The organism is Ruegeria sp. CF3 (assembly GCF_056537365.1).
Genome location: NZ_JBQFRK010000001.1, coordinates 1,013,647 through 1,070,644, shown reverse-complemented (window position 1 = coordinate 1,070,644; position 56,998 = coordinate 1,013,647). Strand labels below are relative to the sequence as shown.

The 56,998-nt window shown below is 55.1% G+C and carries 53 protein-coding genes and 1 pseudogene (2 of these 54 running past the window's edge); 31 read left to right on the top strand and 23 right to left on the bottom strand.

The window, feature by feature from the left end; translation table 11 throughout:
* The 4 genes in view from ACR0KC_RS05390 to ACR0KC_RS05375 are tightly spaced (each overlapping or abutting the next) and all read left to right on the top strand, a layout consistent with a single transcriptional unit that may run on beyond the window.
* Positions 1-783: the 3' portion of an ABC transporter permease gene (locus ACR0KC_RS05390; protein WP_480705306.1), read on the top strand. Its footprint begins 213 nt before the window's first position; the window shows 783 of its 996 coding nt (coding positions 214-996); its start codon lies off the left edge, out of view; its stop codon occupies positions 781-783.
* The gene (locus ACR0KC_RS05385) at positions 783-1,883 is read left to right on the top strand and encodes a mandelate racemase/muconate lactonizing enzyme family protein (RefSeq protein WP_480771571.1); all 1,101 of its coding nucleotides are present in this window, start codon (positions 783-785) and stop codon (positions 1,881-1,883) included. Before ACR0KC_RS05390 ends, ACR0KC_RS05385 begins: the two co-directional genes overlap by 1 nt.
* Positions 1,880-2,920, top strand: coding sequence for a zinc-dependent alcohol dehydrogenase (locus ACR0KC_RS05380; RefSeq protein WP_480771570.1), 1,041 nt, complete (start codon positions 1,880-1,882; stop codon positions 2,918-2,920). Before ACR0KC_RS05385 ends, ACR0KC_RS05380 begins: the two co-directional genes overlap by 4 nt.
* On the top strand, positions 2,917-3,687 hold the full coding sequence (locus ACR0KC_RS05375; protein ID WP_480771569.1) for an SDR family oxidoreductase: 771 nt from the start codon (positions 2,917-2,919) through the stop codon (positions 3,685-3,687). The genes ACR0KC_RS05380 and ACR0KC_RS05375 overlap by 4 nt, the downstream gene beginning before the upstream one ends.
* Before the next feature lie 30 nt (positions 3,688-3,717).
* On the opposite strand, the gene ACR0KC_RS05370 is transcribed toward ACR0KC_RS05375, so the two are convergent.
* From ACR0KC_RS05370 to ACR0KC_RS05340, 7 genes are all read right to left on the bottom strand, one after another.
* Positions 3,718-4,137, bottom strand: a complete 420-nt coding sequence (locus ACR0KC_RS05370; RefSeq protein ID WP_170466261.1) for a secondary thiamine-phosphate synthase enzyme YjbQ — start codon at positions 4,135-4,137, stop codon at positions 3,718-3,720.
* A 112-nt stretch (positions 4,138-4,249) separates the two neighbouring features.
* Positions 4,250-5,113 (bottom strand): sugar phosphate isomerase/epimerase family protein, encoded by an 864-nt coding sequence (locus ACR0KC_RS05365; RefSeq protein WP_170733467.1) that lies wholly within the window; start codon positions 5,111-5,113, stop codon positions 4,250-4,252.
* Between the two features lie 11 nt (positions 5,114-5,124).
* On the bottom strand, positions 5,125-6,015 hold the full coding sequence (locus ACR0KC_RS05360; RefSeq protein ID WP_170511757.1) for an NAD(P)-dependent oxidoreductase: 891 nt from the start codon (positions 6,013-6,015) through the stop codon (positions 5,125-5,127).
* A 224-nt stretch (positions 6,016-6,239) separates the two neighbouring features.
* Positions 6,240-7,421: a mannonate dehydratase gene (gene uxuA / locus ACR0KC_RS05355; protein WP_480705296.1), complete on the bottom strand. Its 1,182-nt coding sequence runs from the start codon at positions 7,419-7,421 to the stop codon at positions 6,240-6,242.
* The gene (locus tag ACR0KC_RS05350; protein ID WP_480771568.1) at positions 7,418-8,470 is read right to left on the bottom strand and encodes a Gfo/Idh/MocA family protein; all 1,053 of its coding nucleotides are present in this window, start codon (positions 8,468-8,470) and stop codon (positions 7,418-7,420) included. Before ACR0KC_RS05350 ends, uxuA begins: the two co-directional genes overlap by 4 nt.
* The gene (locus ACR0KC_RS05345; RefSeq protein ID WP_170403521.1) at positions 8,467-9,468 is read right to left on the bottom strand and encodes a Gfo/Idh/MocA family protein; all 1,002 of its coding nucleotides are present in this window, start codon (positions 9,466-9,468) and stop codon (positions 8,467-8,469) included. Before ACR0KC_RS05345 ends, ACR0KC_RS05350 begins: the two co-directional genes overlap by 4 nt.
* Positions 9,465-10,481, bottom strand: a complete 1,017-nt coding sequence (locus ACR0KC_RS05340) for a Gfo/Idh/MocA family protein (protein WP_480771567.1) — start codon at positions 10,479-10,481, stop codon at positions 9,465-9,467. Before ACR0KC_RS05340 ends, ACR0KC_RS05345 begins: the two co-directional genes overlap by 4 nt.
* A gap of 123 nt (positions 10,482-10,604) precedes the next feature.
* Here ACR0KC_RS05340 and uxaC point away from each other — a divergent pair, with 123 nt between their 5' ends.
* Positions 10,605-11,948: a glucuronate isomerase gene (uxaC, locus tag ACR0KC_RS05335; protein WP_170466270.1), complete on the top strand. Its 1,344-nt coding sequence runs from the start codon at positions 10,605-10,607 to the stop codon at positions 11,946-11,948.
* On the top strand, positions 11,949-13,145 hold the full coding sequence (locus ACR0KC_RS05330; protein WP_170466271.1) for a mannitol dehydrogenase family protein: 1,197 nt from the start codon (positions 11,949-11,951) through the stop codon (positions 13,143-13,145).
* Here ACR0KC_RS05330 and ACR0KC_RS05325 read toward each other — a convergent pair.
* The 10 genes and pseudogenes from ACR0KC_RS05325 to ACR0KC_RS05280 all read right to left on the bottom strand — a co-directional run bounded on the left by ACR0KC_RS05325 (position 13,132) and on the right by ACR0KC_RS05280 (position 24,136).
* Positions 13,132-13,995 (bottom strand): sugar kinase, encoded by an 864-nt coding sequence (locus ACR0KC_RS05325; RefSeq protein WP_170733460.1) that lies wholly within the window; start codon positions 13,993-13,995, stop codon positions 13,132-13,134. The genes ACR0KC_RS05330 and ACR0KC_RS05325 overlap by 14 nt on opposite strands.
* Positions 13,992-14,873, bottom strand: coding sequence for a DMT family transporter (locus ACR0KC_RS05320; protein ID WP_170423974.1), 882 nt, complete (start codon positions 14,871-14,873; stop codon positions 13,992-13,994). Before ACR0KC_RS05320 ends, ACR0KC_RS05325 begins: the two co-directional genes overlap by 4 nt.
* 3 nt (positions 14,874-14,876) lie before the next feature.
* A pseudogene (locus ACR0KC_RS05315) lies at positions 14,877-15,797 on the bottom strand (NAD(P)-dependent oxidoreductase); the annotation flags it as partial.
* Between the two features lie 106 nt (positions 15,798-15,903).
* Positions 15,904-16,908, bottom strand: a complete 1,005-nt coding sequence (locus ACR0KC_RS05310) for a Gfo/Idh/MocA family protein (RefSeq protein WP_480705288.1) — start codon at positions 16,906-16,908, stop codon at positions 15,904-15,906.
* Positions 16,905-18,407 carry an altronate dehydratase family protein gene (locus ACR0KC_RS05305; RefSeq protein ID WP_170565684.1) on the bottom strand — a complete coding sequence of 501 codons (1,503 nt, stop codon included), beginning with the start codon at positions 18,405-18,407 and terminating at the stop codon, positions 16,905-16,907. The genes ACR0KC_RS05310 and ACR0KC_RS05305 overlap by 4 nt, the downstream gene beginning before the upstream one ends.
* 24 nt (positions 18,408-18,431) lie before the next feature.
* Complete coding sequence (locus ACR0KC_RS05300; protein ID WP_170423968.1) at positions 18,432-19,382, bottom strand: phytanoyl-CoA dioxygenase family protein; 951 nt, start codon at positions 19,380-19,382, stop codon at positions 18,432-18,434.
* Positions 19,383-19,392: 10 nt separating this feature from the next.
* On the bottom strand, positions 19,393-21,015 hold the full coding sequence (locus ACR0KC_RS05295; protein ID WP_480771566.1) for a TRAP transporter large permease: 1,623 nt from the start codon (positions 21,013-21,015) through the stop codon (positions 19,393-19,395).
* Positions 21,015-21,857 (bottom strand): TRAP transporter small permease subunit, encoded by an 843-nt coding sequence (locus ACR0KC_RS05290; protein WP_255612041.1) that lies wholly within the window; start codon positions 21,855-21,857, stop codon positions 21,015-21,017. Before ACR0KC_RS05290 ends, ACR0KC_RS05295 begins: the two co-directional genes overlap by 1 nt.
* 16 nt (positions 21,858-21,873) lie before the next feature.
* Positions 21,874-23,043 carry a mandelate racemase/muconate lactonizing enzyme family protein gene (locus ACR0KC_RS05285; protein ID WP_170396173.1) on the bottom strand — a complete coding sequence of 390 codons (1,170 nt, stop codon included), beginning with the start codon at positions 23,041-23,043 and terminating at the stop codon, positions 21,874-21,876.
* A 79-nt stretch (positions 23,044-23,122) separates the two neighbouring features.
* Positions 23,123-24,136 carry a TRAP transporter substrate-binding protein gene (locus ACR0KC_RS05280; protein WP_170396175.1) on the bottom strand — a complete coding sequence of 338 codons (1,014 nt, stop codon included), beginning with the start codon at positions 24,134-24,136 and terminating at the stop codon, positions 23,123-23,125.
* 197 nt (positions 24,137-24,333) lie between these two features.
* Between ACR0KC_RS05280 and ACR0KC_RS05275 the strand changes: the two genes are divergently transcribed.
* Positions 24,334-24,984: a GntR family transcriptional regulator gene (locus tag ACR0KC_RS05275; protein ID WP_170396177.1), complete on the top strand. Its 651-nt coding sequence runs from the start codon at positions 24,334-24,336 to the stop codon at positions 24,982-24,984.
* Here the strand turns inward: ACR0KC_RS05275 and denD are convergent.
* Both denD and ACR0KC_RS05265 read right to left on the bottom strand, forming a co-directional pair.
* The gene (gene denD / locus ACR0KC_RS05270; protein ID WP_480771565.1) at positions 24,981-25,949 is read right to left on the bottom strand and encodes a D-erythronate dehydrogenase; all 969 of its coding nucleotides are present in this window, start codon (positions 25,947-25,949) and stop codon (positions 24,981-24,983) included. The genes ACR0KC_RS05275 and denD overlap by 4 nt on opposite strands.
* Positions 25,946-26,830 (bottom strand): NAD(P)-dependent oxidoreductase, encoded by an 885-nt coding sequence (locus tag ACR0KC_RS05265; protein ID WP_480705281.1) that lies wholly within the window; start codon positions 26,828-26,830, stop codon positions 25,946-25,948. The genes denD and ACR0KC_RS05265 overlap by 4 nt, the downstream gene beginning before the upstream one ends.
* Positions 26,831-27,020: 190 nt before the next feature.
* Between ACR0KC_RS05265 and ACR0KC_RS05260 the strand changes: the two genes are divergently transcribed.
* From ACR0KC_RS05260 to ACR0KC_RS05240, 5 genes are read left to right on the top strand one after another with little or no spacing between them, the layout of a single operon-like run.
* The gene (locus ACR0KC_RS05260; protein ID WP_170635307.1) at positions 27,021-27,779 is read left to right on the top strand and encodes an SDR family oxidoreductase; all 759 of its coding nucleotides are present in this window, start codon (positions 27,021-27,023) and stop codon (positions 27,777-27,779) included.
* The gene (locus tag ACR0KC_RS05255; protein ID WP_480771564.1) at positions 27,776-29,572 is read left to right on the top strand and encodes an IlvD/Edd family dehydratase; all 1,797 of its coding nucleotides are present in this window, start codon (positions 27,776-27,778) and stop codon (positions 29,570-29,572) included. The genes ACR0KC_RS05260 and ACR0KC_RS05255 overlap by 4 nt, the downstream gene beginning before the upstream one ends.
* 11 nt (positions 29,573-29,583) lie before the next feature.
* Positions 29,584-30,432 (top strand): fumarylacetoacetate hydrolase family protein, encoded by an 849-nt coding sequence (locus ACR0KC_RS05250; protein WP_480705277.1) that lies wholly within the window; start codon positions 29,584-29,586, stop codon positions 30,430-30,432.
* 31 nt (positions 30,433-30,463) lie between these two features.
* On the top strand, positions 30,464-31,348 hold the full coding sequence (locus ACR0KC_RS05245) for a 2-hydroxyacid dehydrogenase (RefSeq protein WP_480705275.1): 885 nt from the start codon (positions 30,464-30,466) through the stop codon (positions 31,346-31,348).
* 16 nt (positions 31,349-31,364) lie between these two features.
* Positions 31,365-31,955, top strand: a complete 591-nt coding sequence (locus tag ACR0KC_RS05240; protein ID WP_170609028.1) for a LysE family transporter — start codon at positions 31,365-31,367, stop codon at positions 31,953-31,955.
* Between the two features lie 47 nt (positions 31,956-32,002).
* Here the strand turns inward: ACR0KC_RS05240 and ACR0KC_RS05235 are convergent, their stop codons facing one another.
* Positions 32,003-32,770, bottom strand: coding sequence for an SDR family oxidoreductase (locus ACR0KC_RS05235; protein WP_170565707.1), 768 nt, complete (start codon positions 32,768-32,770; stop codon positions 32,003-32,005).
* A 69-nt stretch (positions 32,771-32,839) separates the two neighbouring features.
* Here ACR0KC_RS05235 and ACR0KC_RS05230 point away from each other — a divergent pair, with 69 nt between their 5' ends.
* From ACR0KC_RS05230 to ACR0KC_RS05220, 3 genes are all read left to right on the top strand, one after another.
* Positions 32,840-33,898: an L-idonate 5-dehydrogenase gene (locus ACR0KC_RS05230; protein WP_480705273.1), complete on the top strand. Its 1,059-nt coding sequence runs from the start codon at positions 32,840-32,842 to the stop codon at positions 33,896-33,898.
* Positions 33,891-34,709 carry a phytanoyl-CoA dioxygenase family protein gene (locus ACR0KC_RS05225; RefSeq protein WP_480705271.1) on the top strand — a complete coding sequence of 273 codons (819 nt, stop codon included), beginning with the start codon at positions 33,891-33,893 and terminating at the stop codon, positions 34,707-34,709. The genes ACR0KC_RS05230 and ACR0KC_RS05225 overlap by 8 nt, the downstream gene beginning before the upstream one ends.
* 292 nt (positions 34,710-35,001) lie before the next feature.
* Positions 35,002-35,664: an IS6 family transposase gene (locus ACR0KC_RS05220; RefSeq protein WP_480705742.1), complete on the top strand. Its 663-nt coding sequence runs from the start codon at positions 35,002-35,004 to the stop codon at positions 35,662-35,664.
* A 104-nt stretch (positions 35,665-35,768) separates the two neighbouring features.
* Here ACR0KC_RS05220 and ACR0KC_RS05215 read toward each other — a convergent pair whose 3' ends face one another.
* Positions 35,769-36,548 (bottom strand): MOSC domain-containing protein, encoded by a 780-nt coding sequence (locus tag ACR0KC_RS05215; protein WP_480705269.1) that lies wholly within the window; start codon positions 36,546-36,548, stop codon positions 35,769-35,771.
* A 401-nt stretch (positions 36,549-36,949) separates the two neighbouring features.
* Here ACR0KC_RS05215 and ACR0KC_RS05210 point away from each other — a divergent pair, with 401 nt between their 5' ends.
* The 13 genes from ACR0KC_RS05210 (at position 36,950) to ACR0KC_RS05150 (ending at position 51,217) form a co-directional block, all read left to right on the top strand.
* Positions 36,950-38,269, top strand: coding sequence for an extracellular solute-binding protein (locus tag ACR0KC_RS05210; protein WP_170424759.1), 1,320 nt, complete (start codon positions 36,950-36,952; stop codon positions 38,267-38,269).
* A gap of 79 nt (positions 38,270-38,348) precedes the next feature.
* A complete protein-coding gene (locus ACR0KC_RS05205; protein WP_170567725.1) occupies positions 38,349-39,296 on the top strand; it encodes a carbohydrate ABC transporter permease in 948 nt (315 codons plus the stop codon).
* Positions 39,293-40,231 (top strand): carbohydrate ABC transporter permease, encoded by a 939-nt coding sequence (locus ACR0KC_RS05200; protein WP_010442361.1) that lies wholly within the window; start codon positions 39,293-39,295, stop codon positions 40,229-40,231. The genes ACR0KC_RS05205 and ACR0KC_RS05200 overlap by 4 nt, the downstream gene beginning before the upstream one ends.
* Positions 40,228-40,416, top strand: a complete 189-nt coding sequence (locus ACR0KC_RS05195) for a hypothetical protein (protein WP_170399676.1) — start codon at positions 40,228-40,230, stop codon at positions 40,414-40,416. Before ACR0KC_RS05200 ends, ACR0KC_RS05195 begins: the two co-directional genes overlap by 4 nt.
* A 2-nt stretch (positions 40,417-40,418) precedes the next feature.
* Positions 40,419-41,516 (top strand): ABC transporter ATP-binding protein, encoded by a 1,098-nt coding sequence (locus tag ACR0KC_RS05190; protein WP_480705267.1) that lies wholly within the window; start codon positions 40,419-40,421, stop codon positions 41,514-41,516.
* Positions 41,509-42,501, top strand: coding sequence for an ABC transporter ATP-binding protein (locus ACR0KC_RS05185; RefSeq protein ID WP_170511811.1), 993 nt, complete (start codon positions 41,509-41,511; stop codon positions 42,499-42,501). The genes ACR0KC_RS05190 and ACR0KC_RS05185 overlap by 8 nt, the downstream gene beginning before the upstream one ends.
* An 11-nt stretch (positions 42,502-42,512) precedes the next feature.
* Positions 42,513-44,135 carry a dihydroxyacetone kinase subunit DhaK gene (locus tag ACR0KC_RS05180; protein ID WP_480570440.1) on the top strand — a complete coding sequence of 541 codons (1,623 nt, stop codon included), beginning with the start codon at positions 42,513-42,515 and terminating at the stop codon, positions 44,133-44,135.
* 7 nt (positions 44,136-44,142) lie between these two features.
* Entirely contained in the window at positions 44,143-45,201 is a 1,059-nt protein-coding gene (locus tag ACR0KC_RS05175) for a LacI family DNA-binding transcriptional regulator (protein ID WP_480771562.1), read from the top strand.
* A 28-nt stretch (positions 45,202-45,229) separates the two neighbouring features.
* Complete coding sequence (locus tag ACR0KC_RS05170; RefSeq protein ID WP_480705265.1) at positions 45,230-46,285, top strand: sugar phosphate isomerase/epimerase family protein; 1,056 nt, start codon at positions 45,230-45,232, stop codon at positions 46,283-46,285.
* Positions 46,285-47,439 carry a Gfo/Idh/MocA family protein gene (locus ACR0KC_RS05165; protein WP_170403456.1) on the top strand — a complete coding sequence of 385 codons (1,155 nt, stop codon included), beginning with the start codon at positions 46,285-46,287 and terminating at the stop codon, positions 47,437-47,439. Before ACR0KC_RS05170 ends, ACR0KC_RS05165 begins: the two co-directional genes overlap by 1 nt.
* Before the next feature lie 76 nt (positions 47,440-47,515).
* Complete coding sequence (gene xylB / locus ACR0KC_RS05160; RefSeq protein ID WP_480771561.1) at positions 47,516-48,973, top strand: xylulokinase; 1,458 nt, start codon at positions 47,516-47,518, stop codon at positions 48,971-48,973.
* Positions 48,974-48,981: 8 nt separating this feature from the next.
* Entirely contained in the window at positions 48,982-49,929 is a 948-nt protein-coding gene (locus ACR0KC_RS05155; RefSeq protein ID WP_170511823.1) for an aldose epimerase family protein, read from the top strand.
* Complete coding sequence (locus ACR0KC_RS05150) at positions 49,919-51,217, top strand: cytochrome-c peroxidase (RefSeq protein WP_480771560.1); 1,299 nt, start codon at positions 49,919-49,921, stop codon at positions 51,215-51,217. Before ACR0KC_RS05155 ends, ACR0KC_RS05150 begins: the two co-directional genes overlap by 11 nt.
* Here the strand turns inward: ACR0KC_RS05150 and ACR0KC_RS05145 are convergent, their stop codons facing one another.
* Together ACR0KC_RS05145 and ACR0KC_RS05140 are read right to left on the bottom strand one after the other, a co-directional pair.
* Positions 51,218-52,726, bottom strand: a complete 1,509-nt coding sequence (locus ACR0KC_RS05145) for a CRTAC1 family protein (protein WP_480771559.1) — start codon at positions 52,724-52,726, stop codon at positions 51,218-51,220.
* Positions 52,716-53,933, bottom strand: a complete 1,218-nt coding sequence (locus ACR0KC_RS05140; protein WP_480705261.1) for an ROK family protein — start codon at positions 53,931-53,933, stop codon at positions 52,716-52,718. Before ACR0KC_RS05140 ends, ACR0KC_RS05145 begins: the two co-directional genes overlap by 11 nt.
* Positions 53,934-54,084: 151 nt before the next feature.
* On the opposite strand from ACR0KC_RS05140, the gene xylF reads away from it, so the two are divergent.
* The 3 genes in view from xylF to ACR0KC_RS05125 are tightly spaced (at most 60 nt apart) and all read left to right on the top strand, a layout consistent with a single transcriptional unit that may run on beyond the window.
* Positions 54,085-55,104 carry a D-xylose ABC transporter substrate-binding protein gene (gene xylF, locus ACR0KC_RS05135; protein ID WP_480705259.1) on the top strand — a complete coding sequence of 340 codons (1,020 nt, stop codon included), beginning with the start codon at positions 54,085-54,087 and terminating at the stop codon, positions 55,102-55,104.
* Between the two features lie 60 nt (positions 55,105-55,164).
* On the top strand, positions 55,165-56,463 hold the full coding sequence (locus ACR0KC_RS05130; RefSeq protein WP_480561306.1) for a sugar ABC transporter permease: 1,299 nt from the start codon (positions 55,165-55,167) through the stop codon (positions 56,461-56,463).
* Positions 56,463-56,998, top strand: partial view of an ATP-binding cassette domain-containing protein gene (locus ACR0KC_RS05125; RefSeq protein ID WP_170403439.1) — the 5' portion only. 268 nt of this gene lie beyond the right edge of the window; 536 of the gene's 804 nt are visible here — the first part of the coding sequence; its start codon is at positions 56,463-56,465; its stop codon lies beyond the right edge, outside the window. Before ACR0KC_RS05130 ends, ACR0KC_RS05125 begins: the two co-directional genes overlap by 1 nt.

Sequence of the window (56,998 nt, the reverse complement as noted above, 5' to 3'; positions counted from 1 at the left end):
ATTGATCTGTCGGTCGGATCCGTGGCGGCCTTTACCTCGGTTGTTGCGGCCTATCTCAGCCCGTATGGGATTCAGGTTGCGTTGCCGGGGGCCGTTCTTGCCGGGGTTGGTTTCGGGGCGATCAACGCCTTTTGCATAATCATCCTTCGGATCCCGCCCTTCATCGCCACGCTGGCCACCATGCTGGCCGCAAAAGGCGGCGCATTGGTGATTTCGGGCGCCCAGACAATTTCGGTCGATTGGGGGTCGAACTTCACCAAGCTTGGCATGGGGCAGGCGTTTGGCCTGTTTCCATGGGCAATCGTCATCGTGGCCGGACTGACTCTGGCACTTTGGCTGGTGCTGGAAAGAACAACCATCGGGCGGACCGTCTTGGCGATCGGTGGCAGCGAGGATGCCTCGAACCTCATGGGCCTGAAGGTCAATCGCGCCAAGGCTTTTGTCTACCTGCTGTCGGGTGGCTGTGCAGGGCTGGCCGGAGTCTTTCTGGCCTCGGGTTTTGGAGCTGGGCAACCCCTTGAAGGCGTCGGATGGGAATTGTCAGCCATCGCTTCCGTGGTTGTAGGCGGCACTTTGTTGACGGGTGGGATGGGATCGATCCCTGCGACGGTCGCCGGCGCGCTGTTGCTGGGGCTGGTCTTCAACGTTCTAAACTTTGAAAACGGTCAGGGCACCATCAGTTTCAGTGCCTATTGGCAAATGGTCATACGTGGAGGCTTTCTATTTGCGGTCATCCTTTTACAGTCTCGGGTTATTGCCAGGCAGCAGAAGGTCTTAGGTTAATGAATCGCATAGAAAGTGTATCAGCGCGGCTGTTCAACGTTCCGCTCGCAGAGGTCCTGGTCGATGCCAAACATGGGGATCACACGTTTTTTCAATTGATCACTGTCACCATTCAAACCTCTGATGGGGTCGAGGGGGTCGGGTATACCTATACCGGGGGCAAGGGTGGTCATGCCATCTTGGCAATGATCCAGCATGACCTGGCACCGTTCCTTGTTGGACAAGAAGCCGAACAGATCGAAAGCCTGTACGATGCCATGCAGTGGCACGTGCACTACGTCGCACGGGGCGGGATCGCCTCGTTTGCCATCTCGGCCGTGGATATTGCACTGTGGGATATTCGCGGCAGAACGCAGAATGCGCCATTGTGGCAGATGGCCGGCGGAGCGTCGAAAAGGTGCAAGGCCTACGCCGGCGGGATCGACCTGAATTTCTCGTTGGAGAAACTGCTGCGTCAGACCGAAGGGTACCTTGCGCGTGGGTTCAACGCAGTCAAGATCAAGGTCGGTCAACCAGACCTGGCCGACGATCTTGCACGTGCCCAGGCGGTGCGCGAGATGCTGGGGCCGGACCGGTTCTTCATGGTCGATGCGAATTACTCTATGAGTGTCGAACAGGCCATCGTCGCTGCCAGAGGGTTCGCCGACTGCGATATCCTGTGGTTCGAGGAACCGACAATTCCAGACGACTACAAAGGTTATAGCCGAATTGTCGAAGCGACGGGCGTTCCCCTTGCCATGGGTGAAAACCTGCACACCATACACGAATTTGAATACGCCTTTGATGACGCGAAACTGAGTTTTATCCAGCCCGATGCCTCAAACTGCGGTGGAATCACCGGCTGGCTGCGCGTGGCCGCGCTAAGCGCACAGCACGGCATTCCGGTTTGCAGTCATGGGATGCAGGAACTGCACGTCAGCCTTGTCTCTGCGCAACCCAACGCAGGCTGGCTAGAAGTACACTCATTCCCGATAGACCAGTACACGACCCGTCCACTAGTTGTCGAAGACTGTCTGGCCGTGGCCCCGGATACCCCGGGAACCGGAGTGGAATTCGACTGGGACAAATTGAATGCGGAACACAAGGAGATGCATAGATGACGACCCAGACGATCACTGCCGCATACTACAGGGGCGGTAAGAGCTTTGCAGTAGAGCAAGCCCAAGCGACAGATCCGGGTCCCGGCGAGGCTGCCATTCGTGTTGCCTATTGTGGGATTTGCGGGACGGATATGCACGTCTACCACGGCAACATGGATGCCCGCGTCGGCCTGAACCGGGTGATCGGGCATGAGATGTCAGGTGTCGTCGAAGCGGTGGGCGAGGGCGTCGATACGGTCGAACCCGGCCAGAAGGTCGTTGTCCGACCGCTTGATCACTGCGGAGAATGCCCAGCTTGCAAGCGGGGGCATCAGCATATCTGTCAGAATCTCAAGTTTCTCGGCCTCGACACCGATGGCGCGATGCAAGAGATCTGGACTGTTCCGGCCCACACGTTGCACGTTCTGCCGGATGACTTGCGCATGGATCACGCGGCGCTGATCGAGCCGGTTGCCGTTGCCTGCCACGATGTGCGGCTGTCTGACCTGCAACCTGGAGAGGACGTTGTCGTTATCGGCGGCGGCCCGATTGGCATCCTGGTTGCCATGGTTGCGCGGGACGCGGGTGGAAATGTCGTGATTTCCGAAGTGAATCCGAACCGTCTTGCGATTGCTGAAAAACTTGGCTTTGACACGATCAACCCAATCGAAACCGATCTGGTGTCCACAATCAACGCGCGCACGGGCGACAAAGGGGCAGATGCGGTTTTCGAGGTGTCAGGAACGCAGCCCGGTGTCGATGCAATGACCGCCGTTGCCGCGACTCGGGCCCGGATCGTAATGGTCGCGATCCATGCTCAAAAGCCCCAGATCGACCTGTTCCAGTTCTTCTGGCGAGAGCTGCAACTGATCGGTGCTCGGGTCTATGAGCCAGAGGATTACGAGAAAGCCATTGCAGTTGTCGCCTCGGGCGGAGTGGACGCGGATGTTGTGATCACGGACGTCAGCCCTCTGGCAGACATCCAGGCAGCGTTCGAAGCACTGGATCGCAGCCCAACCGCAATGAAAAGCCTGATCAAAGTAGGACCGCGTTCATGAGCGTTTTGCAAAGTTTCGATCTGATGGGAAAGACGGCCCTTGTGACCGGGTGCAAACGCGGTATCGGGCGCGGTATGGCCGAAGCATTGGCATCGGCCGGAGCCAATATCATCGGAGTGTCCGCCTCGCTCGAGTTGTCTGGCTCGGATGTCGAAAAAGCCGTGACGGCGATGGGACGCAATTTCCGGGCCTACCAATGCGACTTTTCGGATCGCGCCGCGCTGCATGGGTTCATTGATCAGTTGAGGGCCGACGGACAAACCCCTGATATACTTGTCAACAATGCCGGCACGATCAAACGCAAACCCGCCGCCGAACACCCGGACGACTGGTGGGACGAAGTGATGGAGGTGAACCTGTCCTCGCAGTTCGTTCTGTCACGCGAGATCGGCAAGGACATGCTGGCGCGCGGCTCGGGGAAGATCATCTTCACTGCATCGCTGCTGACATTTCAGGGTGGCATCACCGTTCCGGGCTATGCGGCCTCGAAAGGCGGGATTGGACAGCTGACCAAAGCCTTGGCCAACGAATGGGCCGGGCAGGGCGTAAACGTGAATGCGATCGCGCCTGGCTACATCGCGACCGACAACACCCAAGCCCTGCGGGATGATCCGGTCCGGTCGAAGTCGATCCTGGAACGAACACCCCAAGGCCGATGGGGTACGCCTGTTGATTTTGCCGGACCGGTGGTCTTTCTGGCCTCTGCTGCGTCGGACTTCGTCAACGGTGAAATCCTTGTAGTCGACGGGGGCTGGATGGGGCGTTAGCACTGCCAACGCTCCATGTGATCCAAGGCATCACGTCCCGATGTAGTGCACCTTCAATCGGCGTGCCTTGGGTGCTTCCCGATGTTCGAACAGGTACAGGCTTTGTACGCGACCCAGCGGAAGCTGCCCCTGTTCGACCGGGATCGATACCTGAGTTTGCGTCAATAGCGCCCGCAGATGCGATGGAGCGTTGTCGTCCTCGGTCGGGCGGTGGTGATACTTGCCTGGTGACTTGGGCACGAGTTTCTCGAAGAACGTCTCGATATCCTTGAGCACTTCGGGATCGGCATTGGCCTGCACCAATAGCGCGGCACCGGTGTGGACGCACCAAAGGGTCAACAGGCCCGAGACAAATTCGTGTTCGGACACCGCACGCTGCACGATCCCGCTGATGTCGATGAGGGATTTGCCCGGCGTTTCAATGGACAGGTCAAAAAACTCTTGCTTCATCCAGCAGGCCCTTTCCTTGATTTCACGCGAACGCGCCCAGCTTTCTACACCCCATTTGGCATTCAGCAATGGGGATCAAACTTTTGATTTTGAACGCATATTGACTGCACGTTCATGCAAACAGGCTTTTGAACCTGTCCACACACAGACGAAAACCATCTTCGAAATTCCCGTTGCCGGGGTGATAAACGCTTTCGAAAGAAATGACGCCATCATAGCCGTCGGATCTGAGTGCGTCCGCGATGGGTTGGAACAATGGCGCAAGCTGACCTTCCCCCATGCGGCGCACTTCCAGTGTTGCCCGCGGCGTGTCGACCTTTACGTCCTTGATATGAATGTGACCCAGATAGCCGCCGCGCAGTTCTTCATAACCGTCCGGGTATGCCAGTTCATGGCACCAGCAGTTGTTTCCGGGGTCCCACAGCACTTTCAAAGAGTCTTTGGCGTCCAACTCGTCAATCAGCTTTCGGGCTGTATAGTTGGAATTGACCAGCGTGCCGTTTCCGGTTTCCACGACAAGCGTCACGCCCTCAGCTCTTGCCAGTTCAACCGCCGGCGCGATCAGCGGCGGCATCGAGTCCCATACCCCATGCGCTACGTTCCACTTCTCGGCGCCGTTTTTTCCCCACAGTATCTGCTCTTTTCGTTGCGTCATGATCCGAACCAGCGGAGACCCAACAACATGCGCCATGTCGATTACGCGTTTCAAGGCGTCCATATGCCGAGTGTGGAGGTCGTCGCCGGGCCTATTGGCAGCTGTCATCCCCGCAAAGATATGGCGCGACAGACATGACACAGGCTTGCCCCGGTCGCGCAAAAGCGCGTCGATCTCGGCAATTTGCTGCGGGGAATGATCCCCGACCTCCGCATCGCCAACAAATTGAAGCTCTGCATAGTCCAGGCTGAACTCGTCCATCACGTCCACGGCATGCCGCAGATCGCGGGAAATGCCGTCGCAAATTACACCCAATTTCATGTCCGGTCCCCTCAGCGATGCAATTCTGCGCCAACGATCTCTTCGATGACGCGAGTACACACCCAGTTGTCGCCATTCGGGTATTTAGTTTTTCCTGCGTGAAAGATCTGCATTGCGGATGACGCTGTGTGCATGGGAACGCCCAATGCACCGGCGAGTGCCAGCGAGATCGTCAGGTCCTTATGCATGGTTGCGATATGGCTGCCGGTGGCCTCGAACTTGCGATCAATGATGTTTTCAAGGGCGGAATTCACGACGCCGCACCCCGCGCTGGATGAGGAGAACACATCAAGCAATGCCTGACCGCTGACACCGGCTTTGGCCGCCAGGGCCGCAGCCTCGAATGTGGCGGAAAAGATCGATCCGATCAGGGATTGCAGGCAGGCTTTCACGGTTTGCCCGTCGCCAGCGTTTTCTCCGACTCGATGAATTGTTGCAGACACTGCCTGCATGACTTCGGCGTTTCGGTCCAGCACATCCGCAGCACCGGCAGCCATCATCGTCAATGTGCCGTTCTGCGCGCCGGGAAACCCACCTGAGACCGGCGTGTCGATCAGATGTATGCCTGAGCCTTCCATATCCTGCCCGATGGCGCGGGCTTCGGCCGGGGTAATGGTCGCCGACAGGATGACCGTCCCGCCTTTGGCCATGTTCGCAACCAGCCCGTTTTCACCCAGAATGACATCGCGGGCCTGATCTCCGTTCATTACCATGACAAACACACTGGCGGCGTGTCGACCAACCTGTCCCACGCTGTCCTTGGGCTGGCCGCCCATGTCAGCAAATGCCGTCATGCGCGTCTCGCTCAGGTCGAAACCTGATGTTTCAAAGCCATTCTTGATCAGGTTCTTGGCAAGGCCGCTGCCCATGTCGCCAAGACCTATTACGCCTGCAGTTTTCATTTGGACTCCTCCCGATATTTCGCCATTGCCGTATGGCAGACGTTTCGAAAAATGATGCCCAATCGCATCGGTTTTCGCGGGAGTTTCACGCGTCTTTTACAGACGTCGGGCGAGTCCGGAAGACACCCCGCTGCCCGTTTACGTATAGCAATTAAACGAAGAATGCGGTGCTCAGGCAAGCATAGAAGTGTTGCGGGCGAAAAGAAACCGCCTGATCCGACGCGTTACGAGAACGCCGCCATGATGCCGCGCAGTTCCGCAAGCCCACGCATACGCCCGATCAACGGATAGCCGGGAGTACTGTGTCCGCCCAGATCGCTCAGCAGTTCTTGTCCGTGGTCGGGCCGCATCGGAATTTGCCAGTCGCAACGCCCTTGGGATTTGCGGCGGCGCTGTTCGTTCATCAGTTCGCGAATTGTGCCGACCATGTCGGTGTCGCCCTCCAGATGCGAGGCCTCAAAGAAGTCCGGTTTCTGGCTGTCTGATCCGGCGATGCGTTTGGTATTCCGCAGATGGACAAAGTGAATTCGGTCGCCATGCCTGCGCACGAAGTCCGGCCCATCAAATTCGGGGGAAACTCCCAGCGATCCGGTACACAACGTTGCGCCGTTCGCCAACAAATCAACCGCATCCAGAACGGCGCCGTAGTCATCGGTGCTGGACATGATCCGCGGCAGACCAAGCAACGAGAACGGCGGATCATCTGGATGACAGCACAAGCGTAGTTCCAGTTCTTGGGCGACTGGTGCGACTTCTGACAGGAAGTCGATCAGGTTTGCGCGAAGCTGGTCACGGTCTATATGAGCATAGTTTCGCAACAAAGCGCGCACGTCCTGCACGCTCCACTGATCGTTGGCGCCGGGCAACCCCGCAGTGACATTGTGTTGCAACTGGGCCTTGGATTCATCCGACATGCGCAAGAAGCGATCCTTGGCCGTTTGCTGGACGACGCTGGAATAGTCTTCGGACGCGCCCGGACGTTCAAGAATATGTATGTCGAAAGCAGCAAAATCGGTCAGGTCGAACAGCATGGCCGTTCCGCCGTGCGGCTGCGGTGCGCGAAGGGCGGTGCGCGTCCAATCCAGGATTGGCATGAAGTTGTAGCAAACGATTTTGATGCCACGGGCGGACAGGGACCTGAGGCTGGACTTATACGCCTGCAGATGTTCAGCCATGTCTGCGGACTGTGTTTTGATCGCCTCGGAAACGGGCAGGCTTTCGACAACGTCCCAACTGTACCCGGCAGTAGCCAGAACTGCTTGCCGATCGGCGATGCTTGGTTCGTCCCAGGGCTGTCCCGGCGGGATGTGATGCAGCGCGGTGACGATGCCCTGAACCCCGACTTGATGGAGAGCGGCAAGGGCGATCGGATCATCGGGTCCGAACCAACGCCAGCATTGTTTCATGGCAGCCATCCTTCATACAGCGGGTGATCGGAACTGATGGGAAGAGCAACGCGCTGCCCGGTGCGCGCCGCGTGATAAATCGCTGTCACAAGGCCGATGGATGCAGCGCCATCCTTCAGCGTAACGGCCGAATTTGCCTCGGACCGCAGCGCCCTGCCGACTTCGGTAAAGAACCCTTCGAAACCTGTTGGCTCGTCAGTGGCGGCTGCAAGGGCCTCGTCGATAGCGGCTTGATACACAGGGTCCCGCGCGACGAATGTCCAGGGCGTTTGACCTGGGGCATAGGGTTCGTTGCCAGAGGTGGCGGTCACCTTTTCAAAGACGAGCCGCAGGCGGGTTTCGTCCGTGGCGGCGCCCAGGGTGATATTGCTTGTGCACAAAGCTCCGGAAGTCATGCCAAAGCAGATCGCGGCACAGTCTTCGGTCTCGATCGGGTTTACCCGCGTTGTGGCCATTGCAGACACCCAGGCGATATCACCCGCGATATGAGTCAGCAGATCATGGTTGTGGATGGCATGGCCCAGCACTGCGCCGCCGCGTTCACCGGCCCATGTTCCCCGCCACGGCACCGCGTAATAGTCTGCCCCGCGGGACCAATGGGTCTCAAGCGCGGCAGTTTGGACCGCTCCGGTCAGGCCTGCGCGTTGCAGGTGGCGCAGTTGGGCCAGTGACGGCCCCCACCGGTATTGAAACACCGGAAACACCTGCTTGCCCGCGCTGCGTGTGGCTGCCGTGATCCGATCCACATCTTGCATCGAGGTCGCAAGAGGCTTTTCGCAGACAACGTGTTTTCCTGCGGCCAGTGCCGCAAGCGTGGTTGGTACATGCAGATGCGGCGGTAGGCAGATGTCGATGACATCAATCGCCGGATCATCCAGAGCGCCCTGAATGTTGGTTAGTGCTCGAAAATCCGAGTTCTGCCGTATCTGTTCGATCCGGTCCGTATTCTGGTCGACCACGGCGGCTACGCGGAAGGTGCGGTCAAGCCGTTCCAGAGCGTCCAGATGTTGCGCACCGATACCTGCGCCAAGGATCGCAACGTTGATCATCTGCGTTCCGCCACTTCCTGCGCGTGCAGTGCCAGTTCCATGACCGTAAAGCAGTGGGTCTGTGTCATCGCGGTTTCGGTCCGGTTGCGGATGTCATCGGCCAGGCGCGCGAAGTAGGGAAGGCTGGCGTCGGCTGCGTCGATCTTTTGGCAGGTTTCACCATTGACGAGGATCAGATGGTCTGTCCCTGAGGCCCCACCCACATCGACGTACTTCCGCAACTCGATATATCCTTCGGTTCCGAGGATCGTCAGACGACCATCCCCCCAGTTTGGCAAGGCATCCGGCGTGAACCAGTCAACCCGGATGTACCCGGTGCCATTCTCGCTTCTTAGATTGAGTTCTCCGAAATCCTGCAATCCGGGATCTTTGGGGTTTGCGTAGTTCGCCACATAAGCGTTCGTGATTTCTGCGGTTTTCGAACCTGTGTAATGCAAGAACTGATCGATTTGATGCGAGGCGATGTCGGTCAGAATGCCGCCATAGCGGTCACGCTGAAAAAACCAATCCGGCCGGGTTGTCCGGTTCAATCGGTGCGGGCCAAGCCCAACCGTCTGGATCACGCGCCCGATGGCACCGGACTCGACCAACTCGGTCGCCCGGGTGCTGACGGGCGTTTCAAATCGTTCGGAAAAATTCACCGACCAGATTCGACCGGTGTCGGCGACCGCTCGCTTGATCTGGTCGAGTTGCTCGAACGTCGTGCAGCCCGGCTTGTCGCTCATGACATCCATGCCGTTTTGCATGGCGCGGATCGTCAACGCGGCCCTATCTGCCGGTATCGCCGAAATCAGCGCCAGATCCGCCCCACTGGTTAGGGCGTCTTCCAGTCGGGCCAGCCGCGGAATATCGGGAAACCTTTTGACGTAGCCCGGAAGCGTTTCCGGATCGCCTTGTGTCCAGTAGCCAACGCAGTCCACGCCGATTTTACGCATGTTTTCCGTCATGCCATAGATATGGCGGTGGTCCAGGCCAAGGGCGACGCAGGTCAGGCTCATGAGATGACTCGTGTTTTCTGGCCTGTTCGATTGGCGATCTGCATCGCGTCTATGACGGCGTGGGTCAAAAGGGCACTGCGTCCGGTGGCCATGGGCAGCGTGCCATCGGCAACAGCCTTGGCGAAATCCTCGATGACCGCCTGATGCCAAGCATGGGTGAACGCCATGGGATCGGCCCCTCCGCCTGTGGCGGACGTTTCGCCAACCGTGGATTTATGACCATCGAAAGTCGTTAAGGTCAGGACACCTGACTCCAAATGCGCTTTGGCGCGTGTGCCTTGGATGGTAATGGACTCAGCGGCCCCGGGATATTCGGCAGTAGTCGCCATCATAGTGCCCACGGCGCCTCTATCCGTTTCAAAGACTGCACCTGCCCAATCCTCAGCTTCGAGATCGTGTAACGGAGTTTTTCTCATCATGGCTTGAATGTCCGAGATCGGCCCCAGCAGCCACATCGCAAGATCAAGCGTGTGGATTGCCTGCGAGATCATGACACCGCCTCCGTCGCGCGCATAAGTGCCGCGACCCGGCTCGTCATAGTAGCTCTGATCGCGCCACCAGGGGATACGGATCTCCACCGTGGCGATCGCGCCCAGCTCACCCTGTTCAATGGCTGATTTCAGCGCCTGCGAGGCGGCGCGGGCGCGGTGCTGAAAGACGATGCCCAGCGGCACACCGGATACCTCGCACTGCTCGACGATGGCTGTCGCGGCGCCCAGCGTTCTCTCGATGGGCTTTTCCATTAGGATCGGTTTCGAAGCGCTCGAAAGAACCCGAACCAACTCTGAGCGCTGATCGGGCGGTGTTGCGATGATCGCAAAGTCGACGTTTGGGTCGTTTGCGATTTCCTCGATCGAGCCGAATGCGCGGGTGCCGTTTCGCTGCGCGAACTCAGCTGCTTTTTCAGAGTTGCGCCCGAGGACGCCGGCAAGACTGAGGCCTTGATCCGATGCTTGAATGGCAGCGACATGCGTGCCCGAAACCATCCCCAAACCAATCAGCGCAATATTCATTCATTCCCCCGGATCACTCGGTCAGTCTGCGGGTTCGAACGGGAAAGATGCAACCATTAAAAACTGTGTTAACAATTGCGGGCAGCAGTATCGGAGGCAGAATTGACTGGCAATTTGAATGGCATGGCAGAAAACCTGTACTTGGGCATCAAGGACCTGCCAATCGTGTCTCCGCATGGTCACTGCGATCCGGGGTGGTTTGCAACCGATGAGCCGTTTCCCAACCCGGCAGAGCTGCTTGTGGTTCCCGACCATTACGTGTTCCGTATGCTCTATTCGCAGGGCGTTCCTTTGTCCGAACTTGGCGTTGGGGAAGAGGGGCGAAAGAAGGATCCCCGCGCCGTTTTTCGCACCTTTGCCGAACACTGGCATCTGTTTCTGGGAACGCCATCCCGGATCTGGATGAGCTACGTGCTGCACGAAACGCTGGGCGTGTCTGAGGCGTTGTCTTCTCGCACGGCTGACCTGATTTATGATGAGATCTCAGAAAAGCTGACGCGTCCCGAATTTCGCCCGAGGGCTTTGTTCGACAGGTTTGGGATCGAGGTTCTGGCCACCACAGATTCGGCTCTCGACGGCCTGGCTGAGCATCGGGAGATTCGAACAAGCGGTTGGGGCGGGCGGGTTGTTCCGACGTTCCGCCCAGACGGGGTTTTGGATGGGTCGGACCCGGAGTTCGTACAGAACCTGAACAAGTTGGCCGAGCTGACAGACTGCGATCTGGGCAGCTATGATGGCTACCTCAACGCGCTGCGAATGCGGCGGGCTTACTTCATCCAGCTGGGATGTACTGCCACCGACCACGGTATCGAACGTGTGCAGACCGAGTGGCTGGACGACCCGGAAGCGCTGTACCAGCGGCTGAGACGGCGGGAAGGTAGCGAACAGGATGCTCGCCGGTTCTATGGGCATATGCTGATCGAAATGGCGCAGATGTCTGTCGATGATGGTCTGACAATGCAGATACATGCTGGCAGCAAGCGCAACACGAACCACGCGGTACTGCGGGACTTCGGACGGGACAAGGGGGCCGACATTCCAATCGCGATGGATTGGGTCACGGGCCTTGAGGCGCTGTTGAACCGGGTCGGTAACTCGGCGGAACTGCGCATCATTCTGTTCACACTGGACGAAAGCACCTATGCCCGCGAACTGGCCCCGATGGCGGGACATTGGCCGTGCCTTCGGATCGGGCCGCCTTGGTGGTTCCACGACAGCCCAGCCGGGATTGCGCGGTATTTCGATCAGGTCGTTGAAACGGCCGGATATTACAATCTGGCCGGATTCAATGACGACACGCGGGCTTTCCTGTCCATTCCTGCACGTCACGACCTGTGGCGACAGGGTGTGGCGATTCATCTGGCGGAGCAGGTTGCGCGCGGCTATTTCGATCGGGACAGTGCCGAGCATCTGGCGCGATTGCTGGCGGTCGATCTGGCGAAACAGGTTTACAGGTTGCAAAGCTAGATGGGTACAGTTCTTCATTTCGGCCTTGGAAACTTTGCCCGGGCGCATTTGCTGGATTACACGGATCAGGCGGGCGGATGGGACGTTGTCGGCGTCAGCCTGCGTTCATCCTCGGTTCGGGATGGATTGGCCCGACAGGGTTTTGAGTACGATTTGTGCGTACAGGGGCAGGGTGTCCGGCGCATCAAAGCTCTGCGAGACGTTCTGGTCGCGCCCAAGGATCGCGCAGAGATATTCGATGTGATGGCGGATGCCGAGATCATTTCGGCAACCGTAACCGAGAAAGGTTATCACTTGGACGCCGCGGGCAAGCTGAACCTTCAGGACCCGGCGATTGCCGCCGATCTGGCAGGGCAAGGGCCTGCGACGCTGATCGGGTTTTTAGCTTATGGCCTTGCGGAACGGCGCAAGCCAGTAACGGTACTAAGTTGTGACAATCGCATGGAAAACGGCAAGACGCTCGAAACGGCAGTTGCCGATTTTGCGGAAGCAGCCGGTCTGGACGTGAATTGGGACTCTGTTCGCTTTCCCAACGCGATGGTCGACCGGATCACCCCGGCTACCACGGACGCCGTTCGCGCAATCAGCGGCGATCCTATGGCTGTTCCGACCGAGGCGTTCTCGGAGTGGGTGATCGAAGACAGTTTCGCCGGTCCACACCCGGATTGGCCGGGAGTGCAACTGGTCGATGACGTAGCCCCGCACGAGATGCGAAAGCTGCGCATGCTGAACGGTGCCCATTCCCTGTTGGCTTATGCCGGGTTGGAGCGGGGCCTGACCTACGTCCACGAAGCGGTTCAAGACCCGGTTTTGCGCCCGCTGGTTTCTGAGTTGATGAAGGATGCGGGCGCAACGCTGCCCGCTGCACTGCAAGCACAGGTTCCGGATTATGCCGAGGCTTTGTTACGCCGCTTTGAAAACCCCGAGCTGGCGCACCGTCTGGACCAAATCGCAATGGATGGCAGCCAGAAGCTGCCGTATCGGTTTGTTCCCACACTCCGTGAGACCGGCTCTCAGGCGGTGATTGCAGGGATGCGGGCCTGGATCTCTTTTTGCATGTCCGAGATCGCAAAGGGCAGGGCGCTGAACGATCCTTGCGCGTCGGAAATTGCCACGGCCGTCAAGCAGCCGGACCCGGTAGCGCTGCTTTTGGGTCTCGTTGGCGCTGAGGATCTCGCGCCACTTATCCGGGAATGATCGCGCCGCGGAATTGAACAACGGTGGAAGCCAAATTGTGCCCAGCCATCAGGGCGTCGGCCTGTGATTTCCCCATCAGCAAGGCCGCGAGGTACCCACCGTTGAAACTGTCGCCCGCCGCTGTCGTATCCAGCACGTTTTTGGCAGGTTCATAGGTTTGGTCAGTGTTCTGACCGATGGACAAAGGGCCATTCTCTCCGCGTTTCAACGCACCAACACCGTGATGATCGGCAAAGCGTGCAGCCACCTGGTCCGCGCTTTCCCCGAACAATGCCATCTCGTCGTCAATGGACGGCAGGGCAATGTCTGCACGTTGCCAAAGCCGTTGGTTAATCTGCCGAGCGTGTTGGACGCTGTCCCAAAGACGCGGACGAAAGTTGCTGTCATATACCAACCGAACGGAAGAGCCTTCGAGCCAGTCCAGAAGCGCAAGCCTGACTGCATGCGGAAGAATGGCCACGGAAATCCCTGACAAGTACAGCACGTCGTAACCGTTCAGCGGGCTGAAGTCGTGATCGGCAAAAAGCTGGCGGGCGGCCGCCTCGCTGCGCCAATAGGTAAAGCTGCGTTCACCGTCCGCAGATGTCGTGATCGCGTATAGTCCCGGAGAGGCGTTCGGAATGATGCGGATGCCGGATGTTCCGATGTCATGACTGGCGATGAAGTCCACGATACGCCTTGAGAACGGATCGTCGCCTAGACATGTCACATACTCCACCTGCAGGTCAGGCGCGGCACGGTGCATGTAGATGGCCGTGTTCAGCGTATCCCCCGCGACGCCCACCTTCGCGCCGGTTTCCAGCATGGACAATTCGATCATTGCTTCGCCGATGCAGGCAATTCGCGTCATTTCTTTTCTCTTTTCCAGATGATGAGACCGGCAGCCATGATCAGCGCAGCCCCCGCCAACGTGAATGCGTCCGGTACTGTGTCAAAGAACAGATAACCCCAGATTGCCACGTAGATTAGGAACGAATAGGTGAATGGCATCAACTGGTTCGCCGTTCCAAACCGATGCGCGTTCGTCAGCAGCTGATGCCCGCACCAGCCAAACACACCAAGGCCGATCAGTACAATCAGGCTCCACGTGTTTTCTGGCTGGACCCAAAACCAGATGGCGAACGGCAACAGGACCACCGTACCGGTAAGCCCGAGGTAGAATTGCATAGTGTCCACGGCAACGACCCCGGACAGCCTGCGCGTCATAATCGAGTACAAAGCCAAAGCGGTGGCATTATATACGATCAGCAGCATGGTCGGATGAAAGGCCGAACCAAACGGCCGTACGACAACCAACACCCCCAGAAAGCCCAGGATTATAGCCGCCCAACGCCATGGGCCCACGCTTTCTTTCAATACAAAGACGGACAGAAAGCACACGATGACCGGGCTGGAGAACATGATTGCCGACACAACGGTCAGTGGCAAAAACCGTAGGGCATAAAAATTGAAAACGGTCGCCGAGATCAGCAGCAAGGCCCGGCTTATCACCTGCCATGGATGGGCAGTCTTGAACCGACCGGCCTCTATCCCGCCCTTGGCGATCACGCCCACTGAGATCACGAAGTGCCCCGCATAGCGCATGAACGCCAACTGAAATGCTGGCACTCCGGCCAACGCCAACCACTTGGCCCCAAGGTCAACCAACGAAAAGAACAGCCACGCCATCAGCATCAGCACAATGCCAAGGCGCGGCAGGTCAGCGGTGGGGTTGGCGGAGACGGCCATCGATCAGGTGTTGAAGCGCTTGACGTAGTAGTCAACCATCTGGCTTACCATGTCATCCGCCTGACCGTGGTCGCGGGCGTCATTCAGCGCCGAAAGCGCGCCCTGCGACATCACGCTGGTAACGCCTGCCTCGCGCGCCATTCGGTCATAATACCCGAGGTCTTTTGCCGCGTTCTTGATGGCAAAGGCCAGCTGATTTGGGTCGCTCTCAACGCCATAGGCTTTGACGAAATCCATCATTCCGGAATGCAGCGGCCCTGCGGCCATCACATCATAAAGCTGCTTGCGGTCAACACCGGTGATGTCAGCCATGGCAAAGGCTTCGGCCATCGCGTTCGCAACGGTCATTCCGAAGAAGTTGTTGATTAGCTTGATCGTGTGTCCGGACCCAACGGGGCCAAGGTAAAAAACGTTTTCGCCCAAATCTTTCAGTGTCGGCTCGGCCTTGTCAAAGGCAGCCTTGTCGCCAGACGTCATAATGTTGAGCTTGCCTTCCAGCGCGTGTGAAGGTGTCCGGCCAAGCGGTGCATCAAGATAGCTTCCGTCGGCTGCGGCAACCTCCTCGGCCAAGGCGCGTGTACTGCCAGGAAGCGAGGTGCCAAAGTCGATGACAATCGCGCCGGACTTCAATCCCGCAATCACTCCATCTGCACCGTGCATTCGGCTCTCGACCTGTTCGGAGGTGCCCATGCACAGCATCACGATGTCGCTGGCCTGAGCCAGTTCTTGGGCGTTTCGCATCTCGCGGGCGCCTCCGTCAATCGCGGCGTCCAGGTACGTGCGGTCGCGGTTTCCCAATACAGCGACCGAATATCCTTGGTCCAACAGTCGGCTAACCATGGCTCCGCCCATTAGTCCCAAGCCGATAAACCCGATTGATGGTTTGCTCATTGGTTTCCCTTTCCGTGAATGTGTCTGGTTTTTATTCTTGTGTTTGTTGCGGGCGGCTTTGCTTTTTTAATGCTCATATTGCCCGGTGGATAATCATTGGTTTTTGGGTGGTCCGGCATTTGGCCGGGCCGCATGTCCATCAGGCCGGCGCCCGCGCTCGGGTCGTTCGCGCCTTTAGCCCCTGTTCAATCCGTGATGTGACCTCGAGCGTTCGGGCTGCATCCTCGACGTCGATCAGTGGGGAAGCGCCATCGATCACGTCAAGGAAGTGATCCAGTTGCACCTCCAGCGGTGCGCGTTGTTGTTCCGGTCGTGTAAGTTGGTCTTTTTGGGCCGCAGTGCCCCAATCCTGTCCGCGCCACAGGGTCATGGAGGGAAAACTCACAGCGCCACTGGTTCCCGTGATCCAGATCATGTCCTGATGGGTCGTGCCGATGTTCGGGTTTTCGCCGGTTCCGGCCTCAAACCCCCAGGGGCTGGGTGCGGTATCGGCAAAGCTGATAGTGCCCGTCGCGCCGTTTTCGAATGCGATCGCGACAGCCCCGCTTTCTATCCTATCCGCTCCGCGGATGGGCGCTCCGGGCAGGGCGACGACATCCGAGATTTCTCCGATCACAAAGCGCAGGACATCGATATCATGCACCAGATTGATCATGACTGGGCTGCCATCGGAAGTCCGCCAGTTCTGTTCAAAATAGCTGTCGGGTTTACGCATGGCCCACAGCAACGAGATATTGATGACTTGTCCGATCGTACCTTGCGCGATCACCTCCTTCAGGTATTGCAAGATTGTATGATACCGCCGATGGTGGCCTACAAGACTGCGGACATTGGCCTGGCGAACGGCCGTCTTCAGGCGCAGGGCGTCATCGACCGATGCTGCAACCGGCTTTTCGATCAGCATGTGCCAACCGCGAGATGCGGCCAGAATGCCATGTTCGGCATGCAGTCGGGTTGGCGTCGCGATTATGACGCCATCTACCGGGTCCTGCACCTCGTCCATACTAGCAAAACGCGGCGCGTCGGTCTGGATCGAGCCATCTGGATCGGCCAACCCGACCAACTGGCAACCGGGATGCTCAATCACGGCGCGGACGTGGCGGATACCGATTAATCCGCCGCCGGCTACAAGGATCCGTTTCACATCACCGCTCCGATTTGCCAGGGAACAAATTCGTAGTCACCCAAGCCCTGCGCCTCGGACTTGGTCCGCGCGCCAGAGGCGACTTGGAGCAGCCGTCGGTATATTTCCTGTCCTTTTTCTTCGACGCTGGCGCCTTTGCTCAGAATGTCGCCCGCATCCACGTCCATGTCCTCGGGCATGCGTGCTGCCAATTCAGAGTTGGTAGCGATTTTCAGCGTGGGTGCCGGTTTGGACCCAAATGCAGAGCCGCGTCCCGTGGTGAAGCACACAAGGTTGCACCCAGCCGCGATCTGACCGGTCACCGAGGCCGGGTCATATCCGGGGCTGTCCATGAAGGTGAAGCCTTTGGCGGTGATGGGTTCGGCGTATTTGAATACACCGGTCAAAGGGGTGGTGCCGCCCTTCGCCGCTGCCCCCAGCGACTTCTCTAGGATGGTCGTCAGACCCCCTTGCTTGTTGCCGGGGCTTGGGTTGTTGTCCATCGAACCGTGATTGCGAGCGGTATAGTCCTGCCACCAATCGATCAGTCCGATCAGTTTTTCCCCAGTTGTGCGACTAAGGGCGCGGCGGGTCAAAAGGTGTTCGGCTCCGTAAATTTCGGGTGTTTCCGCAAGGACACCTGTGCCGCCTTGCGCAACCAACAGGTCGCAGGCATGTCCGAGCGCCGGGTTCGCGGTCACGCCGGACCAAGCGTCCGAGCCACCGCATTGCAGCGCAACCATCAGTTCGGACGCCGGGGCTTCGCTGCGCCTCGCCTCATTGGCAATGGGAAGCATCTGGTTGATCTTGTTGATGCCCATTTCCACGGTCCGACGCAATCCGGCGACGTTCTGGATGTTCATCGTCTGGAAGGTGGGACTTTGCTTCAGCCCATACGCGTCCAGCAGCCAGTCGATCTGGTTCATCTCGCAGCCTAGACCGACCATCAGAACGGCAGCGTGGTTGGGGTGTTTTGCAAACCCCCACATGACCCGTTGAAGGGCTTCAAAACCGTCGCCGGAATCGGCCATTCCGCAGCCCGTTCCGTGGACAAAGGCCACCACGCCGTCGACGTTCGGAAACTCGGCCAGCTTGTCCGGCGTGAAGTGATTGGCGATCATGCGGGCCGCAGTTGCCGAACAGTTCACGGTGGTCAGAACCGCGATGTAGTTGCGCGTGCCGACCCGACCGCTGTCCCGGTGGTAGCCCATAAACGTATCGACCGAGTTGGCGGGTTTCGTGGGCCTGTGATCCGTCGCAAACTCGTAGTCCACACTGGTGTTCCGGAACTCGACATTGTGGGTGTGTACATGGTCACCGGGTTCGATCGGTTGGGTGGCGTAACCGATGATCTGGGCGTATTTTCTAACCGGATCGCCGAGCGCAAGATTCCGCGTGGCGACCTTGTGCCCCGAGGGGATGCGCGCATTGGTCGTGACATCCTCGACCATACTGCCGGCCTCCAGGTGCCGAGTTGCAACCACCACGCTATCCGTTCGATCTAAACGTACAAAAGTCATAATCAGCTTTCCTGGCGGCAGCAGCTAGGCGCAGAACGGTGAGTCCGATGTCCACCGGTGAATATCTATATGCGGCTTGCCGGACAGTCTTGCTCGCGCCGCCTCCCAATTGGACTTGCAGACGCGCCAATCTCGCAGCTCGGTTTCGGGGCGCGATCTGGACCTCGCGATGAAGCTGGGGAAATGATCTCGACCGGTCGGCTGGCCTGCCGCGCTAAAGCGGATGTCGAACGACCAGCGGAACCGGTCCGTTTTATTGATCAGCGAAGCGTGTGGCGTCAAAGGGTGAAACAGGATGATCCCGCCGGCCTTGACAGGAAGGGGCACGGCGCGGCCTTCATCAATGAACCCGTCGGCAATGCCTGTCTGCGTCCGGGCACAATGTGGCAGGATAGATTGGTCTTGTGCCATTGGCAGCACTTGCAGGCAGCCGTTTTCAACCGTTGCATCGTTGACGGCAATCCAAACCGTGACCATGTCGGTCTGATCAGCATCCTCCAGCGCAACCGCTCGGTCCTGATGCCAGTCCGTTGCGGTGATGTGCGCGCGCACCTCGTCCTTGGACAGCTTCAGGGCAGGTGGCTTCAGCCGAACGTGCTGGATTGGATTGCTCACCAACTCTGGCCCGATCAGCTGCTCGACGATGTCAAGCATGGGACGGGCCGTCAGCAAGTCGAACACTGCGGGCCCAATATGGAACGGTGTGTCCGCCATGATCCGATCGCCGGGCAGCGAGATGTCCAGCGGCTGGAAATAGTCGCATCCGGCCTGATAGGCGGACAGAAGTTTGTCCCAGAAGGTCATTCCGGACGGCTCATCCTTGACCAGTCCTTTTTTGTACCAACAGTCATAGAGCCGGTTCAGGACATCCGAGTATTCCGCTTGCACCCGACCCAGGACATCGCGGGGAATTACATCCTCAACCACGAGGTATCCATCGGTCTGGAACTTGCCAATCTGATCTTGTGTCAGCATGGGTGCAACCTCACAACAGCAGCGCGATGATGCCCGGCCAAATCAGAAGAACGGAAAGCGCCAGCAACTGGATCCCGATGAATGGCAGGAAGCCGCGGAAGATATCCGTTAGGCTAATATGCGGCGGGGCCACTGACTTCAGGTAGAACGCGGCCGGGCCGAAAGGGGGCGAGAGGAAGCTGACCTGCATGTTCATACAGAACACGACGCCGAACCAGATGGCGACATGACTCGGCTCCAACTGGCCAAAGACTCCGATTTCCTCGATAGGAAGGCGCAGGACGATCGGCAGAAAGACCGGAATGATCAACAGTACGATGCCGACCCAATCCATGAATGCGCCCATGAACAGCAAGATCAGCATCATTACCAGAATGACCAACATGGTCGGCAGCTCCTGGCCGACGATCAGGTCGGCCACGTATTGGGGCCCTCCAGCAATGGTGTAGGCACCCGCCAGCGCGGCGGCTCCGATCGTAACCCAGATGATGGTGCCCGTGGATTTTAACGTCCGCATCAAGCTGTCCCAAACCAGCTCGAACGATCCTTCGCCCCGCAGGATGGCGATGATCAGAACGGCGAAGGCGCCCATGCCTGCAGCCTCAGTGATCCCTGTGATCCCGCCATAGATCGAACCGAGCACGACGCCGATTACGACCAGCGGCGCGACGAGACCCTTGCCCATTCCCCAACCGATTTTTGCGCGTTGTCTGCCAAAGACGAAGAAAATCAGCAGAAGGGCGACGATCGTGATGCCGGCAAACCAGGGCAGGTAGTCAGCCGTTCCCAGCCTCGCGGGCTCACCCTGGCTGGCAGCGTTCGAGCCTGAGAGCTCGAAAAACGCGGCCCGGATAAACAGAACGGTGGAAAATCCGGCGACAACGATGCTCATGAAGGCCCCAAACAATTTGCGTTTTTCGGCCGGTTCTGGGTCGTTTGGGTCCGGTTCCGGCAGCGGAGCGTGATGAGGATTCAACCGCGTGCGGATGATGATGTACAGGATGATCATCGAGGCCAGCATGAAGCCGGGAATGAAAGACGCGGTGAACAGTGACTTGATCGAGGTTTCGGTGATCAGCCCGTAGATGATCAGAACGATCGAAGGAGGGATCATGGTGCCCAGCGACCCAGAGGCGCAGATGACGCCGATCGCGAGATTCTGATCGTAGCCCAGGCGCAGCATTTGGGGCAGGGCGATAAGGCCCAGCAGGACAACCTCACCGCCGATGATGCCGGACATGGCCGCCATGATCACCGCCATGATCGAGGTCACGATCGCGATGCCGCCGCGTGTTCTGGACAGCCAGACATTCAGCGACGAATACATGTCGCGCGCGATCCCGGACCGCTCTAGCAGCGACGCCATGAAGATAAACAATGGCACGGATATGAGCACGTAGTCCGTTAAGAGCCCGTATATCTTCTGCGCCAGGATATAGAGCGGCCCAGTCCCAGGCCGACCTGTGAGAATCCCGTCGCCGAATGAAAACGGGTTTAAAAGCAGTGTCGGTTCGAACTTGAGCACAAGAACCAGAACCGCAAGCGAAGCCGAGGCCAGACCCAAGGGCATCCCGATCGCCAGAAGCACAATCAGGGCGACCATCAGGATGAGTGAGATTGTTCCAATGTCCATCAGTCTTGTCCCACCGCCCGTTTGATCATTTCAATTTCGTCTTCGTCCGGTTCATCTGTGTGGATTTCCGGTTCTTTGTTCCAATCCGCGACCAAGTTCAAAATTGCTTGCATTGCGACGAGCGTAATCACGATCAGCACCATCGGCTGCAACGTCGCCGGGATCGGCGGATTGAAGGCAGAGCCATAAAGCTCCCATTTGTAGAGCTTGTTCACGAATACCTGTTTGTAGCTGCCGTAGACCAGAAAGAAGGCAAATAGCACGATCAGTATAGTCGAAACCGTATCAAAAACGCGCTGAAGCCAACGTGGAACTGCGTCGTACATCAGGAATATTCGAATGTGACTGCGTTGCTGCATGGCGTAGTAGCCAGACATTAAAAACACAAAGCTGGCGAACCAGAGTGTCATTTCGTTCGCCCACTCGGTCGGCTTCTCCAGGATATAACGCATGAAGACTTCGTAGAGCATGACGACAGTCATGATTGCGATCATCATCATCGTCACTCGACCTATGAACAGGGCGAAACGGTCCATAACCGTCGAGCCTTCGAACTCCATCGTCGCCGGGCGCACGGTCTTGGTACCAATCACTGCAAGAAACGGTAGAAGGACGAGCGCGGCCATGTCGATGATGTCGACATACCCCCCGAATACGCCAGACAATTCGGGCGTAACGTCGCTGCGAAGATATATTTCAGTTACCTGACTTTTGAGGGATTCAGAGGTGTAAGGCAGCCAGTCCAATAGGAATGCGGGAAGATGCCAAACAAGCCAGCTGGCTGTTGCGACGAAGGCCAACGGTATGAGCCATTCAATTAGTCCGCCTGAGTTCTTGTGCATCGCGTAACCCTCGTCCCTATCCTTCGATCCTGTAGTGATCGATAAAGTCTCGGTCCGGCTCGACACCCAATCCGGGGCCAGTCGGGATCGTGACACGGCCGTTGTTGGCCTTGACCTGATTTTGAATTTCCAGCGGTTCGGTCAGCAGATCGTCCCGAAACTTGTTGTCCGTTGTGTCGAACTCCAGCATCGGCTCCCATGGATGCAAGCCGCCTGGAATTGCGGGCATGGCCGCTAGTAAATGCAGATTAGTTGCGACGGCGATGGCGCTACCCCAGACGTGATTTACGACCGGAGTGAAATGTGCGTGGCATAGAGACAGTACCCTGAGATACTCTGAAACACCGCCCAAAGCACAAACCTCTGGCTGCGCGATATCGATGCCACGGTTTTCAAGAAGATTGCGCCATGCCCAGCGATTGAATACCGCCTCTCCGCCCGAGATGTTTACTTTAAGCGAAGTGCGCAGTTCGCGGTATCCGTCAATGTCTTCTGGCGCGACCGGTTCTTCGAACCAATATGCGTCCAGTTCTTCCAGCGCCCGACCGACAAAGAACGCGTCTGAAGTCGTATAGGCATGGTTTGCATCGACCATAAAAGGAAAGTCGTCACCAACTCCGCGTCTAACTGCTTCGCACAGTTTCACATCAGGCTTCGGGCCAAAGCCCGTTTTCATTTTGGTGGCGGTAAATCCCATTGACTTGATCTTAGCGGCTTCATCCTCAAAACGGCTTGCAAGACTAGAAATCGGTTCATCCCGGAGCATCATGCCGTAGCCGTAGCAAGGAACGCTTGCGCGATGAGCCCCGCCGACAAGCTTATGGAGGGGGAGGCCAGAAATTTTGCCGGTGATGTCCCAAAGTGCGATGTCCACCCCGGACAAAGCCTGTATTGGCATTCCGCTTTGGCCATGGTCTCGCAAAAGATTGTACACCTTGTGCCAGATCACGTCTTTGTCCAAAGGGTCCATGCCAAGGACCATTGGTTGGATTACTTTTTCCACGATGGATTTGTTCGCAATGGCTACGTTTCCGGGACCAAAGCACTCCCCCCAACCGGTTACCCCTTCATCTGTCTGAATCTCGACCAGATGGGTTGTACGCTTGTCATAATACTGTTGCGAGTAGCCCAGAACTTCCGGCATGTCGTACTGCAGTACATGACTTATTATTCTGGTGATTTTCATGAAGTTCTGGATCCCGGCGCCGATCCGGAGAGGCCGCAAGTGCGGCCTTTCCGTGTGTCGTAGTTCGATCGAAGCCTGATTACTGCATTGCGCCCAGGTCACGCAGGAAGTTGATGTGGCTTTCCAAAAGCGCCTGTGCTTCAGGTGTCGTTGCGAACTCCGTCCAACCGACCTGAACGGCCGCGCGATACGCTGCCAGGTCTTCAGGCGACCATTCGTACAACTGAACGCCTTTTGCCTTCAGGTCTTTTGCAGTCTGAGCGTTCTGCACTTCATTGATTGTGGCATTGTGCAATGCCAGGCTATCCATTGCGACTTCCATGATCTTCTTGTGATGCGCGGGCATCGCTTCCCAGACGTCTTTGCGACAAGCTAGGTGATCTGCAGGCATCGAGTGGAAACCGGGATAGTTTGTGTGGCCTGCGATCTCGTACAGACCGAGGCCCACATTGTTCGTCAGGTTCGCAGCATCCGCACCATCAATGATACCGGTTTCCAAAGCCGTGAAGATTTCGTTGAAGTCCATCACGATCGGAGAAGCACCAAGTTCCGCGAACACCTTGGTAGCAAGGCCTGGAGGCGAGCGGAACTTCCAATCTTTGAAGTCTTCCACTTTTGCAATCGGCTTGGTCGAAGACAGCGACTCTGGCCCGGGAATCCACCATCCGATGAATTCCATGTCGTAGCCGTTGTATAGATCATTTACAGCTTCTCTTCCGCCGCCATGAAGAAGCCAAGCCATTTGCTGATATGGGTTCTGATATCCGCCGAGCAGGTCGCCCGCAAACTGGAAGGCCGGGTTTTTACCGGTCTGATAGCCGCCGCCCGTCATGTCGCAATCCAGAATTCCTGTAGCTGCGGCATCGAAGGTTTCAACTGATTTGACCACCGAAGAGGAATAGAACATTTCAACTTCGATTTCGCCGTTCGACATTTCCTGAATGTCTTCAACGAATTTTGCAGCCATCTGGCCTGACAGAGTTTCGGGCGAAAAATGGGTTTGAATTCTAAGCTTCGTTGTTTCAGCCATCGCGAAACCGGCTGCCATTGTCGTGGCTACGGCCGCCAGGGCCGCTGTCTTGACTATTTTCATATTGTCCTCCCAGACGTTGAGCGTGCGCGGTGTGGAAGATCTTGCCGCCTCCTTTGCTGTCGCGCAGGTAAACGTTAAGCCGACGAATCGAATGCAACAAGAAAAAATTGAAATTTCTAAAAATTTCGAGATTCTTGCGATAATTCGAAAATAAGGTTAGGACGCTACTTGGACAAAACTTGAAGGTGCATACTGGAATGAACGACGAAATAGATATTTATCAAGATCTTAAGATGCGCCTGATCTCTAATGGATTCGAGCATGGAGCGAAGGTGCGGGCTGAAGAACTTCGTAAAGTGTATGGCTGTTCTGCGAGCGCCGTTCGTGAAGTCCTTTTTCGTTTGGCCGCTGTTGGTTTGGTGGACTTTCAGGAACAAAAAGGTTTCCGCGTGCCAATGCGATCGCCGCAGAAGCTTATCGAATTGACGCACGTCCGTGTTCTGTTGGAGGCCGAAGGCACCGCAATGTCGATCCGTAATGGCGGGGTGGATTGGGAAGCAAGATTGACGGCCGCACATCACAAACTCAGCCATATCGAAAAACGCATTCACGCCACAGACGACCCGAGCGGCCTTATCGAGATATGGTTTGCCTCGGAAAAGGAATTTCACCAAACACTTATTTCTGCCTGTGGCTCGGAAACTTTAAAACAAATGCATAGCCGAGTTTACGCGCAATTCAGACAGCAGTTGATGGTGGCAGACCGGAACTTTGAATTCATTTCTCAGAACATAAGACACCATGCCGATATACTTGAAGCAGCATTGTCAGGGGATGAGCAGTTAACACGAGAGAAAATTCACGATCATCTGGAACGCCACCTAACTGGAAAGACGATGGGCGACTAAAGCCGAAAATCGTCTTCTAAATACACGCGAATGATTTCGTCGAAGCTTGATTCCGCCTCGAACCCCAACTCCAGAGCGCGATCTGTTTGAAAGTCTCGCGGCCAATTCTTGACTATTCGTTCGATTGTCTCGTCGGGTTCTTGCCTGATTAGGCCAACCGCTTCTTGGCCGGCCACTTTGCGCAGAGCTTCGATTTGTTCGGCGACGGTGCAACTTACGCCAGGCATGTTCAATGCGCGTCTGTCATTCAAAAGCTGCGTGTCCATTGTTGCTGCGTGGGTCAAAAAAGTCGCAGCGGCGCGGGGGCTGGCGTGCCAATGGCGAACGGTTTCGGCAACTGGCAAGACAGCCTCATCCCCATTCAATGGCTCTCGGATTATACCCGAAAAGAAGGACGAAGCGGCAGCGTTGGCTTTGCCCGGGCGCACACACAAAGTGGGCAAGCGCAAGGAAATACCGTCGATATATCCTTTCCTGCTGAAATCCGTGATCATCAATTCAGCGGCCGCTTTCTGCGCTCCGTAACTTGTCAAAGGTGCCGAAAGGAACTCATCGCTTATCTTTTCGGGGAATGGTGACCCGAAAACTGCTATGGACGAGGCAAAAACCAGACGAGGTGTGTACTCGTTTCCTGTTGCCTCGTGTTCATCCTTAAGTTCGTTCAGCAGTGCCCACGTTGCCATAAGGTTTACATCCCAACCCAACGCAAAGTCTGTTTCAGCTTGGCCTGAAACGATAGCTGCAAGATGGAAAATGACGTCTGGTCGCTGCTTAGCAAAAGACTTAGCTATGCCTGACGCAGTCAAGTCCCCCACAATTTGACTACCTGCCGCACTGTCGGGCGGGAACGAGAGATCGAACAGTGAGACTTGGGCATCGGCTCCAAAGGTTTCTTGGGTCGACACGCGATGGGCCAGTTTCTGGCCCAGCATTCCTCCGCCGCCTATAATCAGGATCCGCGTCACAGCATTCCGTTCCGTTTTTTGAGTTCTAGATACAAAGCCGAATGATCCAGTTCGGCCCCATCCATTTCATCTATCAGATATTCGAAACGGTCGCGCACAGATCGGGTACTAGGTAGCTCAACGCCAAGGCTTCGTGCTTCCTCCAGCGTGTTGTCCAAATCCTTTAGTTGAAACTTAGACAAACCTCCGGGTGCAAAATTTCCATCAGACATGCGTTCGCCATGTTGTTGCAAGATAATACTATCCGCAAAGCCCCCCTTCAGTGCGGCCCTCAACGCGGAGGGGTCCGCACCACCTTGCTGAGCCAGTAGAGTCGCTTCGGCGACAGCCGATATTGTTACAGCGACAATTGTTTGATTGGCCAATTTGCACAATTGACCAGAACCACTTGGGCCAACGTGTACAGGCCGGCCCATTGCTGTCAGAACTGGTCGCACGCGCTCCATAACGTCCTGATCGCCACCGACCATGATCGCAAGGGTGCCAGCTTCGGCACCTTTGGTGCCACCAGAAACCGGGGCGTCCAGATACAGCACCCCCATCGAGAAAAGCTGCGCGGATTGCTCTCTTGCGTGTTCGGGTTTGGCGCTCGACATATCAATCCAGATCATCCCCGGTCTGAGTTGCTCGCGGAAAGCCTCGTCAGCAAGTAGCGCGCCGGTCGCGTATCCATCCGAGAGCATGGTTATTATTACGTCTGCACCCGAAACTGCCAGCGGGGCAGTTTCCACCAATGTCGCGCCTTCTGCTGTCAACGGTTTGGCCTTGTTCAAGCTGCGGTTCCATACAGTGAGCGGAAACTCGGCGCGCAAAATATTCCGCGCCATAGGAGCTCCCATCAGGCCGGTTCCCAACAGAGCCACTTTGAACTGCTTGCTCATCATCTACTGTCCTTCCGAAGGTGCGCCACGCATGGTTATGGCCAAACCAAAATCTCTGTCATACGCTAACGGCTCTGTGCCCACATGCCAGAAGTCGTTGCAAATCCGCCAAGGTTTCTTTGCTTCTCGGTTGATCTGTGGGACGAAGTAACACTTGTCCAGTAGCCACTTTTGAGGTCGGAATATTTATATGTCAGAAAGACTTAAGGGAAAAAGCGTCCTGGTCACAGCCGCCGCACAGGGGATCGGACTTGCAAGCGCAATTGCAATGGCAAGAGAGGGTGCAAAAGTCTATGCGACGGATATTAACCCTGAACAACTAAATTTGATTCGCGGTCAGAATCTCGAAAATCTCGAAATATTCGAGATGGATGTGACTAATAATGACAGCATTCATCATGGGGTCGCGCGAGCGAAGCCGGACGTTTTGTTCAACTGCGCAGGGTTCGTGCATCACGGAACTATTCTGGATGCAACCGATGAAGAGTGGGATTTCGCCATGGACCTTAATGTGCGCTCAATGGTGCGCACGACAAAGGCTGTATTGCCGGGAATGCTAGAGCGCGGAGGAGGCTCGATAATCAATATGTCTTCCGCGCTGGGTTCCATAATCGGTGCGCCAAATCGTTTTGTATATGGAACGACAAAAGCCGCTGTTGTTGGGCTGACGAAATCGGTAGCCGTGGACTTCATAACAAAAGGAATCCGGTGCAATTGCATTTGTCCGGGAACAGTCGACAGTCCCAGTTGGCGTGACCGCGTAGATGCGTTGGGCGAGCAACTGGGCAGCAGAGAAGAGGCCCTTGCACAATTTGTGGCGCGACAGCCTATGGGGCGTGTAGCGAAAGCAGAAGAGATTGCTGCATTGGTCGTCTATCTGGCGAGCGATGAAAGTGCATTCACCACAGGACACACGCACATAATTGACGGGGGTTGGTCAGGCCAATGACAAAAGTATCAAAAAACGATTTGCGATCTCGCAAGTGGTTCATGAATTCTGAGAACCTTGAGATGACTGCATTGTATCTGGAAAGATACCTGAATTACGGATTGACCCGTGAGGAACTGCAATCAGGCAAACCGATCATTGGCATTGCTCAGACCGGCAGTGATTTGAGCCCCTGTAATCGGCATCATATCGAATTGTCCAAACGTGTTCGCGATGGAATCATCGCCGCCGGGGGAACGTGCATCGAAATACCGGTCCATCCGATACAAGAGACCGGTAAACGGCCAACGGCGTCACTCGACCGCAACCTGGCTTATCTGTCCTTGGTTGAGAGTCTATTCGGGTATCCGATTGATGGCGTTGTTCTGAACATTGGTTGCGACAAGACCACGCCCGCGCTTCTTATGGCCGCTGCGACTGTCAACATCCCGGCGATCGCCCTGTCGGTCGGCCCCATGCTCAACGGCTGGTGGAAAGGTGAGCGCGCCGGATCGGGAACGGTTATTTGGAAAGCGCGCGAAGACCTTGCGGCTGACGAAATCGACACCGATGAGTTCATGGAGATCGCGGCCGCCGCAGCACCTTCGGTGGGTTATTGCAATACGATGGGAACAGCAACGACCATGAATTCGCTTGCTGAGGCCTTGGGTATGCAATTGCCCGGATCAGCAGCCATTCCAGCCCCGTACAGAGAGCGCGGTCAAATCAGTTATGAAACGGGTAAACGCATTGTGGACATGGTCTGGGAGGATCTACGCCCCAGCGATGTGATGACACGTCAGGCTTTTGAGAATGCGATTGTTATCAACTCTGCGATTGGTGGATCGACGAATGCGCCGATCCACCTGAATGCAATCGCTCGGCATCTTGGTGTTCCGTTGACCAACGATGACTGGCAGAAACATGGCCACGACGTTCCACTGTTGGTTAACATGCAGCCTGCGGGTGAGTATCTGGGCGAAGATTACCAACAGGCCGGAGGTGTACCCGCCGTTGTCGGAGAGCTTCTTGATGCTGGATTGCTGCGGCATCCCGATGCGATAACGGTGAACGGTAAGACGATGGGCGATAACTGCTCGACGCGCCGGTCTCAGAATAGCGACGTAATCAAGCCTGTCAGTAGCCCGGTTAAGCAACAGGCGGGGTTCATCAATCTCTCGGGCAACCTGTTCGAGAGTGCGATTATGAAGACGTCTGTGATCTCACAGGCATTTCGAGAGACCTACCTGTCGAACCCGGATGATCCTGATGCATTTGAGGGCAGGGCGGTTGTGTTTGATGGGCCTGAGGACTTTCACCATCGGATCGATGATCCTGCAGAAAACATCGACGCAAACTGTATACTGATTATGCGCGGAGCGGGACCAAAAGGATACCCTGGTGCTGCAGAGGTCGTGAACATGCGGCCGCCCGCATATTTGTTGAAACAGGGCATCGAAGCCCTTCCTTGCATCGGTGATGGACGGCAATCCGGTACATCAGGAAGTCCGTCTATCCTGAATGCCTCACCCGAAGCTGCAGAGGGTGGTGGGTTGGCCTTGGTGCGAAATGGCGACCGACTGCGCATCGATCTTGGAAAAGGCACAGCGGATATGCTGGTTTCGCTTGAAGAGCTGCATGAACGCGCCCGCGATCTGGAGGCAAAGGGTGGTTATTCAACCCCGCCCAACCAATCCCCCTGGCAGGAATTATTCCGCGAAAAAGTAGATCGGTTGGATCGCGGGATGACGCTCAAGGGTGCAGAAAACTACCGCGATATCGCGCGAGGCTTCATGCCACGCGATAACCACTAAAAGGAACAGAAATGAAACTTGTTCGTTACGGCGCCAAGGGCTCGGAAAAGCCAGCCTTGGTCGACTCTGAGGGTCAATTGCGGGATCTGTCCGCTCATATCAATGATATCACGGGGGATATGTTGGATGACGGAATGCTTGATAACCTGCGGTCATTGGATCCGAACAACCTGCCAATTGTAGAGGGTGACCCTCGTATCGCGCCGTGTGTCGGTGACATCGGTAAATTTCTTTGCATCGGTTTGAACTACTCGGACCATGCTGCAGAAACCGGCGCAGATATTCCCGAGCATCCGATACTTTTTTTCAAGGCGAACTCGGCTGTCATAGGTGCCTATGATGATGTTGTTATGCCGCGGGGGTCTACACATACCGACTGGGAATGCGAACTGGGGGTCGTCATTGGTAAGACGGCCAAATACGTTTCCAAGGCCGACGCACTCGAATATGTTGCGGGCTATTGCATCGTAAACGACGTGTCGGAAAGGCATTTTCAAACGCAACTGACCGGTCAATGGACCAAAGGAAAATCCTGCGACACATATGGCCCTACCGGCCCGTGGTTAGTGACCCGGGATGAGGTGCCGGATCCCCAGAATCTTGGTATGTCACTGGATGTAAACGGTCAGCGCATGCAAACCGGGAATACCGCCACGATGATCTTTTCCATTGCCGAGATCATTGAGCATCTAAGCCAACTTTTTACGCTGCACCCCGGTGACGTCATTTCAACCGGAACACCGCCCGGTGTTGGAATGGGGATCAAACCGGAACCAGTTTATCTGAAAAAAGGCGACGTCATGGAGCTTCGTATCGATGGGCTTGGTGTTCAGCGGCAAAAGGTCGGCCAAGATGACTGACTTGTTGCAAATCGGAGGGATCACTGAACGGATGCGAGAACGCCTGTCTTCAGTGTTCAATATTCATCAATTGGACGATTTCAACGCGGAAAGTATTACGCATATCGTAACGAACGGGCATGATGGCGTTCCGCATGACCTAATGATTTCACTCAGTAATCTTAAGATGATCAGCGTCTATGGAGTTGGTTACGACGCCGTCGACGCAAGTGCTGCGGCTGAGCGAGGGATTGTTGTGACTCACACGCCCAATGTGTTGAACAAAGAAGTCGCAACCACCGCCGTTCTGCTGTTGCTGTCATGTTATCGAGAGCTCATACGTGACGATAATTACGTTCGGTCCGGACGGTGGGAAGTTGAAGGTAATGCCCCTTTGACGCGATCAGCGGACAATCAAAAAATAGGCATTCTTGGTCTTGGTCGCATTGGTCAGGCGATTGTTGATAAGTTGGAGCCGTGGGCACCCGAAATCTCATATCACACCCGCAAACAAAAGGATGTCCCGTACCGATATTTCGACAATTTGGTTGAAATGGCAGAGCATGTGGACGTCCTCATATGCATCACGCCCGGCGGCCCGTCGACCAATAGGCTGGTCAACGCTGAGGTGTTGCGCGCGTTGGGGGCAGACGGCACTCTGATAAACGTTAGTCGAGGTTCGGTTGTCGACGAAACTGCTTTAATTACTGCATTGCAAAATGGTGAGCTCGGGTGGGCAGGGCTTGATGTTTTTGAAGACGAACCGCGCGTTCCAGAAGCATTGCGCGAGTTGTCCAATGTCGTTCTGCTCCCTCACGCTGGTAGCGCGACTTTTGAGACGCGTGCAGCAATGGGTGACCTGACTGTCGACAATCTGCTGCAACACCATAAGGACGGATCGGTGATCACAGCTGTGCCGGAATGCAGAGATCTGTAATAGGCCAATCTGAAAAGTGTTTGAGTTTGCTGTCGCGGTTTTCTTTCTGCTGATTACGCCGGGCCCGGGTGTTCTAACAACCGCGGGTATTGGATCAGCATTTGGTTTTCGAGCTGGACTCGCCTTTGTGGCTGGTCTGATGCTGGGCGGGTTCATCAACATGATGTTAGTTGTCTCTGGAGTCGCTGCGGTTGCTTTGGCTGTACCGGTGCTTAGAACTTTGTTGCTATTCGCCTCTGTCGGGTATTTGGTATTTCTCGCCTGGCGTATTGCCAGCGCCGGCTCAAAGGTCGGATTTTCCCCTGCGGTTTCGCCGCTTGGTTTTGCGAACGGTCTGACACTTCAGTTCATTAATCCCAAGGCTTACGTGGTCGGCACAGCATTGTTTTCAGGGTTTGCCTTTTTGCCCGATGCGCCCGTTTGGGAGGTCGTCATAAAAATCGTAGTATTCAATATGATTTGGGTGCCAGTGCACATGATCTGGCTAGGTGCTGGCGCAAAGCTGGGTAGCCTTGATTTAAGCGAGAGATCGCATCAAAGGATCAATATTGCGATGGCCGCTTCATTAATGGTGGTTGTGGTGATTGCATTGGCGTCGGCGCTATGAACGATATCTAAGTCGGTCTTACTTAGCAGGTGATTGGAAACTGCAGATCAAAGTGACGCCGTTATTCCACCATCGACATAGAGAGTATGACCATTGACGAAACTGGATGCAGGGGACGCAAGGAAAATGGCGGCGCCTACAAGTTCTTCTACATTGCCCCAGCGGCCGGCCGGGGTACGTTTCTCAAGCCATGAGCTAAACTCTGGGTCGGCAACCAAGGCGGCGTTCAAAGGTGTATCGAAATATCCAGGTGCAATGGCATTACAGTTTAGACCATACTTAGCCCAATCAGTTGCCATTCCTTTTGTAAGATTGGTCACGGCGCCTTTTGTCGCCGTGTAAGGCGCAATACCCGGTCTTGCTAATGCGGATTGAACCGACGCAATGTTAATGATCTTACCAGACTTTCTTTCAATCATGTGCCGTGCCACAGCCTGACCGACGTGAAAGACGGACGCTACATTTGTCTGTAGCAGGCGCTCGAAGGCATCAGCGGGGAAATCCTGTAACTCCGTCCTATGTTGCATTCCGGCGTTGTTTATCAGGATGTCTATTGGGCCGACTTTTTCTTCAAAGTCGTCCACAGCAGATCGGACACCTTCATGATCGGTTGCATCGAACGAAAGTTCGCGTACCGAGGCACCTGTTTCGCTCAGCTCGGATGCTGCTGACGCTAGTTTAGTGGCATCGCGCCCGTTCAAAACGACCTGCGCACCGGCGGCAGCCAAACCACGAGCCAACGCAAATCCGATGCCTTGGCTAGAGCCTGTTACGAGCGCGCGTGTTCCCTCTAGGCTAAACATTTCAAGCGTCATGCAAAAATCCCTTGGTTGTCAGCACCGACTATCCGTATCTTTTGGCAATCTGTATAGGGAGTCCGTGCAATGTCTTCGGCCAGTGTTGCTGTTGTTATCCATGCCGCAAAAGATCTGAGGTTGGAAAACCGGGATGTGCACGACGTGGGGCCAGACGAAGTCTTGATTGCCATGCGCGCGGGAGGGATTTGCGGCTCTGACCTGCATTATTACAACCACGGTGGTTTTGGTGCGATCAAGTTGCGTCAGCCGATGGTGCTTGGACACGAAATCGCCGGGGAAATAGTGAAAGTTGGATCAAGTGTGCGGGGGCTACACCTAGGTCAGCTGGTTGCAGTTTCTCCATCCCGACCTTGCCAATCCTGCAGTTATTGTCTGAACGGGCAGCAAAACCACTGTGATGATATGAAGTTCTATGGCAGCGCGATGCCGTTCCCGCATATCCAAGGCGCTTTTCAAAGCAAACTCGTAGCGAAAGCCAGTCAATGCGTTCCAGCAGATGGGTTAAGTCCTGCGCAGGCCGCTATGGCCGAACCTTTGGCGGTCTGTTTGCACGCGATTAAACAAGCTGGGAGCCTCTTAGGTAAAACGGTTCTTATCACGGGATGCGGTCCAATCGGCTGCCTCACGATCTTGGCGGCGCGTCGTTCTGGGGCGGCCAGAATAGTGGCGACGGATATCTCGGACCAGACCCTCGCTCTGGCGCGTGGATGCGGGGCAGACGATGTCATCAACACCTACACCGATCCACAAAAACTGGAGCAGTTTGAAAACGACAAGGGTCAGGTTGATGTACAACTGGAGTGTTCCGGGGCTCAATCGGCTCTGGCTTCTGGCGTCGCATGCTTGCGACCGGGTGGAACATTGGTTCAGCTTGGTCTGGGTGGAGATATGACTGTGCCGATGCAGGCGTTGACTGCAAAAGAGATAGTGCTTCGCGGGTCTTTCCGTTTCCATTCCGAGTTCTCAGTCGCGGTCGAGATGATGCGAAGCGGACTAATTAACGTCGACCAGTTGGTGACGCATTCCTTCGAGGTTGGCGAGGCCATCACTGCTTTCGAGGTCGCGTCTGATCGAACCCAATCAATGAAGGTGCAGTTAACTTTTCCGGATAATGACAATGGATAAACGAACGCGTGATATTGCAAAGACTTATGAAAGAGACGGTTTCGTAGCTCCGCTGGATATCCTGACAGCTTCTGAGGTCCAAACGCTGCGCGATGATTTTGAGAAAGCTGAGCACATTCTCAGAGACGACCCAGATAAACTCAAGCTTCTATATTCTTATCCGGACAGGCTGATACCATCATTCGATGCACTACTTCGCCATCCGAAGCTGATTGAGGCTGCTTCAACGGTGTTAGGGCCGGACCTCATGGTTTGGAGCGGTGCACTTTTCGTAAAAGAAGCGCGATCATCGAAGATAGTCTCGTGGCACCAAGACTTGACCTATTGGGGATTGGATGATGCTGAAGAGGTTACCTGTTGGGTTGCGATTTCAGAAGCGTCTGAGCAAAGCGGGTGTATGAAGTTTGTTCCTGGCAGCCACAAAAGCCGTATCCTGCCTCACGTGGACACTTTCAGCGAAAACAATCTGTTATCACGTGGGCAGGAAATCGCAGTCGATGTGAACGAAAAAGATGCAGTTGCTGCCGAATTGCGTGCGGGGCAGGCATCCATGCATCACGGGCATCTCTTTCACGCATCCGGGCCCAATAACACAGACGATAGACGCATTGGTGCGGCGTTGCGTTTCATAAAGCCTTCAATGAAACAGCAGAATGGCGTGAAAACTTTGGTTGCGCTAGTCGCAGGGCGAGATGATTTTGGGCATTTCTTACTTGCGTCCTCCCCTCAGGGCTTTTTGCATGAGAACGATTTCGTTTTGTGTCAAAGGGATGCAGACCGCAAGAAAAAAATACTCTTCGCCGGAGTGTAATGGTTCCCTTCGCAAGTTCAGAACCATTGTTATTTCGACCCGATAGCCGACCTGAAGCGCGAAAACTGGTGGACTTACAAGGGTTATCATCGTCGCTCAGCTTTTCTTCCATCGGGCAAAAAGCTGAAGAGGTAGTCTACGGCAAGCTCGAAATTAGACTGTTCATCGCTAGCTCATAAGGCATTCTGTTTGGTCTTGTCAGAAGAAGTTTGATTAAGCGGGGTAGGGGTGTTGCGTAGCTTTTGCGCATGACCAGACCTGCCTCTTCAAGTACTTCAAAACCAGCCCAGAGATCATCCGCCTTGCGGTGATGCTATACATCCGTTTCCCGCTCTCGCTTCGGAATGTCGAAGATCTGCTGCACGAGCGAGGCATCGACGTGAGCCACGAAACTGTCCGATATGGGTGGAACAGGTTCGGTCCGATCTTCGCCTCTGAGATCAGACAAAAGCGGGTGCAACAACTGCGTGAATTCTCGAATTGGAGGTGGCAGGTGGACGAGGTTTTCGTGAAGGTGATTGGCAAGAAACATTACCTCTGGCGAGCCGTAGATCATGAGGGCGAAGTGCTGGAAGCCGTTGTCACCAAACGTCGAAACAAAGCTGCAGCATTGAAATTTCTAAAGAAATTGATGAATCGACACGGCCAAGCGGAAGCCGTCGTCACGGATCGCTTCGCCGGATACAGAGCCGCGGTCAGAGAGCTGGGCACGCTCGAAAAACAACCGACGGGTAGATGGCTCAACAACCGGGTCGAGAACTCGCACCTGCCGTATCAACAATGCGAGCGCGCGATGCAGGGTTTAAGGCGCATTCGAAGTTTACAGAATTTCGCTTCCGACCATTCCTCCGTATACAACCACTTTAACCAGGAAAGATCCCTCACCAGCCGAGACTCCTTCAAGCTGACGCGAACCGCTGCTCTTGACGAGTGGCGTCAACTTTGTTCCGGATAGGTTCACGATTTTGCGTCAAATTGAGACTGGTTAAAATTCGTCTGACAGCTCCTGCATCCAAATCAATGGGTCCAGAGCCTAGCTGAGATTGGTTCATATTTGTTCTACTGCGTTATCTTTCCATGTTGGCCCACGTTTAGGGTTCCCTTCTCCTGCACCTCTGCGTACACGCCCATATCCATGTGGCCCAAGTGTTTTCGAATAAGGAACGGGATTTTCAGGTCTCGTTCGGCTGTTTGAGGGTTAACTTCGGTAGCGGCACATCTTTTTGTTCGCGAAATTATCCTTAGCTTCACATCGCCAAAGGCCAAGGTTGAGCCGACAGAGTCTAACTCGGAAAATGGAGGTGGTCCGTCCAATTCAATATTTGCACGAAACCTTGCCGGGTGTATTTCCACATTGAGCTCTCTACTAAGTGCATCAACAGACGCTAGGTTGAGAACGGAAATTGCGTTCATCATTTTTGGCGACACGACCGAAACGTCTGTGAATCGATGCGGATGGGAAGAGACAAACACTGGCGGTTCGGGGTCTCTTAAGTCGAGTGTGGTATTGAGGAAACTCGCCGCGTCCAATTGCCCGTTTGGCTCACTCATATCGAAGTGGAGAGTTTTCCTTCCGTGCTTAATTTCCAGCAATTGAGTTTGAGCGTCGAATTTGGTCTGCAGTCCAGCCAGTCTTGCTTCGTTCAAAAGCACAACAAAGCGGTCTTTTCTCAATGGTTTTGGATCTCGAGGGTCGAAACCGGAGTTGTAGCGGGCAAAGCCGAATAGGCGGTCACCAGGAATGCCTTCACCCGCTCGCAGGTTTATGGTGCTTAGTGGTTCCGGGCTCAAACCTTTGATCGGGTAGCGGTTCATCCGGACAATGGTGAGTTTACTCATAATTGGGGTCCTGGCTTGTCGAGATATCCGGGTGGTGGGGCTAGCAAGCGCCCTCCTAGCGATCCTACATTGGAATCTTGGTCGAACGGCAAGAATTGGGCTTCAGCACAATCATGGATAGACTCGGGTTGGCAATGCAATACCGTCGGTGCCTTGATTTGAAGAATTGGCGCGTTTGATTTCGAATTCCTTCTTCCTTTGCGCTTGATGGTCCTGAGTGATCGAGAGGAAGAAAAATATAGTAAAAGCATATAATTACTGGGATACGTTGATGTGTTGGCGGTGATTTTGAGGTACGAACCTCAAAATTTTCTGGACTTGAGGTGCGTACCTCAAATAGCCTTATAGACATGCCGCGATTCGCACATCCTCGAATGACGGCGCAAAAAAGGGAGGAATGGATGACTTACTCAAAACTGGCCTCGGCCAGCGCAATAGTCCTTGCCGCTACTACTCTTTCTACAAGGGCATATGCCGAAGACCTGACACTGTGTTGGGCAGCATGGGACCCGGCCAACGCTCTAGTTGAGCTTTCAAAAGAATTCGAAGCTGAGTCCGGCCATACTATGAACTTCGAGTTTGTGCCGTGGCCAAATTTTGCGGACCGGATGCTGAATGAGCTGAACTCTGGGGGTAAGCTCTGTGACCTGTTGATCGGAGATAGTCAGTGGATCGGCGGGGGCGCTGAAAACGGCCATTATGTAAAACTGAATGATTTCTTCGATGCCGAGAGCATCAGCATGGACGATTTCGCGCCAGCAACGGTTTACGCCTATTCGACATGGCCTAAAGGTACTCCGAACTACTACGCATTGCCCGCAATGGGGGATGCAAACGGCTGGTTCTATCGCAAGGACTGGTTCGAGAATCCGGACATCCAAGCTGCGTACAAGGAAGCAACAGGGCAAGATTTGCGTGAACCTCAGTCTCAGAAAGAATTGCTGCAAATCGCGCAGTTTTTCCAGGGTCGTGAGATCGATGGAAAGACGGTTTACGGTGCGGCGATCTTTACTGAGCGTGGTTCCGAAGGGATCACCATGGGTGTGACCGGAGCACTCTATCCGTGGGGCTTCAAATATGAAAACACACCAGGATCCTACGATATGGAGGGTGCCGTAAACTCGCCCGAAGCAGTCGAAGCGCTAGAGTTTTACAAAGAATTCTACAAAACAGCGACACCCCCAGGATACACAAACTCCTACATGGGCGAGAGCTTGGACGCCTTTAAGTCCGGTCAGGTCGCCATGGCTATGAACTGGTTCGCGTTCTTCCCGGGTCTCTATGCCGATCCCAATACCGGTGGTGACAAGATCGACTTCTTCGTCAACCCACCACAAAATCAGGCAGGCTCGACACTGGGCGGACAAGGTATCTCTGTTGTCAGCTACTCTGACAAACAGGACGCCGCGCTTGAGTACATTAAGTGGTTCGCGCAGCCAGAAGTTCAGGCCAAATGGTGGGAACTAGGCGGCTACTCGGCACATAATTCGGTGCTGGAAGATCCTGGTTTCGTAGACAGCCAACCGTTCGCCGGTGACTTCCTGGAAGCAATGGCTGGGGTGCAGGATTTCTGGCAAGAGCCTGCCTACGCGGAACTGCTGCTGGCAATGCAGAAGCGCATCCACGACTACGTGGTTGCCGACCAAGGCACAGCTCAAGAAGCGCTTGATCTTCTGATCGAAGATTGGACGGAAGTCTTCGAAGACGAAGGCAAGCTTTAGTCCGGACACAGGCAGGAGCGGGTGCAAACCCGCTCCACCTTCACCCGTGAGTCCTAAACCAACAAGAACTGGCAAAGAGATGTCTGACAGGACCGTAGATCGCGTTGCGCAGGCAACGCCCGAGCGAGTTGCGCGAAAAATTCGGGGGTTATCCGACCGCGCGATCGCCTGGGTATTCATCTCCCCAACGATATTTCTACTGCTGGCGATCAATATCTTCCCTTTGATCTGGACCATCCAACTGAGCTTTACCAACTACAAGGCCAACCGGATCGGCCGTGAAGTCAAAGATGTCGGGCTCAGGAATTACGAGCGTATCCTGACAGACTCGGACACATGGCTGAATATGCAGGCGACGGCGCATTTCCTGTTCTGGACGATCTTTTTCCAGGTCCTTATCGGATTTACTCTGGCGTGGTTGATCAACAAGAAATTCAAGGGCAACGATCTTTGGACCACGATCATCGTGCTGCCGATGATGCTGTCCCCGGCCGTTGTCGGAAACTTCTGGAAGTTTCTCTATCAGCCTCAGATCGGCCTGTTTAACTACATCGTATCGTGGTTTACCGGCAAAGACCCGTCGAGCTTTGAGATGCTCGGGTCCGTAACGCTGGCGCCCTGGTCCATCGTGATTGTCGACACCTGGATGTGGACCCCCTTCGTGATGCTCATCTGTCTGGCCGGGCTGCGCAGTATTCCCGATTACATCTACGAGGCAGCTGAGATCGACAGGGCCAGCAAGCTGCGCCAGTTCTTTACGATTACCATCCCGATGGTCCTGCCATTCCTCATGTTGGCGGTGCTGTTTAGAGGGATCGAGAACTTCAAGATGTTCGATCTGGTGGTGCAACTGACGGGCGGCGGGCCAGGGTCTGTTACGGAGCTGACCTCCATCAATTTGAAGCGCGAAGCCTTTGAGAAATGGCGCACGGGTTATGCCTCGGCCTATGCGATCATCCTTTTCGTCACCGTGTTCGGCCTCGCGTCGATCTACGTCAAAGCCCTGAACAAGGTGAAACAGAGATGAGCAGTTTTTCCGTCACCGAACCTTCGAACCGTTCAAAGTGGATCGCCGGGTTTCTGGTTATCACCTATGCGCTGATCACGATGATCCCGCTGGTTTGGATTTTGCTAACTGGCTTCAAGTCTCCAGCCGATGCGATCAGCTACCCACCCAAGGTTGTCTTTGATCCAACGCTTGAAGGCTATGTCAATCTCTTCACCACTCGCACACGGCAGACGCAGGAGTTCCTGGAAGCCAACCCGCCACAGAACTGGGCCGATGAGATCGTCCGGCAATATGACATGGTTATTGTCGGGCCATCCAAGTTTGGCGAGCGTTTTATGAATTCGGTGATCATCGGGTTTGGATCGACGTTTCTAAGCATCTTCCTTGGCACCTTGGCTGCTTATGCATTCAGCCGTTTCAAGGTGCCGCTCAAGGACGACCTTCTGTTCTTCATCCTCAGTACGAGAATGATGCCCCCGGTTGCCGTTGCGATCCCAATCTTCCTGATGTTCAGAAACCTCGGTCTAAGCGACACGCATTTGGGGATGATCCTTCTCTATACGGGTGTGAACATCTCGTTGGCTGTTTGGCTGCTGAAAGGGTTCATCGACGAAATCCCGCGAGAGTATGAGGAAGCGGCACTAATAGACGGCTACACCCGGTTTCAGGCGTTTTACAAAGTTGTACTGCCGCAGGCTGCGACGGGTATCGCTTCGACAGCGATCTTCTGCCTTATCTTTGCATGGAACGAGTATGCGTTTGCCGTGTTGCTGACATCCGCGAATGCGCAGACCGCGCCGCCCTTTATTCCCACCATCATCGGGATCGGTGGGCTGGATTGGCCTGCAGTTGCGGCTGGTGCCACGATATTCCTGATTCCGGTCATGATTTTCACCATCCTGATGCGCAAACACCTGCTGCGCGGGATCACATTCGGAGCGGTGCGCAAATGAGCGAGTTTCTATCAGGATTAATGCGTTTTCGCCGAGGCCCATGGGAGATGGTCGCGACCATCCTCATCGCGGTCGGCGTATTTATGCTGATGCAACCGTTCGTCCTTTGGGCGTTCACTTATTCCTTCATCGTTACGCTGATCGGAACTGTCATGTTCATCATCGTCAGCCATTTTCCGGAGTAGAAATGGCCCAGATCGTTGTCAAAAACGTAAAGAAGATGTTCGGCGATTTCACCGCTGTGCGGGAAAGCTCGTTCACGATTGAAGATGGTGAATTCTTCATGCTGCTTGGTCCATCGGGCTGCGGCAAAACAACGACGCTGAGGATGATCGCAGGCTTGGAGCTTCCAACATCGGGTGAGATCTATCTCGACGGCGAAGAAATCAGCCAGCGACCCCCATCAGAGCGAGACATTGCATTCGTGTTCCAGATGTTTGCGCTGTATCCCCACATGAACGTGCGCAAAAATATCAGCTATCCGTTGATATCGCAGGGGATGCCGCGCTCGGCTGTTAAAGCCAAAGTGGAAGAAGTTTCCGAAATTCTGGGGATAACAGACATTCTGGACAACCCTGTCGGCGGGCTTTCTGGTGGGGACAGACAGCGCGTCGCGCTTGGACGCGCGATTGTGCGTGAACCCAAAGCATTCATGATGGACGAGCCTCTAGGCGCATTGGATGCTGAGTTTCGCGAGCATATGGCTGAGGAACTGCGTGCACTTCATGATCGCATGGGTGCGACCACGGTGTATGTCACGCACGATCAGCTGGAAGCCATGCAGATGGGCGACAAGATCGTCGTGATGAACAAAGCCGAAATAGAGCAATTTGGCACGCCTCAGGAAATCTACGACAAGCCCTCGACAATGTTCGTCGCAGACTTCATTGGGTCTCCGTCAATGAATTTTTTGCCGTTTCGGGGCAAGGTCGCACCCGGCTCTGAGTTGGTCCGGTTGAACGGACACGATGAGGCTGTTCCCAAACTGATGGAAGGGGCCGAGGGAGATCTGGTGTTTGGTGTTCGTCCCGAGCACGTGTTTCTGTCCGACACAAGCGACTATAGGGCCAAAGTTCTGGCGGCAGAATACCTTGGGACAACTCAAATCGTAACGCTACAGAGTCCGAATGGAGAGCTGAAAGCCCGTATTGATGCGCGCGAGACGGTAAATCCCGGCGAAACTGTGGGTCTGGAGTTTAGGTCTCCGACCATCACGCTGTTCAAAGAGTCCACGGGCAAAGCTCTCAGGTCGGTTCTGAACGATGAGGTATTGGGTCATGGCTGAAGTCGTTCTGGAAAGCATCTCAAAGTCCTTCGGCAGCCTGAAGGCAGTCGATGATATCTCGGTTACGATCCCCGACGGCGCTTTTGTCGTGCTGCTGGGCCCGACTGGCGCCGGAAAGACGACTACACTAAGGTTGATTTCCGGGCTTGAAAAACTCGATTCCGGCTCAATTCACATAGCTGGTCGGGATGTGGGGTTTGAAACGCCCGCTCAACGTGATGTTGCGATGGTTTTCCAGCAGTACTCACTTTACCCGCATATGACGGTGCGCGAAAACCTGTCTTTTCCGCTACGATCTCCGATCCTAAAGACACCAGAAGACGAAATCACAAAGAAAGTGAATGAAGTCGCAGAGATACTTCAAATCCCGCATAAGCTGGACAACAAAGCTACCGAACTGTCCGGCGGCGAAATGCAACGGGTGTCGATTGGGCGAGCGCTGGTGCGCGATCCACAGATTTTTTTGATGGACGAGCCGCTCAGTTCGTTAGATGCCAAGCTGCGTGCGGACTTGCGAGTTGAGTTGAAGAGAATTCAGGCGGATTTGGGGTCCACGCTTCTGTACGTGACCCACGACCAGGTTGAAGCGATGACCATGGCAACGCATATCGGCGTGCTGGAAGAGGGCAGATTGGTTCAGTACGGTACGCCTCGGGACATCTATGAAAACCCGCGCAGCGTCTATGTCGCCAGCCGTTTGGGATTGCCGCGGATCAATATTCTGCCATCTCACTTGTTTGGCGGGAACCATAAAGGCCCTCAGATTGGCTTACGTCCCGAGCATATCGTGGAAGGCGAGGGCAGTGATGCTCGTGTCATCCGGGCCGAACATCTGGGTGACCAAACGCGATTGCATCTAGATTTGAACGGCCACTCGGTCGTGACCTTGATCGATGTTCATCAGGATTACCCCGCTGGGCAAACGATAAAAATAAGCCCGCACAACCCATTGTATTTTGACGCCTCTGGCGCACGCGTGACTTAAGGAGCAAAAGCATGGCCCAGTTCCTCAACACCAAAGAAACCCTTGTAACAGAGGCGATTGACGGTCTTTTGGCCGCTTCTGGCGGCGCATTGACCCGATTGGACGGCTACCCGCATATCAAGGTGGTTTACCGCTCTGATTGGGACAAATCCAAGGTGGCATTGGTGTCTGGTGGCGGGTCTGGTCACGAACCTGCTCATGCTGGGTTTGTCGGGGCTGGCATGCTGACTGCGGCTGTGTGTGGAGAGGTGTTTGCATCGCCTTCAGTTGAGGCGGTTCTTGCGGGCATTCTGGCCGTGACCGGTGAGGCGGGGTGTTTGCTAATTGTGAAAAATTACACTGGTGATCGGTTGAACTTTGGGCTTGCGGCAGAACGCGCCCGCGCCTTGGGGCGCAAGGTTGAGATGGTGGTAGTCGATGATGACATCGCCTTGCCGGATCTGCCGCAGCCGCGTGGTGTGGCCGGGACCTTGTTCGTACACAAAATTGCAGGCGCGCTTGCGGAAGATGGCGCTGACCTGGACACAGTGACCAAGGCTGCAAAAAGCGTCATCGGTAAAGTGGTCAGTATCGGGATGAGCCTCGATACCTGTACCGTTCCGGGATCTCCGAAAGAGGACAGGATTGCACCGGGCAAAGCCGAGTTGGGCTTGGGAATCCATGGCGAACCGGGTGTTGAGCAGGTGGATTTTGCCAACGCGGTCACGGCTATGTCCACCGTCGTAGGAAAGTTAAAACAACGGATTAGCTCGGGGGAATGTGTTGCGTTGGTTAACAACCTCGGGTCTACAACCCCACTGGAAATGTCCGTGTTGACGCACGCGTTATCCGAAACAGGGATGGCGCGTCACATTATCGGTCCTTCGCCAATGATGACATCTCTGGACATGCACGGATTCTCTGTTTCTGTCTTGCCCGTGAGCGAAGGCGAACTGTCGGCGCTTGAAGCTCCGGTAGCTCTCGTGGCATGGCCAGGCGTCAATTCTATTGATCCAATTCAAGTCGCGCCTTTGCCTGATGGCTTGACACCGATTGATCCTATTCCATCCAACAATCCTGCGACGAAGGAAACGATCACGCGATTGTCCGAATTGATGATAAATGCTGAGAAGGACCTGAATGAGTTAGATGCCAAGTCCGGCGATGGAGATACCGGCAGCACATTGGCAACTGCGGCCAGGGCTCTGCAGGGTAGTCTGGACCGAATGCCACTTGCGGATCTGACGCAACTTTTTCCGGCTTTGGGCAACGAACTCAGCCAAACAATGGGTGGTTCTTCAGGGGTCATTCTTGCCATCTTTTTCAATGCAGCAGGAGACGCCTGCGCCAGTGGCGCATCGATCCCGAAGTCTTTGGTGGAAGGTTTGAACCGCGTCAGCCAGGTTGGGGGCGCGAAGGTCGGCGACAGGACAATGATCGACGCGTTGGCACCCGCTTTGGACGCTCTGCCTTTGGGATTGGTCCAAGCTGCACATGCAGCGCGCGAAGGCGCGGACAGCACTGCAAATATTCACCGTGCCAAGGCCGGTCGGGCCGCTTATGTTCCCGAGGAAAACCTGATGGGAAACAACGACCCTGGCGCTGAAGCCGTCGCCTTGCTGTTCGAGGGGTTGGCGCAGGAGATTAAAGGCTGAACGACACGTGAAAGAGCAAAAACACAAACTAGAATTGGTGAACAAACCAACTGTGAATGACATTGCGCGTGTTGCGGGTGTCAGTCTGGCAACCGTTGATCGTGTCCTGAACAGACGGCCGGGCGTTCGTGCAGTGACTGTACAAAAGGTTCAACAGGCAATTAATGAGCTTGGCTATGTCCGCGACACCGCTGCAGCCAACCTTGCGAGAAAGCGTGTCTATAACTTCTTGTTTGTGCTGCCCGATAGCGACAACGAGTTTGTCGAAGCGCTTAGCAAGCAAATCGTAGAACAGTCGCGCGATCAGTTCATCGAGCGGACTCGTATGAAAATCCAACGTGTCGCTCCATTTGATCCCCAGGAAATTGTCGAAATCCTAGACGCCTTGGACATTCGGGAAGTCGATGGCGTCGCTGTCTTCGGTCCGGAAACACCGTCGGTACGTGATGCAGTGAAACGGGTCCGGGACAAAGGCGTTCCAGTCGTCGCGTTGGTGTCCGACCTCCCCAGCTCGGAGCGCGACCACTTCGTCGGAGTTGACAACGTGTCGGCTGGTCGGACTGCGGCACAGTTGATGGGGCGCTTTGTGCATCGCAAGGGAAAGTTGTTGGTCTTGACAGGCTCGCGCTTGGCACGGGATCATTTGGAACGACGGCAGGGTTTCGATCTGGTGATTGCCGAAGATTTTCCGCATCTCGAAGTTGTGGCGTCGGTCGAAGGTCGCGATGACCCTGAGCTGATTTACAAGATGATGCCCGAGATTTTTGAGACCTATCCAGATCTTGTCGGTATCTATTCTTCCGCTGCTGGCAACGCCGGTTTGATCCAGTTTCTGTCCGACAGCAAAATCAGCAAAGATCTGGTGATCATAGCCCATGAACTCACGCCGCTCAGCCGTGACGCACTAAGCCGTGGAACATTTGATGCGTTAATCTCGCAGGATTCAGGTCACTTGGTCCGATCCGCGGTCCGTCTGTTGCGCGCAACATCAGACAAGGTTCCGTTCAACAAGGCACAAGAACGTATTCGCATCGATATCTATCTGAAGGAAAATTTACCGCAATAGAGGCATCGGTTTTTGGGGAGGAGACATTATGGAAACGATCAAAGGCCCGGCGTTGTTTCTGGCACAGTTCGCCGGAGATGAAGCGCCTTTCAACTCGTGGGACACCATTACCAAATGGGCGGCGGATTGTGGGTACAGAGGCGTTCAGGTGCCCAGTTGGGACGGCCGGTTGTTTGATCTTGAAACCGCTGCCTCAAGCACGGATTACTGCGATGAATTCAAGGGCAAGGCCAAAGAGAACGGCGTCGAAGTGACGGAGTTGTCCACGCATCTTCAGGGCCAACTTGTTGCCGTGCATCCCACATACGACGCAGCATTCGACGGCTTCGCCGCCGAAAGCGTCAGGGGAAACCCAAAAGCCCGGCAGGAGTGGGCCGTTGATCAGGTTAAGAAGGCGCTGTCAGCTTCCAAAAATTTAGGGATATCAGCGCACGCGACATTCTCTGGCGCGCTCGCATGGCCTTATGTTTACCCTTGGCCGCAACGTCCTGCTGGCCTTATCGAAACAGCATTTGATGAGCTTGCCAGCCGTTGGGTCCCGATCCTGGATCACGCAGAAGATTGTGGAGTCGATGTTTGTTATGAAATCCATCCAGGCGAGGATCTGCATGATGGCGTGACCTATGAGATGTTCCTCGAACGGGCGGGCAATCATGCTCGGGCTTGTATGCTATACGACCCGTCGCATTACGTTCTGCAGTGTCTCGACTACCTGGATAATATCGACATCTACAAAGACCGAATCCGGATGTTCCATGTCAAAGACGCCGAGTTCAACCCGACCGGTCGGCAGGGCGTCTATTCTGGTTATCAAAGCTGGGTTAACCGGGCAGGGCGTTTCCGCTCGCTTGGTGATGGTCAGGTCGACTTTGGGGCCGTTTTTTCGAAGATGGCTGCAAACGATTTTGACGGCTGGGCCGTGGTCGAGTGGGAGTGCTGCTTGAAACACCCAGAAGACGGAGCGCGCGAAGGTGCGCAATTCGTTTCTGACCACATTATCCGTGTCACAGAGAAAGCATTCGACGACTTTGCGGATGGCGGCAGCGATATGGCGGCCAATCGAAAAATGCTGGGGATAGACTGATGGTAACTGGACGCAGTGAAGTAAAATCAGGCCGCATTCGCCTTGGCATGGTTGGTGGCGGCACTGATGCTTTCATAGGAGGTGTGCATCGAATTGCGGCGCGCTTGGATGACAAGTTCGAGTTGGTCGCAGGTGCCTTGTCTTCAACGCCAGAAAAATCTCGAGAAAGCGGAGAAGCGTTGGGGCTCGAACGGGTCTATGACGACTTTAAGCAGATGGCGATCAGAGAAGCGCGTTTGAAATCGGGGATCGAAGCAGTCTCGATCGTCACGCCTAATCACGTTCATTACGCCGCAGCGCGAGAGTTCTTGAAGCGCGGTATTCACGTGATTTGCGACAAGCCCCTCACTTCGACCCTTGCGGATGCCAAGAAGCTCGTGAAGGCGGCGGAGAGTTCAGGCGCGCTGTTCATTCTAACCCATAACTACACCGGTTATCCAATGGTCAGGCAGGCGCGTGAGATGGTCGCCAACGGAGAGATTGGCAATATCCGCGTGGTTCAGGTTGAATATCCGCAGGACTGGTTGACCGAGCAGCAAGACTTTAAGCAAGCCGAATGGCGAACCGATCCTGAGCGTTCCGGAGCAGGGGGATCGACGGGTGACATCGGAACCCACGCCTACAATATCGCCTGCTTTGTGACAGGCTTGAAGGCGGAAAGCCTTGCGGCTGACTTGCAGGCCTTTGTGCCGGGGCGCAGGGTCGACGATAACGCACATGTCCTGCTGCGGTTCGACGGTGGCGCGCGCGGGATGCTGTGGTCGTCCCAAGTTGCCCCCGGCAACGAAAACGCACTGCGATTGCGTGTCTATGGTGAAAAAGGTGGGATCGAGTGGGCGCAGGAAGATCCAAACTATCTTTGGTTTACGCCCTATGGTGAGCCAAAACGACTGATCACCCGCAATGGGGCCGGAGCCGGGGACGCCGCCAACCGTCTGAGCAGAGTGCCTCCGGGCCATCCGGAAGGGTATCTGGAAGGTTTTGCAAATGTCTATAGTGAAGCTGCGGACGCCATAACAGCGTTTCGAAGTGGCAATTCAGCTGATCCATCGGTGATCTATCCCACTGTTCAGGATGGATTGAATGGTGTCAGGTTCGTTGCAGCTTGCGTGCAAAGTTCTGCAAGAAATGCGGCTTGGGTAAAGTTGGAGTAGCGCGACAGTCACCTTGACACTGCGTCTTCCATGATTAATTTTATCAACTAAAATAAAACTCAAAGGATGGCGCCGAATGTATCTTGGATTGGATTTGGGAACGTCGGGTCTCAGAGGCATTCTGATCGATGAATCCGGTCTCGTCGTCAGCGACGCAGAAGCTGGCATTTCTACATCGACGCCAAAACCCGGCTGGTCCGAGCAAAATCCGTCAGATTGGATTAGCGCTTGCTTAGAAGTCGTCGCGAATCTCCGTGCGGACAACGAACCGGCATTCGCAAAACTTCGCGGCATTGGTCTGAGCGGACACATGCATGGTGCCACTTTATTGGATGCCAGTGGAAGGGTTCTTAGGCCCTGCATTCTATGGAATGATACACGCTCGGCGGACGAGGCAAGTACACTCGACCAGATTCCACAGATGCGCACCATATCAGGAAACATCGTTTTTCCTGGCTTCACGGCCCCGAAACTGGAATGGGTGCGATCGCACGAGCCCGAGGTGTTCTCAAAAACAGCCAAGGTTCTATTGCCTAAAGACTATCTGCGGTTTTGGCTGACGGGTGAGTACATATCGGACATGTCAGACAGTGCCGGCACATCATGGTTGGACGTAGACAATCGTCAATGGTCGGAAACGGCTTTGGGTTTGGGTCACATGCATGCCTCGCAGATGCCGCGTCTTGTCGAAGGGAACGAACCGGCTGGTGAGTTGAAAACTGAGCTGCGGCGGGCGTGGGGGCTTTCCAATCCTGTCGTTGTGGCAGGTGGCGCAGGTGACAATGCGGCCGCCGCGTGTGGCATCGGGAGCATTCGGGACGGCGCGGGTTTTGTATCTTTGGGAACGTCCGGAGTTCTTCTTGTTGCTCGGGATGCATATGCTCCGGCACCTGAAACTGCAGTACACTGCTTTTGCCACGCTGTTCCCGAAATGTGGATACAAATGGGGGTCATACTCTCGGCAACAAACAGTATGAATTGGTTGTCTCGCAATCTAAGTCAATCTGTGGAAAAACTGGCGTCGATGGTACCCGACAGTATAACCGGACCCTCCTCGATTGCGTTCCTACCGTATCTTTCAGGCGAGCGAACGCCGCATAACAACAGCCGTATCCGAGCAGCTTTCTTAGGCGTAGATGTCGCGTCGGGCCCCGCTGAACTGACACAATCTGTGATGGAAGGCGTTGCCTTCGCGATGCGTGACTGTCTTGAAGCCTTAAAAAGCACAGGAACCGTACCGACCAACTTGATGGCTGTTGGAGGAGGCGCACGATCCAGGTTCTGGTTGGAAACAATGGCGACCGTTTTGCAAGTGCCGTTGGGCTTGCCAAAAGGCAGTGATTTCGGAGCGGCGATGGGCGCAGCGCGCCTCGCTATCTGCGCGGCCAACAACGCAAACCTTGGGGACATCATGACACCACCCAAAATTCAGGAAGTTATCGATCCACGTAACGATCTGGCCGAACACTATGAAAGGGAATATGGGCGATATCGACAGTATTACATGGCGCTGGCGCCCTTGGCGGCAGGATGACGCCTGCAATGGAATATTCTTCTCGGGTCGAGACGGTTATGCTGACCGATGGCGATATGCGGGCATCGGTACTGAACTACGGGGCAATCACTCAAAGTTGGTGGTTCAAGGATATACCGCTTATTTTGGGGTTTGATGATCCAATCAAGTACTTACTCGATACAAGTTATGTGGGCGCAGTTGTAGGTCGTGTTGCGAACCGGATCGGCGGCGCGCGGTTCGAGTTGGCAGGCACACGTTTTGGGCTTAGCGCCAATGAGGGTAAGAATACTCTGCATGGCGGGGCTGAGGGGCTTTCCAAACAATTCTGGAACCTTAGACAGACCGCACCGAACGAAGTGGTATTGCACTACCTTTCACACGACGGGGAAAGCGGTTTTCCTGCGAATGTCCGGTTCGAGGTCAGCGTCACGCTGCGGTACCCACGGTTGACCTATATATTAAAAGGTTATCCTGACCGTCCTACGCCGATCAGCCTAACGCAGCATAACTATTATTCGTTGGGCAGCTCTAAAGGTGTCGACGCACACAAGCTGGAACTGGCTTCTGTCCGCTACTTGGAACTAGACGAACAAGGAGTTCCGTCCGGTGCGATGTGTTCGACCAAGAACGGCGAACTTGATTTCTCTGCGCCCAGATCGATCGGGCATGTTCCAAAGGCCATCGACCACTATTTCTGCTTTGACCTGAATCGCGATCCAACTGGTCCGGTCGCGAAGTTCACCGCACCGTCCGGTCTTTCTCTGACTGCTTATTCTGACCAACCCGGAGTACAGGTCTATTCGGGTGCCCAATTGGCGAAGCCGCTAAGCGGTTCGGCTGGTTTGTGCATCGAACCCTCCGGATATCCGAATGCGCCCAACATATCCTCGTTTCCTTCGATCATATGCACCTACGAGAAACCGTACAGGCAGGTGCTCACGCTCGAGATTTCGGAAGATGGCAATGAGAGCTAGGTTAGTCATTTCCACCATTGGCTTTTTGATTGCCGGCAATGGCGCCAACGCTCAGGAGCTTGGGCCACCTCCAACTTTCCTAGAACCTGATTTCGACCGCGTTGAACTAGGACAGTTGCTATTCTACGACCCGATTTTGTCCGGCAACAAGAACATCAGTTGCGCGACCTGCCATCACCCGAGGTTTGGCACTTCGGACGGCCTTTCGTTAGGAATCGGGGAAGGCGGGATTGGCCTGGCTGCTGAACGCAGGCTGGATCCCCAGAATACGCCGGAGCAACGCATCCCCCGTAATTCACCGGCGCTTTGGAATCTTGGTGCGACAGAGTTTACGACGTTTTTTCATGATGGGCGCCTTGAGGCCGATCCATCACAACCCAACGGGATTAGAACACCTTTGGGGACACATATGCGGTCCGGTTTCCAATCGGCATTAGCGGCGCAGGCGATGTTCCCGGTTCTTTCACCAGACGAAATGGCTGGTCATTACTCGGAAAATGACGTCAGTAAGGCAGTTCGACTCGGGCTTTTGACACAGCAAGGCGGCGCGTGGGATCTGATTGCAGCACGTGTTGCCGCTATCCCAGAATACAAGCAGCGGTTTGAAGCCATTACGCCGGGTGGTGAGATATCTTTCACGGCCATAGCAAATGTGATCGCAGATTTCATCGCGTTCGAATGGCGCGCAGATAACAGTCCTTTTGATCGCGCGATGCGAGGCGAGGGCACACTATCCGAAGACGCCGAACGTGGCATGAACCTGTTTTATGGAGAGGCGGGGTGTAGCGCATGCCACGTGGGATGGTTCCAAACAGATCACAAGTTTCATTCGATCGCCCTTCCGCAAATCGGGCCCGGAAAGGCCGCTCGATTTGAGAACCATGTCAGAGATGATGGTCGTCTTCGCGTCACGGGTAACCCCGAGGACGCGTTTGCCTTTCGTACGCCATCGCTCCGCAATGTGACGCTGACCGCTCCTTACGGGCACAATGGAGCATTTGCACGGCTTGAGGATATCGTACGCCACCATCTGGACTCGGTTTCTTCTTTGCGAAGCTACACTACTGAAATGGCTTATTTGCCAGATTTTCCGGGTTCTGAAGACAAAACTCCGCTGCTGGATCAGCAACATCTAGATGCCATAGCCAAAAGCAATAGTTTACCGAAGGTTGTTCTAACAGATAATGAGGTCGACGCGTTATTGAGCTTTCTGGCAAGTCTTGAAGACCCTGCGCAGAGGTTGGGCGTTCCTGCCTATGTTCCAAGCGGTCTGCCGGTAGATCAATAGTCACCTATGCATTTCAACGATCTGGTTCGGCACGACCTCCTGCCACGCACCGACTTCTCCGTCCGGCCATATTACCCGTAACTGTACTTGAGTTTCAGCCCCCAAGCCGAAATGGTGATAGCCAGCCGTGCCTCCTAAATGTCCGCCGCCAATGGTTATTTCGCGGGTCTGTAAGCCCCGCCTGGTTCGAACCTCGACAAATCCGCCTACCGCTGCCCAATTGAATTTGTCCTGAGTAACTTCTACCAACAGCCAATTGCCACCTGCTGATATATTCTGGTTGACCTCAAGTTTTGATCCACGGTTTACGACCACCAGATCGAGCCGCCCATCGTTGTTCAGATCCGCAAGCGCTGCGCCGCGAGACTTCGCTATCGACGCAACACCAGCCTCTGCCGAAGCTTCGATAAACTGACCTTCCGAATCCTGAACCAAAAGGTTGTTCGGGTCGTTCAGTGCTGCATCGGGCATTTGCTCGACATTGCCTTTGGCGACGAAGATGTCGTCTCTGCCGTCATTGTTGACGTCTCCAAACTGCGCGTGCCAACCGGTCGACGGCCTTCCGTCATTGCCGACATGCGGCCTGTGGGCAGTCGTGCCTTTTTCATAAGTTGCATCGCGCCACGTCGGGCCGCCGGTATCGGGGTCAAAAATTTGGAGTTTTTGGTCACCCATCGAAGTCAAGTAAACCTCAGGAAAGCCGTCTCCGGTCAGATCGCGAGAGGCAATTCCCATGCCCCAGATCGAATAGGGCAGCCATCCGTCTTCGGGCGAATACAATCGGGGCTCTGGCTCCATGGCCCATAGTTGCTCTTGCCCACCGCGAACATAATAGTGGCGGTCGTTGCTGATACGGAGGTCAGCACGTCCGGTTCGCGCCCAGTCTGAAAACAAAATGGAAAGCGAGCAATATCCCGGTTTCAGATGCTGGGGTTGGCCATAACTGTTCCCGTTCGGGCGATAGAGCAGGGTTGGCCCGCAGGATTCAAACGGACCTTCTGGATCGAAGCGATCCACGTAAGTTCCAAACGCCAGAGTCGGCATAGACTGGCCTTCTTCCCAAGTGGCTGAAAACCCTGTGGTCCAGTGATCTTCGGATTGGAACTCGATGTTATCGAAGGGACGGAACTGACAATCCGACTGCCCTTGAAGCAGCACATCTTCGCCAACGCGCAAAATGGCCAGGTCAGTCAAGCCATCGCCGTTAATGTCTAATGGGTAAGCACCGGTTACTCCCGTCAAGAACAGTGGATCCGGCGTTTCAATCCGAAAAGAAATCTCGCCCTGAGAGGTGTTTTTGAACAGCTGAGATCGATTGGATCCGCCCGCGACGAACAATTCGGGAAACGTGTCGCCGTCACAGTCGAAAACTGCTACGCCACCACCCACAAAATGCTCCCAACCGCCGTCGTAGATATGTGCAGGTACATCTATTACTTTGAATTGCGGTTGAGTGCCCGCTTCGGCAGCCGTGGCAAGAAAGAGTAATGCCGCAAGTTCAGGACGCATTCGCCGCAAGCTCCTTCACCTTCAGGATCGAGACTTGTTCGATCCCATAGGCGGCCGCACCTTTGGCCCACATCAGATCACCCCAGTGATGCACTTTGATTTCAGGCAAGGGTGCGTCGACATTCACAACACCATTTCGAATGCGCGTCATAACATCGGCTGAGCAAAGGTGTTCAAAACTCATTTGCGCGCCCGATACAATAATGCACTGGGGATCGAACAGATTAATCAGATTGGATACTCCAAGCCCGAACATCTGTCCTGCACGCGCTAGAACCGAGGCGGCTCTATCATCACCGGAATTGGCGCGAGCGTGGATATCCGAGACCGTTTGCATATTATCGGCGTGACCTGTGACAGTCATTTCCCGGATCAGGGCGTAGTCCCCCACATAGGCTTCCAGACACCCCCGTTGTCCACATTGGCATAATGCGCCATCGAGTTGCACCTTGGTATGCCCAAATTCGGCCCCGCACCCTCTTTCCCCGCGATAAAGTCGGCCGTCCAGAACGATGCCAAGCCCAACACCATGTTCAATCGTGACGACAAGGAAATTCTTCAACCCGTTGCCTAGCCCAGAAAGCTGTTCAGCCTTTGCGACAAGGTTCGCGTCGTTTTCCACGAATGCAGGGCAGGGTAGTTCTTTCGCAAGTAAAGGGCTGAAGTCAATGTTTCTTTCAGTTACCGAGGATGACCAGTGGACAAAGTTCTTTGCCGCATCAATCTGCCCGGCCAATCCGATTGAAACGCCAGCCAAGTGTCCGATTGAAAGACCGACCCGTTGGCACGTATCTTCAAGGGCTTCGCGAATAGTCGATATAAGCTTCGTCGGCGACATTCGGGCGTCTTCAAGCGGGACGTTGTGCGACGTCACCTCGTTGCCTTCAAAATCCACTAAAATGACCGAGATCACCTGACGAGCAATCTTCAGGCCCGCAACAAGGATGGATTGGCCATCCAATTGCAGCAAAACTCTGGGCCGCCCTCTTTTTCCAGACTTTGACTGAGCTTCGCCTTCGGTTTCCTTGATCAGCCCTGCCGAGATCAGATCAGCCGTCGCTGAAGTGATCGTGGCAGGACTGGTCTCCAAGGCGGATGCGATATCAATCCGCGATACGGATCCATTGCTTCTGATCTGTTCCAACACCCGCAGGCGGGTCGCGTTTCGTTGGTCCAAAGAAACTACAGACGCTTTGCTTTTCAGCATCTTGCCCTCGCGAATCTTACCTTTGGTTCAATCTATTTGAATTTTGGTGTGTCTTATAGACTAAATATTTTACCGACTGAAATAAATGTGTTATTTAAAACTGTAAGAGCCGCGAATCGAGTTGAGATGGCTCTGCTTATGGGAGGAAATCATGAAAAAAATTCTCAGCTTTTCAGCTGTAGCCACGCTGCTGGCCTCGACTGCGTTCGCAGAGCCGGTAGTCGGCGTAAGCTGGTCCAACTTTCAGGAAGAGCGCTGGAAGACAGACGAAGCGGCCATCAAGTCGGCACTTGAAGCAGGCGGTGCCGAGTACATTTCGGCAGACGCGCAATCGTCCTCCGCAAAGCAGCTATCGGACATCGAAAGCCTGATCGCCCAGGGTGTGGACGCGCTTATCATCCTAGCGCAGGACGCGCAGGCCATTGGTCCCGCGGTTCAGGCCGCGGCGGACGAAGGTATTCCTGTGATAGCCTATGACCGTCTGATCGAGGACGACCGAGCATTTTATCTGACCTTCGACAACGTGGAAGTCGGCAGAATGCAGGCTCGGGCTGTCTTTGAGGCCATGCCCAAAGGCAACTACGTGATGATCAAAGGCTCTCCTACTGATCCGAACGCAGATTTCCTGCGCGGGGGTCAGCAAGAGATCATCGGAGCAGCCATCGACAGCGGTGACATCGTGATCGTTGGTGAAGCCTACACAGATGGTTGGTTGCCCGCGAACGCGCAGCGGAACATGGAACAAATCCTGACCGCGAACGAGAACAACGTGGATGCAGTCGTTGCGTCGAATGACGGTACTGCAGGCGGTGTTGTTGCGGCCCTAACAGCACAGGGTATGGAAGGCATTCCGGTGTCAGGTCAGGATGGCGACCACGCAGCGTTGAACCGCGTTGCGCTGGGCACTCAAACCGTTTCGGTATGGAAGGACGCTCGTGAACTCGGAAAGGCCGCTGGCGAAATCGCAGTCGCACTGAGCGGAGGGACAAGCCCTGCTGACGTCGAAGGCGCAGTGAGCTGGACATCCCCTGGTGGCACCGAGATGAACTCGGTCTTCCTCGCGCCCGTTCCGATCACCAAGGACAACCTATCCGTTGTTGTGGACGCTGGATGGATCCCATTGGAAGATCTGTGTCAGGGCGTTGAAAACGGACCTGCTCCCTGCAACTAAACTTCAAAGTCCCTGGCCCCGTCTGGGCCGGGGACTATTGCTGAATATGAAAGATCGGAAATGACCGAAACTTCGTCTCAGCCGGTACCTGAAAAAGCGAAACCCAGCCTGTTCCAGCAACTGGAACTGGATATGCGGCTTTTGGGAATGATCGGCGCGTTTGTCATCCTGTGCATCGGGTTCAACATCTTCACAGATGGAAGGTTCCTGACGCCGCGCAATCTATTCAACCTGTCCATTCAGACGGTTTCGGTCGCCATTATGGCATGCGGGATGGTATTTATTATCGTCACGCGGCACATCGACTTGTCGGTTGGTGCACTGCTGGCAACAACCTCGGCCGTGATGGCGATGACGCAAACCGAGCTTTTGCCGCAAGTACTTGGTATGGGTCTGAACAATCCTGCAACCTGGGCGATCACCATTGTCGTCGGGTTGTTTGTCGGCACGCTGATTGGTGCGTTTCATGGCTGGATGGTCGGATACCTGACGATACCAGCCTTCATCGTCACGCTTGGTGGATTTCTGGTTTGGAGAAACGTGGCGTGGTATTTGACCAGCGGTCAGACGATTGGTCCTCTGGATAGTACATTCCTGATGTTTGGCGGGACCAACGGGACATTGGGAACGACGACAAGCTGGCTGTTCGGCTTGTTTGCTACCGCAATCGCGATCTGGGCTTTGTGGAGCAGTCGTCGCGCAAAGGCGGCACATGGATTCCCCGTCAAACCTGTCTGGGCCGAAGCCACTTTGGCCGGGATAATCGCAATCGCCATCCTTGGGTACGTTTACATCGTAAACAGCTACGCCATACCGACGCGCCGACTGCAACGTATGTTCGAAGCACGCGGAGAGACAATGCCAGAGGGGCTAGTTGTAGGATACGGCATACCGATTTCTGTACTCATCCTAATCATCGTGGCTGTCACGCTGACAATTGTGGCGCGAAAAACCCGGTTTGGTCGGTACATCTTTGCCACTGGCGGCAACCCGGATGCGGCAGAGCTTTCGGGTATCAACACTCGGCTGCTGACCGTGAAAATCTTTGCTTTGATAGGTTTCTTGTGCGCGGTGTCCGCGGTGGTCGCCTCGGCTCGCTTGGCGAACCACTCGAACGACATTGGTACGCTCGACGAACTTCGGGTCATAGCAGCTGCAGTGATCGGAGGAACCGCATTGTCGGGCGGCATCGGCACCATCTATGGCGCGATCCTGGGTGCATTGATCATGCAGGCGCTGCAATCGGGCATGGCAATGGTTGGCGTTGACGCGCCGTTTCAGAACATCGTCGTCGGCAGCGTCCTCGTGTTGGCCGTCTATATCGACATCGTTTACCGCAAGCGACTGGGGGCAAAGTGATGCAAGCTCAGGATACGCAGAAAAAACCTTCTGGCACTGGGCGCGGTTCAGGCGCGCCGCCATTAGTCGAGATGCGCGACATCTCGATTTCCTTCGGTGGGATCAAGGCCGTCGACCATGTGTCGGTCGATCTCTATCCGGGTGAAGTCGTTGGCCTGCTTGGCCACAACGGGGCCGGAAAGTCCACGTTGATCAAGGTATTGTCCGGCGCCTATCAGATGGACCACGGCGAGATTCTGATCGATGGCAAGCCGGTCGAGATTGGCAATCCCCGTGACGCCCGGGCGAACAATATCGAAACGATATATCAGACGCTCGCCTTGGCCGACAATCTGGACGCGACCTCGAACCTTTTTCTTGGGCGCGAGATGACGACGCCGTTTGGGTTGGTCAACGACGCAGCCATGGAGGCCGAGTGCCGAAAGATCATGGCGCAGCTCAACCCAAACTTTCAGAAGTTCAATGACCCGGTCTCCGCCTTATCGGGTGGGCAAAGACAGTCAGTGGCGATCGCGCGCGCGGTCTATTTCAACGC

What these genes read in the sequence shown, in the direction of transcription:
- ACR0KC_RS05385 (WP_480771571.1), top strand. Translation starts at nt 783, where the DNA reads ATGAATCGCATAGAAAGTGTATCAGCGCGGCTGTTCAACGTTCCGCTC.
- ACR0KC_RS05380 (WP_480771570.1), top strand. Translation starts at nt 1,880, where the DNA reads ATGACGACCCAGACGATCACTGCCGCATACTACAGGGGCGGTAAGAGC.
- ACR0KC_RS05375 (WP_480771569.1), top strand. Translation starts at nt 2,917, where the DNA reads ATGAGCGTTTTGCAAAGTTTCGATCTGATGGGAAAGACGGCCCTTGTG.
- ACR0KC_RS05370 (WP_170466261.1), bottom strand. Translation starts at nt 4,137, where the DNA reads ATGAAGCAAGAGTTTTTTGACCTGTCCATTGAAACGCCGGGCAAATCC.
- ACR0KC_RS05365 (WP_170733467.1), bottom strand. Translation starts at nt 5,113, where the DNA reads ATGAAATTGGGTGTAATTTGCGACGGCATTTCCCGCGATCTGCGGCAT.
- ACR0KC_RS05360 (WP_170511757.1), bottom strand. Translation starts at nt 6,015, where the DNA reads ATGAAAACTGCAGGCGTAATAGGTCTTGGCGACATGGGCAGCGGCCTT.
- uxuA (WP_480705296.1), bottom strand. Translation starts at nt 7,421, where the DNA reads ATGAAACAATGCTGGCGTTGGTTCGGACCCGATGATCCGATCGCCCTT.
- ACR0KC_RS05350 (WP_480771568.1), bottom strand. Translation starts at nt 8,470, where the DNA reads ATGATCAACGTTGCGATCCTTGGCGCAGGTATCGGTGCGCAACATCTG.
- ACR0KC_RS05345 (WP_170403521.1), bottom strand. Translation starts at nt 9,468, where the DNA reads ATGAGCCTGACCTGCGTCGCCCTTGGCCTGGACCACCGCCATATCTAT.
- ACR0KC_RS05340 (WP_480771567.1), bottom strand. Translation starts at nt 10,481, where the DNA reads ATGAATATTGCGCTGATTGGTTTGGGGATGGTTTCGGGCACGCATGTC.
- uxaC (WP_170466270.1), top strand. Translation starts at nt 10,605, where the DNA reads ATGGCAGAAAACCTGTACTTGGGCATCAAGGACCTGCCAATCGTGTCT.
- ACR0KC_RS05330 (WP_170466271.1), top strand. Translation starts at nt 11,949, where the DNA reads ATGGGTACAGTTCTTCATTTCGGCCTTGGAAACTTTGCCCGGGCGCAT.
- ACR0KC_RS05325 (WP_170733460.1), bottom strand. Translation starts at nt 13,995, where the DNA reads ATGACGCGAATTGCCTGCATCGGCGAAGCAATGATCGAATTGTCCATG.
- ACR0KC_RS05320 (WP_170423974.1), bottom strand. Translation starts at nt 14,873, where the DNA reads ATGGCCGTCTCCGCCAACCCCACCGCTGACCTGCCGCGCCTTGGCATT.
- ACR0KC_RS05305 (WP_170565684.1), bottom strand. Translation starts at nt 18,407, where the DNA reads ATGACTTTTGTACGTTTAGATCGAACGGATAGCGTGGTGGTTGCAACT.
- ACR0KC_RS05300 (WP_170423968.1), bottom strand. Translation starts at nt 19,382, where the DNA reads ATGCTGACACAAGATCAGATTGGCAAGTTCCAGACCGATGGATACCTC.
- ACR0KC_RS05295 (WP_480771566.1), bottom strand. Translation starts at nt 21,015, where the DNA reads ATGGACATTGGAACAATCTCACTCATCCTGATGGTCGCCCTGATTGTG.
- ACR0KC_RS05290 (WP_255612041.1), bottom strand. Translation starts at nt 21,857, where the DNA reads ATGCACAAGAACTCAGGCGGACTAATTGAATGGCTCATACCGTTGGCC.
- ACR0KC_RS05285 (WP_170396173.1), bottom strand. Translation starts at nt 23,043, where the DNA reads ATGAAAATCACCAGAATAATAAGTCATGTACTGCAGTACGACATGCCG.
- ACR0KC_RS05280 (WP_170396175.1), bottom strand. Translation starts at nt 24,136, where the DNA reads ATGAAAATAGTCAAGACAGCGGCCCTGGCGGCCGTAGCCACGACAATG.
- ACR0KC_RS05275 (WP_170396177.1), top strand. Translation starts at nt 24,334, where the DNA reads ATGAACGACGAAATAGATATTTATCAAGATCTTAAGATGCGCCTGATC.
- ACR0KC_RS05265 (WP_480705281.1), bottom strand. Translation starts at nt 26,830, where the DNA reads ATGAGCAAGCAGTTCAAAGTGGCTCTGTTGGGAACCGGCCTGATGGGA.
- ACR0KC_RS05260 (WP_170635307.1), top strand. Translation starts at nt 27,021, where the DNA reads ATGTCAGAAAGACTTAAGGGAAAAAGCGTCCTGGTCACAGCCGCCGCA.
- ACR0KC_RS05255 (WP_480771564.1), top strand. Translation starts at nt 27,776, where the DNA reads ATGACAAAAGTATCAAAAAACGATTTGCGATCTCGCAAGTGGTTCATG.
- ACR0KC_RS05250 (WP_480705277.1), top strand. Translation starts at nt 29,584, where the DNA reads ATGAAACTTGTTCGTTACGGCGCCAAGGGCTCGGAAAAGCCAGCCTTG.
- ACR0KC_RS05245 (WP_480705275.1), top strand. Translation starts at nt 30,464, where the DNA reads ATGCGAGAACGCCTGTCTTCAGTGTTCAATATTCATCAATTGGACGAT.
- ACR0KC_RS05235 (WP_170565707.1), bottom strand. Translation starts at nt 32,770, where the DNA reads ATGACGCTTGAAATGTTTAGCCTAGAGGGAACACGCGCGCTCGTAACA.
- ACR0KC_RS05230 (WP_480705273.1), top strand. Translation starts at nt 32,840, where the DNA reads ATGTCTTCGGCCAGTGTTGCTGTTGTTATCCATGCCGCAAAAGATCTG.
- ACR0KC_RS05225 (WP_480705271.1), top strand. Translation starts at nt 33,891, where the DNA reads ATGGATAAACGAACGCGTGATATTGCAAAGACTTATGAAAGAGACGGT.
- ACR0KC_RS05215 (WP_480705269.1), bottom strand. Translation starts at nt 36,548, where the DNA reads ATGAGTAAACTCACCATTGTCCGGATGAACCGCTACCCGATCAAAGGT.
- ACR0KC_RS05210 (WP_170424759.1), top strand. Translation starts at nt 36,950, where the DNA reads ATGACTTACTCAAAACTGGCCTCGGCCAGCGCAATAGTCCTTGCCGCT.
- ACR0KC_RS05205 (WP_170567725.1), top strand. Translation starts at nt 38,349, where the DNA reads ATGTCTGACAGGACCGTAGATCGCGTTGCGCAGGCAACGCCCGAGCGA.
- ACR0KC_RS05200 (WP_010442361.1), top strand. Translation starts at nt 39,293, where the DNA reads ATGAGCAGTTTTTCCGTCACCGAACCTTCGAACCGTTCAAAGTGGATC.
- ACR0KC_RS05195 (WP_170399676.1), top strand. Translation starts at nt 40,228, where the DNA reads ATGAGCGAGTTTCTATCAGGATTAATGCGTTTTCGCCGAGGCCCATGG.
- ACR0KC_RS05190 (WP_480705267.1), top strand. Translation starts at nt 40,419, where the DNA reads ATGGCCCAGATCGTTGTCAAAAACGTAAAGAAGATGTTCGGCGATTTC.
- ACR0KC_RS05185 (WP_170511811.1), top strand. Translation starts at nt 41,509, where the DNA reads ATGGCTGAAGTCGTTCTGGAAAGCATCTCAAAGTCCTTCGGCAGCCTG.
- ACR0KC_RS05180 (WP_480570440.1), top strand. Translation starts at nt 42,513, where the DNA reads ATGGCCCAGTTCCTCAACACCAAAGAAACCCTTGTAACAGAGGCGATT.
- ACR0KC_RS05170 (WP_480705265.1), top strand. Translation starts at nt 45,230, where the DNA reads ATGGAAACGATCAAAGGCCCGGCGTTGTTTCTGGCACAGTTCGCCGGA.
- ACR0KC_RS05165 (WP_170403456.1), top strand. Translation starts at nt 46,285, where the DNA reads ATGGTAACTGGACGCAGTGAAGTAAAATCAGGCCGCATTCGCCTTGGC.
- xylB (WP_480771561.1), top strand. Translation starts at nt 47,516, where the DNA reads ATGTATCTTGGATTGGATTTGGGAACGTCGGGTCTCAGAGGCATTCTG.
- ACR0KC_RS05155 (WP_170511823.1), top strand. Translation starts at nt 48,982, where the DNA reads ATGGAATATTCTTCTCGGGTCGAGACGGTTATGCTGACCGATGGCGAT.
- ACR0KC_RS05150 (WP_480771560.1), top strand. Translation starts at nt 49,919, where the DNA reads ATGAGAGCTAGGTTAGTCATTTCCACCATTGGCTTTTTGATTGCCGGC.
- ACR0KC_RS05145 (WP_480771559.1), bottom strand. Translation starts at nt 52,726, where the DNA reads ATGCGTCCTGAACTTGCGGCATTACTCTTTCTTGCCACGGCTGCCGAA.
- ACR0KC_RS05140 (WP_480705261.1), bottom strand. Translation starts at nt 53,933, where the DNA reads ATGCTGAAAAGCAAAGCGTCTGTAGTTTCTTTGGACCAACGAAACGCG.
- xylF (WP_480705259.1), top strand. Translation starts at nt 54,085, where the DNA reads ATGAAAAAAATTCTCAGCTTTTCAGCTGTAGCCACGCTGCTGGCCTCG.
- ACR0KC_RS05130 (WP_480561306.1), top strand. Translation starts at nt 55,165, where the DNA reads ATGACCGAAACTTCGTCTCAGCCGGTACCTGAAAAAGCGAAACCCAGC.